The organism is Flavobacterium piscis (assembly GCF_031457575.1).
Lineage (GTDB): Bacteria > Bacteroidota > Bacteroidia > Flavobacteriales > Flavobacteriaceae > Flavobacterium > Flavobacterium piscis_A.
Genome location: NZ_JAVDWQ010000003.1, coordinates 57,672 through 115,342, shown reverse-complemented (window position 1 = coordinate 115,342; position 57,671 = coordinate 57,672). Strand labels below are relative to the sequence as shown.

The window sequence follows — 57,671 nt, the reverse complement described above, 5'->3', positions numbered from 1 at the left end:
ATCATAAAAATTGGTTATCATCCCGTTCTTTTTTGATAAGCATAATTCCTTTCCATTTTTCTTTCCTTCTTTATATTCACAACTATATGTTATTTTATTTTCTGAATAATATTCTTCTAATATTTTTTTTCCATTTTCATCAAAAGAAATAGTTGAATCTACGCTTCCGTCAAAATCTAAGCGATCTTGTCTTTTCTTTTTAAAGAATTCATGATCATAATAATAGGATTTTCTACAAGGGATGCCTTTACTGCTTTTGTTATAATATTCCGTTGAAAGTATTATAAAACCATCTTTGAAATCTCGTTTTGCTAGTAATATATTGTTAGTCCATCTCCGAATTTCTACCGATCCTGTAAAAATCGAATCATTTATGTTTTTATAAACTTTACCTTCTTTTACATATATATCTTTCGGAGTTAGCGCAGTATTTTCTTGTGAGAAACTTTGAAGGCTTAAAAAAATTAGAAAAAAGAACACTATTTTATAAGGCATAGAGTTAATTTATGAATGTTTGTTTGGTTTTTTATCGGTAAACTTATTTCTGTCCGAGGAGCTAGCCTATTTATAAATTGAAATTAACTATTAGTGGTTTATGATCACTATGATCTTTCCAGTCTGGATAATTTCCGACTTCAACACTTTCTAACATTGATATAAAATCGGATGAAGCAAAACAATAATCAATATGATAAGGTTTATTTTCGTGTCGATACATATATAAAGTTGGATGTTCTTCTTTTCCTTGTATCTGATTAAAATATAAATGATAAGCACTAAATATTTTCTTAGTCTCTAATTTATTTACCACTGTAGAATGATTCCCTTCTCTTCGTGGTTTATCCCAAATAGTATTGCTGTTAAAATCTCCAATTAAAATAGTTTTGTTTTCCTTAATTAATCCTTCATAATAATTTATTGCTTTCCAAACTTGGGTTACATACTGTCCGTCCTTATCTTGAGGATTATTTGCCCAAATCGCAAATAAAGTAAAATCTATTTTTCCGCCCGTAACAGCTATTGGCATACGTTTTTGAAAATTGGATTATGGCAGTCCAGTAATTCAAATCGGTAATCGCTGTATGAGAAAACACCAAGTCCTTTGTTTTGATTTGTACCATACCACAGAATATCTGTTGGGAATTTAGTTTCCTTGGCAAATTTCAATTTTTCCGGATTTTCACATTCAGGAATCACAACAATATCAGGATTAAAGGTCAAAATAAATTCAGCCTTTTTTCTGAATACCATATTACAATTCCATGTTATAATTTTCATTTATATTTTAATTTCTAATCCCAAATATACCCATTAAAAACACAAAAAAGAGCTTCCGAAATCAATCAAAAGCTCTTTTTTAAATTTAAAAAACTGTAGAATTAATCTTTAATTCCAATTTTAAAACCTTTAATATACTCCAAAGGCTTTTTTCCATCATAAAGCATATTATCAATAAATTCGGTAGTTGGAGGTTTGTAACCATCCGTTACAGGAATTTCGGCATTCGTCAAAAAACCTTCTTCCAGTAATAATTTGGCGGCGGTATTCCAAATTTCAGGTTTATAGATCTCTTTGATTTTAGTATGATACCACTCGTTTGTTTTGGGCTCTGTAATTTGCCCCCAACGTTTCATTTGCGTTAAAAACCAAATACCATCAGAATAATAAGGATATGTCGCATTGTATCTAAAAAAGACATTAAAATCAGGAACAGATCTTACATCTCCTTTTTCAAATTCAAATGTTCCCAACATAGAATTATCTATTACCCTCTTTTCTCCGTCAACATAAGCTGATTTTGACAAAATACGGGTTGCTTCTTTTCTATTAGCCGGATCATCCAGCCATTTTCCTGCTTTAATCAGGGCTTTTGTAATAGCAATGGTCGTATTTGGATATTTTTCGACAAATTCCTTTGTCATAACAAAAACCTTCTCGGGATGATTTTTCCAAATTTCTTTACTTGTTATAATGGGTACTCCAATACCCTGATCAACCGCTTGCTGATTCCAGGGCTCTCCTACACAATACGCATTTATAGTTCCTGCAACCAATGTTTCCGGCATTTGAGGTGGTGCCGTTATATTTAATAACACATCCCCGCCAGTTGTGCCTTTACTTCCCTGAATATTACTGTTACTGTAAAACCCCGGGTTAATCCCTCCGGCAGCAAGCCAATAACGCAACTGATAATTATGATTGGAATAAGCTGCAACTACTCCAATTACAAAAGGTTTATTTATTTTTTTGTAGCGATTCAAAGCTGGCATCAAAGCATTTGCAGGGATTGGGTGTACAGGTCTTCCATATTCCTGTGGAATACTATCTACAATTTTTGACCAGACATCTTTAGATACTGTAATGGCATTGCCATTCAAATCCATAGAAAAAGTAGTTATCAAAGCACCCTGACGTCCACAACCAGTTGCCGCAGCAATAGGCTGACCGGCCAGCATCTGTGCACCATCTATTTGCTGATCAAGGACTTTGTCTAAAATATCTCTCCAGTTAGCCTGTACTTCCAGTTTTACATTTAAGCCTTCAGCTTCAAAAAAACCAAGATGTTTTGCAATAGCCAAAGGAGCCATATCGGTAAGTTTTATGAATCCAATTGTTACATTTGGCTTCTCAAGAACTAATCTTTTTGTTGTTGGAGGGTCTGTTATTTTGGCTTTAAAATAAGTCTCATTTGAATTTTTATCTTTAAAACTAAAAATAATAAAAAACATTATAAAAAGCAGGGGCAATCTAAGTAGTGGTGATTTCATACTGACTGATTTTTAGGTTATCTAATTAAATTGGGATTTTACTTACTCAAAAAAAAATAAGGAATGGCAAAGCATTCCTTTTAAAAGAATATTTGCATTCAAAAAAGGATAGTGACTGTTAACGTATATTTTTATAAAAAAGAGCTTTTGATTAATTTCAAAAGCTCTTTTTAGTAGAGAGAAATTAGAACAGTTTCGCTTTCGCTGAAATTAATTAACTAAAAAAATTAAAAATCTAAAACTTATTGTCTGTCGATTACTTTTGATAAAACTGGTTGTTTTTCATTCATGATTTTGGTAATCGTGTAATGCATCCAAACTAAACAAACAATAGAGAATACCAAAATGAAAATCCATGAACTAGACCAGATTCCGGTTGCCGTTAATAAGTAACCAAAGATAATTGGCCCGAAGAAACCTCCCAAACCACCTATCATTCCAACCATTCCACCTACTACTCCAACTTCTGTCGGGAAATATTCTGGAATATGTTTATACACGGCTGCTTTTCCAATTCCCCATGAAATTCCAATTAAAATCACCAATACTAAAAACACCCACATGTTGGCATCAAACTTAATCACGGTAATTCCTTTGGCAAGCAATTCTTTTTTCTTCACCGTTTGGTTTTGTTGCACAACGACTTGTTGCCAGGAAGTGCTGGTTGGGAAAATAGTACTCTCAGCTATGGATTCCTTTTTTTGGGCTACGGCAAAATCTGTATCTCCTATTTTAATATTTTGATCAGATACAGCGGTGATAGTTCCTTTTTTAGTAGCTAAAACTCCTGGTCCTGTAGTTATAATTTCCATTTTCGGGATCATCAATAAAGCACTCAAAACTACAGATGAACTCAACACCCAGTACATTACTTTTCTGGCTCCAAACTTATCAGACAGATATCCTCCAAAAGCACGAATCACGCCTGATGGCAAACTAAACATAGTCGCAAATAATCCACCCATTACTAAACTTGTTTGATATACATTCATGAAATTAGGTAACAACCATTGCGAATACGCTACGAAACATCCAAAAACTAAAAAGTAATATGCTCCAAAACGCCAAACACGGGCCGATTTTAAAGACCCTAACATTTGAGAAACTGTTTTGCTATTATTCTCTATTTTTTTATTTTTGGCAAAGATTAAAAAGGCAACTCCAATAATAACCAACGCAACAGCATAAATAACAGGAAGTATTTTCCAGCCATTTTGCGGATCTTCTATAGAAAAATGATTTAGTAATGAAGGTGCCAAAAAAGTAGTAATGGCAGCTCCGGCATTCCCCATTCCGAAAATTCCTAAAGCACGACCCTGCCATTCTTTTGGATACCAAATCGAGGTATACCCAATTCCAACAGCGAAACTTGTCCCTACCATCCCGAACAAAAAGCTTAATAGCGCGAACATGAAAAAACTATCCGCAAAAGGCAATAAAAATAATGGAATAGAACAAAGCAACAGCAATAATGAAAACACATATTTTCCACCAAACTTATCCGTAAGTATACCAATTGGCAAACGCATAATGGATCCTGTGAGAATTGGAATTCCAAGTAACCACCCTATTTCAACAACGCTCCAATTAAAGATACCATTGTCTACTAAAAAAGTTACCAAAACACCATTTAAGGTCCAACAGGCAAAACACACTGTAAAAGCCAATGTATTTAAAAATAAAATTTTATGCGATTGTGTTAGTGAGTTTGTATTTTCCATAGTACTTATATTTTTTTGGTAAAAATAAGTACTAAAACTTAGTAAAAACCTGCTTTTTCGCAGGTTTAGTAAAATAATTAAGTATTTTTACTTAGTTATTTATAGCAATGAATATTCGGTAGCTTTGTTTGAAAGTTCCATTAAGTTCTTCACTTTCAGCTTTTTCATTAAATTGAAACGATGTACCTCTGCTGTACGCTTGCTTATTTCAAGAGCTTCTGCGATTTCTTTATTTCCTTTTCCGGATAATAAAAGCGTCAATATTTCTTTTTCTCTTTTGGTAATCATCATTTCTTCACCTAAATTTTGCTTAGGTTCTGATGAAATAGTAGAATTGGTAAGCTGACTAATTAATATGGAAGAAATATCACCGCTGAAATATTTTCCGCCATTGGCAACAGTGTGTAATGCTTTCAGGAATTCATCTTTGCTTGAGCCTTTCAGTAAATAACCGTCTGCTCCTGCTTTTATAGATTTAAGTACGTATTCTTCCGACTCATGCATAGAGAGCATGATGATTTTTACATCGTTATTGTCGCGTCTAAGTTTTTCTACTACTTCGATACCGGTTAAATTCGGCATACGAATATCTACTATAAGTAAATCTGGCTTATTCGCAGCAACCACATCAAGTGCATCTGCACCATCAATTGCTTCCCCTACAACCTCAATATTTGCTTCATTTTCCAGTAAAGATTTGATGCCATCTCTTACAAATACATGATCATCAGCCAGAACTACTCGAATAATATCACTCATGTTTTACTTAATTTTGATTCTGAAATTTTACGTATATTCATCTATAAGGAATGGCTAAGATACGTAATTCTTTAAAATAAAAATGTGTCAATTAGAAAATGTGTCAATTAGAAAATGTGTCAATTAGAAAATTATTCTCTATTTTGACACATTTTCCAATTGACTTATTCTTAAATCGGAATATTAAACGTTATCCTCGTTCCTTCACCTGGAATCGAATTGAAGAAAACGCGTCCGTTTATATACTGGATCCTTTCTCTCATAAACAACAATCCCATTCCTGATTCGCTGTTTCGTTTTTTATCAACCGATGCCATATCAAAACCTTTACCATTATCATCAACTATAATACTCAATAAGGTTTCACTGTGCGAAAGCTGCACAATAATATGAGATGACTGAGCATATTTGATTGCATTATTAATCGCTTCCTGTGTCAGTCTATAAATATTAATTTCTATTAAAGAATCCAGTCGCTGGTCAAAATCGGTTTTATTGTAGAACAAAATTTCTTTTCCTGTTAGTTTAGAAAGTTCCTGTGTCAGTTTTGCTATCGACGAAACTATTCCGTGATCACTTAATTCCGGAGGCATTAAATTGAAAGTAGCTGTTCGGACTCCTTTTATAATATCAAGTGATAACTTTTTCAGGTATTCTATTTTCTGGGCCGATTTTTCTTTATCATCAAGATTAATGCTTTCCAGACTAAATTTCAATCCTGTCAGCATCTGCCCTATTCCATCATGAATTTCTTTAGCAATTCGGTTTTGTTCGTTTTCCTGATTTTCAACAATTTTACTCGAAATAATTTTTTGCTGATTAATTTTTTCGGTACTATTTTCAATATTCAGACGCTCAACTTCACGTTGCGCTTTTTTACGTTCAGTAATATTAAAACAAACAATTAAAAGTTCCAATTCATCTTTTTTGATCATCACAGGAACCATTGATAAATCCAGCCAAATGGTCTGATTTTCTTTATTGATGATTTTGATTTCACCCTGCCAGCCACCTCGCTGTTTCTCAAAAATAACACGGTCAAAGTTGATTTGTTCTTTTTCGTCGGTTGTTAAAACCTGGGCGAATCTTTTATTAGATGAAAACCTGGTGTAGTTTAATAGTTTTGCAAATTTTTCTCCAATATGAATAATCGAGCCATCGGGTGCAATACGGCAATACAGCAACGTATTTTCCATTGCATAATTTAGCGACTTTAGTTCTTTTACCGAATTTTCCTTTATTTCGCTGATAACTTCTGTATCGTAAGCGAGTTTTAAAGCTTTCTTTTGAGAAGATAAAAGCTTTGCAATGAGTTTTTCTATCTTTTTATTGGTAGGTTTAAAAATGAAAAAGAATTCTAAAACCAATACCAGCAGTGTAAATGCGAAAATCCAATATTCTGTTTTGCGTTGTTCCGTTACTTTTTCATGTGCTTCCTTATCGTACTGAGTTACAATTTCATTCATTTTCGAAAGAAAGTATCCTTCGTTTTTTAAAATCTTCTGTACCAGTTTTTGATTATCAGCAGGACTGTTTTTTTGTTCTAGATTTAAAATAAACAAATTCACCGATTCAACAATATTATTGAAGCTCGGTTTTATTTCTTTATATAATTTAGAAAGTGGTTGACTCTTTTCTTTCGGAAAAGCCAAACTATCACTGCCGTTTTCTAAAGCACCCTGATTAGTTATCCAAAGTGACAGAACATTACGAAGATGGGCAATTTCTTTTTTTTGAGAAGTATCCGAAACAAAATTTAAGATCAAAACTTCCTTCGTAATTCTTTGGCTCAACATTCTTTGCTTTCCGGAGATATTGATAATTTTCGAATCGCTTAATTGCTGCTTTAAGTTATACTGAATTAAAAGCTGGCTTAACATAATGGTTATAGCAATAGTCCAGAGTGCAAAAAGATACAATCGCCGTAAATTTTTGAATGTAATTTTGTCTGCAACTTCCTGATTGCTTTTTTTCATAAAAAAATCAGATTATAATTCCAAAGACGCTTTTATCAAATTTAAATTTTCTTCGGAATAATTGATTTTTAAAGCTTCCTGATGCCCTTTTTCAGACATTTTATCCCAGGTTTTTCTGATGATATTTTTAAGTTTTTCATCATCATGTTTTTCAACAAAAGGCTCCAGGTAGTAATCCAGGAATACCAGGCAAATTACATCTTCAAGTAATTGTGTTTCGGCATCTTTTTTAAGTAATTTTTTCTCAATTAAGAAAGAAACCCTGTTTATAAAAGTTGGGTCGTATCCTGCCTTTTCTAAAATTTCAGCCGTAGTTTTAGCATGAAACTTTTTTAAATCTTCTCTCCATCTCAAATAGCCAACACGGTCCATTGGGTAGGATTCGCGTGCTACTTTCCATCGGCAAATATGTTGTGCCTTTGAAGCAATCTGAACCTCCTCAGAAGCTTCCGGACAAAACTGCATCAGTTTTTCGTACATCCTGTTGGAGTACAATAACTCTTTTGGATACTCAGTATTCTGATCTGTTTCTGTGTTTGGATCCTGAGCATTTTCAGCATCAATCCATTCACTTGCTTTCTGGAAAGGTGTATTCATTTTTATTGAAAATATATTTTCAAATATACATAATTAATCTAAAAAGCCAACGAATACTTCATCTTCGACTATCTTAACAGGATATGTAGCGATTTTTAGATCGTCTCCATTCAGGTTCGAACCGTCAACCAACGAAAACGTTTTTTTGTGCATTGGGCAGGCAATTTTAGGAATATCATCTGCAGACCCGGTCATCCCTCTTGACAACACCATTTCCATCTTATGTGGGCAAGCATTTTGGCAAGCATACCATTCATTACGACGGGCAAAATTAAAAACAGCAATCTGTTTGTTCTTGTATTTGATGCACCCTCCACGGTTGGTAGGAAAATCACTCACATTACCAGCTTTGAACCATATTTTAGCCTCACTTGAATGCACTGTTTCGTATTGATTTAAAATTTCTTCCATTGGGTTGTATTTTTTAATCTGTGTTCTTATCCCTCCCTTTACAATCAAGAGAGTTTGATGGCGCAGTAAAAAAGAGGGTAAGAGGACAGCAAACGTTTATTATTTAATTGATTGGTTACGACCAGGCTTTTGGCATTTTTTGATCCCTTAACGGAACAAAAGCAACGTTATCATCTTTTTCATCCGAGTTAACGAAGTGACTGAAACGTTTTAGCAATCTTGGTTTTTCAAGAACTTGTTTCCACTCACATTCAAAAGTATTCACCAAAGTTTGCATTTCAGCTTCTAATGTTTCACAAAGACCTAAACTGTCTTCAATAATTACTTCTTTTAAATAATCCAAACCTCCGTCCAGTTTTTCCAGCCATGTAGATGTTCTGATTAGCGGACCAGCCGTACGGATATAGTACATTAAAAAGCGGTCCATATATTTGATAACCGTTTCTTTATTAATTTGTTCAGCCAATAAAACAGCATGTTTCGGGTTAGCTCCACCATTTCCGCAGATGTATAAATTCCAGCCGCCTTCTACTGCAATCAAACCAAAATCTTTTCCACGGGCTTCAGCACATTCACGAATACAGGCCGAAACCCCTCCTTTTAATTTATGTGGAGAACGAATTCCTTTATATCTGTTTTCTAGTTCGATAGCAAATCCGGCACTATCATCCATTCCATAACGACACCATGCATTTCCAACACAGCTTTTTACAGCCCGAAGTGACTTTCCGTAAGCGTGACCGCTTTCGAAACCATTATCAATTAATATTTTCCAGATTTTTGGAAGATCATTCAAATGTGCGCCAAACAAGTCAACACGCTGAGCACCGGTAATTTTGGTATACAAATCAAATTGTTTCGCCACTTCTCCAATCACGATTAATTTCTCCGCAGTAATTTCTCCACCGGCAACTCTTGGCACAACAGAATAGGTTCCGTTTCTTTGAATATTGGCCAAAAATCGATCATTTGTGTCCTGAGTGGTAACGTGTTTATTAGCCGTATCATTGTAAATACTGGAGAAAATCGAAGCAATAACGGGTTTACAAACTTCGCAACCATCGCCTTTTCCGTGATGATCGATTACATCATAAAAATTCTCGTATTTATTGATTTTTACCAAATCGAATAATTCCTGACGTGTATAGCTAAAATGCTCGCAAATAACATCTTTTACTTCTTTTCCTAGCGATTTTTGAGTAGCTTTTACTAAATCAGAAACCATTGGCTTACAACCTCCGCAACCTGAAGTTGCTTTTGTGTGTTTTACAACATCAGAAAAGCTTGAGCAGGTTTCATCTAAAAGTGAACAGCAAATTGCCCCTTTGGTTACATTTTCGCAGGAACAAATTACGGCAGTATCCGGCAAATCCATTACACTGCCCATGCTTGAACCTTCAGAACCATCTCTTGACCCTAAAATTAAATCTTCAGGATTTTTTGGCAAAGCCATAGCATTGCTGAAAATTTGAAAAAGTGAATTATAATCACTTGAATCACCTACTAAAATTCCGCCCAATAAGGTTTTAGAATCTTTTGTAACATTGATTCTTTTGTAAATTCCGGATAATTTGTTTTCGTAAATAATGGCGGTTACTTCATCATTTTCAATAAACGGGTCGCCAAAACTCGCAACTTCAACACCAATTAACTTCAATTGTGTCGACATATCAATGGTTTCTCTCATGGTTTTAGAACCATTTAAGATTTGCTCTGCAGCCACATCGGCCATTTCGTAACCAGGAGCCACAAGACCATAAATATTTTGATTATACAACGCCACTTCCCCAATAGCAAAAATAGAAGGATCTGATGTTTGCATCTGATTATTTACCACAACACCGCCACGCAAACCAACTTCAAGTCCTGAAACCCTTGCCAGTTCATCACGAGGTTTAATTCCGGCAGATATAACCAACATATCAACTTTTAACAATTCATCATCGGCAAACATCATTCCCGTTATACACTCTTTTCCATCAATATACTGCGTTGCTTTATTAAGATGAATACCAATATTAAGCTCTTCAATTTTAGACTGCAGCATATCACTCGCCCCTTTATCCAATTGTCTTGGCATCAAACGCGGAGCAAACTCTACAACATGCGGGTTCAATCCTAAGTCACGAACTGCTTTTGCAGCCTCAAGACCCAATAAACCTCCACCTAAAACAGCTGCTTCACTGGCTCCTTTTTGTTTTATTTTTTTGGCATAAGCCATAATCGCATCTAAATCTTCAATCGTACGATACACAAATACGCCTTCTTTTTCTACTCCGTCAATTGGAGGAACAAAAGCAGATGAACCTGTAGCCAATACTAAGTAGTCATACTTATGTGTTTTTTCTAAATGCGTATGGATTGTTTTCTCTTCTCTGTTAATATCAGTAATTAATTCCGAAGTATTTAAAGTAATACCATTTTCTAAGTACCATTCAGTTGTTGACAAAGACAAATCATCAGCTGTTTTCCCTCCAAAGTATTCACTTAGGTGAACACGATCATATGCTCGTCTTGGCTCTTCACCAAATACGGTAATCTGATACTTTTCATGTCCTGATTTTGCAACAAATTTTTCACAAAATTTATAACCAACCATGCCGTTTCCAACTACTATTACTTTAATCATAATTTCTTCAATTAAGTATTACTACGCAAATATAAGTATTTATACTTATACAAAAAACACTTATTACTTAATTTTTTTATTAATTAGAATTTTTCTAAATACGTATTTTATCGTAATCCCTTTAAGTAAATACCTTTTCTGGTTTTCAGTTTTTAGAATCCACACTTTCGACTGTATTATTTTTCTTAAATTTGCAACTACATTGTTATTTTATTTTGAGATTAATTCTGTTTTCAAAAACAACAATTTAAAAGTACTGCTCATGAAAAAGTATTTAATTTTAACCATAACCCTCTCTATTTTATACAGTTGCAAAACACTTTCACCCAAAACTTCAGAAACAAAAGAAACTAAAAAAGAGAGCGTAAGTGAAAGCAAACCAGAAGAAGATGATATTACTTTGTATTTTAAAGCAACAGGAAACGAGCCGTTTTGGGAACTTAAAATAGGAAAGGAAAAAATTGTTTTTACCTCATTGACAGAAGGAAAGGAACACCTTAGTTTCTCATCAGTTGAACCTGTCAGGGCAATGGATGCAAATATAAAAACATATAAAGTAAGCAATACGACATCGAGCGCTGCAATTTCTATACAGCAAGTTGACTGCCAGGATTCTATGTCCGGAATTATCTTGTCTTATAAAGTTTCAGTTGAAATTAAAAACAATTCAGATGCTGATTTTATAAAGATGGAAGGTTGTGGAAAATATATCACTGATTATCGCCTGCACGACATTTGGGTTTTAGAAAAATTAAACGGTTACAGCGTTTTTATTACTGATTTCCAAAAAGAACTACCCAGAATAGAAGTCCATGCTGAGGAAAATAAATTTATGGGATTTGGAGGCTGCAATTCGATCAGTGGAAGGATATTTTATGAAAAAGACCTGCTCCGCTTCACGAACATCATTTCAACTTTAATGGCCTGCACCAAAAATAATAAAGAAGATGAATTTATAAAAACACTTCAAAGCGCGACTACATATTCTATTAAAGACAACCGATTATTACTTTCAAATCCTTCAGGAAAGCTTTTAGTTTTTAAGAAAGTAGACTAATTTTAAAACACAAAACCCAAATTATCAATGTAATTTGGGTTTTAATATCATTTAAAAATTTAAATTATCTATTTAAAAATTCTAAAACAGAATCGGTAATAAATTTAATTTGTTCATCATCGAGTTCTGTATGCATTGGCAACGCAATTACTTCTTTTACCAGTTGATTCGTAACAGGAAACTGTTCTTCTTTATAACGGGAATCCAAATATGCTTTTTGTGAATGCAACGGAATTGGATAATAAATAGCACACGGAATTCCTTTATCCAACAAATGCTGCATCAAAGCATTTCTGTCAGCATTAATAATTCGCAATACATACTGATGAAAAACATGATCATTTTCATTAGCATCAAATTCAGGTGTAATAATGTTTTTATTTCCTGAAAAAGCCGAATTATATTTAGTTGCTGCTAAACGACGTGCTGCATTATATTCATCCAATAATGGCAATTTTGCATTTAAAACCCCTGCCTGAATACTATCCAAACGCGAATTTACCCCAACTACATCATGATGGTAACGTTCATACATACCGTGATTTACAATTCCGCGTATAATGTGTGCTAATTTATCATCATTGGTAAAAATCGCCCCGCCATCACCATAACAACCTAAATTTTTAGACGGAAAGAATGAAGTTGCCGCAACTTGTCCAATCACTCCCACTTTACTTTTTTTTCCTGATTTAGAAATATAATCTGCACCAATAGCTTGTGCATTATCTTCAATAACATATAAATTATGCTCAGCAGCAATTTCCATAATCGCATCCATATTGGCGGCACGGCCAAATAAATGAACAGGAACAATCGCTTTAGTTTTTGGTGTGATTGCTTTTTTAATCGCTTCGATATCAATATTCATATTATTCATATCAACATCAACCAAAACCGGTGTTAATTGCAATAAAGCAATAACTTCTACAGTAGCCGCAAAAGTAAAATCAGCCGTAATTACCTCGTCACCCGGTTTTAAATCTAATCCCATCATGGCAATCTGTAACGCATCAGTTCCGTTTGCACACGGAATAACGTGTTTTATCCCCAAATAATCTTCGAGATTTTTTTGAAACTGATGAACCAGTGGCCCATTTATATAAGTATTTGTATCTAAAACTTCCTGAATAGAAGTATCAACTGCAGCTTTTATTTTCTCGTATTGACTTTTTAAGTCAACCATTTGAATTTTTTTCATTTACTTTCTTATTTAAATCTGAAGATTTAGTTTTTACATCAAAATCTTTAAAACGAAAAGCAAAAATAGTTATTTAATACCTTCAAACAATGAAAATATTCGAAAGAAACGTATTTTAGCACCAAAAATAAAGTCATGCTTTTTCTATATAATTCAGTCATTTTTATTGCAGGTTTTTTTCTTAAAATCGCAGCTCTTTTTAGCCCAAAAATCAAGCTTTTTATAGATGGCCGTAAAGATGTTTTTACCGTTCTAGAAGAAAAAATAAAACCGGAAGACAGAACTATTTGGTTTCATTCTGCCTCTCTTGGAGAATATGAGCAAGGTTTGCCTGTAATAGAAAAAATAAAAGAAAAACACCCTACGCATAAAATTATCATTACTTTCTTCTCCCCTTCCGGCTATGAAGTGCGTAAAAACAATACCGTTGCGGATGTTACTATTTATTTGCCTTTGGATAGTAAAAGTAATACCAGGAAATTTTTAAAATTAGCCCATCCTGAATTGGCGTTTTTTATTAAATATGAATTTTGGCTGAATTATTTACAAGAATTAAAAACAAAAAAAACTCCCACTTATTTGATCTCCGGAATTTTCAGGGACAATCAGATGTTTTTTAAATGGTATGGCGGGTTTTACCGAAAGGCACTGGAAACTTTTACTTATTTTTTTGTTCAGAATGAATATTCAAAAGAAAAAATTGAGTCAATTGGTTTTTATAACGTAATTGTTTCCGGAGACACACGTTTTGATCGTGTGGATGCTATTTTAGAAAGAAATAATTCACTGGATTTCATTGAAACTTTTAAAAACAATCAGCCAACAATAATCATTGGCAGTTCCTGGCCAAAAGATGAAACCTTACTTATTGACTATATTAATCAGTCTCCAGAAAACGTAAAATTCATCATTGCCCCACACAATATAAAATCAGAACAAATTGATAATCTAAAAAATGCTATCACAAAAAAAACGGTTTTATTTTCTGAAAAAGAAAACAAACCATTAGCAGATTATAGTGTTTTCATTATTAACACAGTTGGTTTATTAACTAAAATATATAGTTATGGAACTATTGCTTACGTTGGAGGCGGATTTGGAAACCCTGGCATACATAATATCTTAGAACCGGCTACCTTTGGGATGCCAATTGTAACAGGCCCTAATTATTCTAATTTTGCAGAAGCAATTGAATTAGTAAAAATTGAAGGCTGTATGGTTATTTCTAATAAACAAGAATTAAAACAGGCTTTTGACCACTTACTTTCAGATGAAAATTTACTAAAAGAAAAAGGGCAAATTTGCAAATCCTATATTCAGGACAATAAAGGAGCAACAAATACCATTATAAAAGCGATTTCAGAAATCAACTAAAAATTGAATGAGTCCTGATTTACTATCTGTTTTTTATCAAAAATTTTCAAAACGGACCTATTTCTCCTTTTTTTCACTATAAAATAATTAATCAAAAGTAAAATATACCGCAAGTAAGTAAATCAAAATAGCCAAATGTTTTTTAAATATTCAACGAAAAATAAAGTTTACAAAAAATAAAGCAATATGACGCATTTTGTTAAATTTGGCACATTATTTGATAAATAATAAAATCGGGTGCAAAAGGAAAATATTTTAAAAAAAAAATAAAAAAATATTTTACATATTAAAAAATTTATATCTTTGCCTCGAATTAATAATTAACCTTTTATAATAAAGTAAGATGAAAAAAGTATTTTTAAGTTTAGCTGTTGTTGCTGTTTTAACTGTTGTATCTTGTAAAAAAGCTGACGCTGCAGGTGCTGAAGGCGCAGATTCTACTGCTGTTGCTATTGATTCTGCTGCTGCTGTAGTTGATTCTGCTGCTGCTGTAGTTGACTCTGCTGCTGCTGTAGTTGATTCTGCTGCTGCTACTAAATAATTAGACACAGCTCTAAAGATTTTAAAACCATCCCGCCAGACGAGATGGTTTTTTTTTATTTGAAAATCAGAAACCAAAAAAATCCCCTGAATTTTCAATACTTTTTTACTCCCTACCAAGCTTAATCTTCAAAAATCAAATCATTCGATGAAAAGTCTAAAATCTCTGATTTTGAAGCATACAAAACAATTTCTTTTATTCCTTTCTGCAAAAGCAATTCCGTGGTATACTTACGGCTTGTCGCAAAATGAACATCACCCAACATCAATTTAAAGAAATATTTACCTCCAGAGCCTTTAAACTTTAAAAATTTAGCCAGTTCCATATTTACTTTAAACTTTTCAATATCTTCTTCACATTCAAATTTCAATTCATAACTCAAGCTTGTGAATATCACCTTCCCTTTTCTGGATGTAAACACAAATTTATATTCATCATTAAATCTTTTACTTATTACAAAAGCCCCCATTTAGTGTTGATTGTTGATTATTAATTGTTGATTATGACAAACAAATTTACTTCGCAATTTATTTATCACAAACGCGAGTTTACACAATAAAAAAAGCCTCTTCAAAAGAAGAGGCTTTAGTACTCAGAGCGGGACTTGAACCCGCACGAACATTGCTGTTCACTGGATTTTAAGTCCAGCGTGTCTACCAATTTCACCATCCGAGCATTAAACTTTTAAATGTTTATTTCCTTAATTTTAAAAAAATCAATCAAACACACACCATTCAAGCATTATATGGTTTTGAGCGAAAAACGGGGCTCGAACCCGCGACCTCGACCTTGGCAAGGTCGCGCTCTACCAACTGAGCTATTTTCGCGTTTCAAATTTTAGTAAGAACTGCAACACTTAACTTGTTCCGTATTGCGGATGCAAATTTAGGACATTTATTCAATTAAACAAGCCTTTTTTGAAAAAAAATCATACTTATTTTATAACCTTCTGATAACCTAAACTTTAAATATTAAAATTTATTTCTTAACCAGCATTCTTTTTATCTCATTGAGTTTCATCAATGCTTCAACAGGTGTTATTGCATTTATATCAAGACTCAGTATTTCTTCCTTTATTTCTTCTAACAAAGGATCATCCAAATTAAAGAAACTCATTTGCATTTCATCACCGGCAGATTTGATTCCGTTTAAGGCATCACTTGAGTGGTTCTTTTCTAATTTCTTTAATAACTTCTGTGCTTTCAAAATTACAATTTGAGGCATTCCGGCCATTTTTGCTACATGAATTCCAAAACTATGGGCACTTCCTCCTTTTACCAGTTTACGGATAAAAAGAACAGTATCTTTTAATTCTTTTACCGCAACATTATAATTCTGGATTCTCGGCAAGGATTCTGTCATTTCATTTAACTCATGATAATGCGTTGCAAATAAGGTTTTAGGTTTCGACGGATGTTCGTGTAAAAACTCAGCAATAGCCCATGCAATCGAAATTCCGTCATACGTACTCGTTCCTCTTCCAATTTCATCTAATAAAACTAAACTTCTGTCTGATATATTGTTCAAAATCGACGCCGTTTCGTTCATCTCTACCATAAAAGTCGATTCTCCCATCGAAATATTATCCGAAGCACCAACTCTGGTAAAGATTTTATCTACAATACCCATTCTAACGTTGTCTGCCGGAACAAAACTTCCCATTTGAGCCAATAATACGATTAAAGCCGTTTGTCTCAAAATAGCCGACTTACCAGACATGTTAGGACCTGTAATCATAATAATTTGCTGGGTTTCCCTATCCAAATAAACATCATTGGCGATATATGGAGTTCCAACCGGCAATTGTTTTTCAATTACAGGATGCCTCCCATTTTTGATTTCCAATTCAAATGTTTCATCAATTTCCGGACAAACGTATTCATTTTCGACAGCCAATTGCGTAAACGAACACAAACAATCTAATTGTGCCACCAAACTGGCATTCATTTGAACGGGTTTGATATAAGTAGCAATCCAGGCAACTAACTGCTCAAAAAGTTCTGATTCAATTTTATGGATTTTTTCTTCGGCACCTAAAATCTTCGTTTCGTATTCTTTTAATTCTTCGGTAATATAACGTTCTGCATTTACCAACGTTTGTTTACGAATCCATTCTTCCGGTACTTTATCTTTATGTGTATTTCGAACTTCTATATAATACCCGAAAACATTATTAAAAGATATTTTTAAAGAAGAAATTCCGGTTCTCTCTGATTCTCTTTTTTCAATTCCTTCCAGATATTCTTTTCCTGAAGTAGAAATAGCACGTAAATCGTCTAATTCTTCACTAATTCCTTTAGCGATTGCATTTCCTTTCGAAACCGCTACCGGCGCATCCTGATTTAAGGTGGTTTTGATTTTTTCTCTTAATAAATCACAAGCATGCAAGCTATCTCCAATAATTTTCACTGCTTCTTGCGGACTTTCAAGCGCCAATGTTTTTATCGGAATAATAGCATCCAGAGATTCTTTTAAATAAACAATCTCGCGAGGTGAAACTTTTCCTGCGGCAATCTTAGAAATCAAACGCTCTAAATCTGAAATTTGTTTAATCTGATATTGGATCTTTTGCAGAACCTCAGAATTTGATTTTAAATACGAAACCACATCATGACGTCCTTTTATTTTGTTACTGTCTTTTAAAGGAAGCGCCAGCCATCGTTTTAACAAACGCCCTCCCATTGGCGAAAGCGTTCTGTCAATAACATCTAAAAGCGTTACGGCATTTGGATTATAACTATGATATAATTCCAGGTTTCTGATTGTAAAACGATCCATCCAAACATAGGCATCTTCGGCAATACGCTGAATCGCTGTGATATGCTGCACGCGATTATGTTGTGTTTCTGACAAATAGTACAAAATTGCTCCGGAAGCAATAATCCCTTCTTTCAATTCTTCAATACCAAAACCTTTTAAGGAAACGGTTTGAAAATGTTTTGTTAAAGTTTCTAAAGCATAATCTTCTTTGTAAATCCAGTCTTCTAAATAAAAACTATGAAAATCATCTCCAAAAGCATCTCTAAAATCACCTTTGTTATTTTTTGGAACCAGAACTTCACTTGGATTGAAATTCTGCAGCAATTTATCTATGTATTCTGCATTTCCCTGGGCCGTTAAAAATTCTCCCGTTGAAACATCCAAAAAGGAAATTCCTATATTTTTATTAGCAAAATAAACTGAAGCTAAAAAGTTATTTGATTTAGATTGTAAAACCTCATCATTTAAAGAAACACCCGGAGTTACAAGTTCAGTAACGCCACGTTTTACAATAGTCTTGGTCATTTTCGGGTCTTCAAGCTGATCGCAAATCGCAACACGAAGTCCTGCCTTTACCAATTTTGGCAAATACGTGTTAATAGAATGGTGCGGAAATCCCGCTAATGCAGTTTCAGTTTCTGAGCCTGCCCCTCTTTTGGTTAATGTTATACCAAGAATTTTAGAGGCCCGAACTGCATCTTCTCCAAAGGTTTCATAAAAATCCCCTACTCTGAAAAGCAGACATGCATCAGGATATTTTCTCTTGATTTCGTTATACTGTTTCATTAAGGGTGTTTCTTTCACCACTTTTTCTTTCGCTGCCAAATTATTGTATTTTTTAGTAAAAATTGTGACAGCGAATTTATGACATTTTGAAGGAATAATAAACTGCTTCAAAAATTAAAATTTTTAAGTAAATTTTAAGTTGAGATATAAGAATTTTATATAGATTTGTTGATAATTAAATCAAAGATTACAAATGATGAAAAAAATAATTTTATTCGCTATGCTGGCAGTATTAGGAGTGGCTACTTCCAACGCTCAAAGTACCAAAAAAGCAACTCCAAAAGAAGCTAAAGTTCAGGGAGCAGGAATGGTTTTTGAAAATGAAACTATTGATTATGGAACTATCGAGCACAATGCTGATGGAAAACGTGAGTTTGTTTTTGTAAATAACGGAACAAAACCTTTGATCATTACCAACACACAAGGATCTTGCGGTTGTACAGTACCAACAAGTCCAAAAGAGCCAATTGCTCCTGGTGGCAAAGGTATTATTGGTGTAAAATATGCTACTGACAGAGTTGGTGCATTTACAAAAACGGTAACTGTTACTTCTAATGCTGAAGGACAACCAACAAAAACGCTTACTATTAAAGGTACTGTTTTACCAGCTCCTGTAAAAAGCTAAATTGGAAAACAATAAAATAATCGAAAAAGCTTCCTTATATTTGGAAGCTTTTTTTATGACCTGAAGAATTCAACCTAAATGAGAAAACTCGAAAATAGCGAACTAGACCGAAAATCAATTGATGATTTTAAAAAATCAGACAAAACACCTCTGATTTTAGTATTAGATGATATTCGCAGCCTGCATAATATAGGTTCCGTTTTTAGGACTGCCGATGCTTTTTTGATAGAAAAAATAATTCTGTGTGGTATTACGGCCACTCCTCCTAATAAAGAAATTCATAAAACGGCGCTTGGAGCTACCGAAACTGTTGCATGGGAACATCATGAGAATGTATTGGAAGTTATTGAAAATCTAAAAAAAGAAAATGTACTCACTATGGCTATTGAACAAGTAGAAAGTGCTGTTTTCCTTCAGGATTTTAAAGTCGAAAAAAATCAAAAATATGCTTTAGTTTTTGGTAACGAAGTTTATGGCGTTTCTCAGGAAGCCGTTGCTATTTGCGACGGATGTATTGAAATTCCGCAATTGGGTACTAAACATTCTTTAAACATTGCTGTTAGTGCCGGGATAGTTGTTTGGGATTTATTTAAAAAAATCAATTGGAATTTATGATATATGTAAAAATTATCGTTTTTTAAACAAAAAAAGTTAATCATAGCATTTATTCACAACTCTCTTAACTACTTTTACTAAAAGAGTTTACAAATTAATTCGCCATGAAAAAAACGTTTTTGCTGTTTTTATTTTTATCCAGTTTTCTTTGTTCATCTCAATACACATTGATTCCTGATTCAAATTTTGAAAAAGCATTGATTGATTTAGGAATTGATAGCGGCACTATTGATGGCAAAGTACTTACAGCCAAGGTGAGTGGGATTGCTCATTTGGGTGTTAGAAATAAAGGTATTACTGATTTAACAGGATTACAGGATTTTTTATCATTAACGTTTTTACAATGTAGTGATAATCAATTAACCAGTCTGGATGTTACCAAAAATACTGCTTTGATTGTTTTGGATTGTCAGGTTAATTCAATAAGCAGTTTAGATGTTACTAAAAATACGGCTTTGACTACTTTGAATTGTTCTCAAAATCAATTAACCAGTTTAGATGTCACTAAAAATACGCCTTTGACTGATTTATTTTGTGGTGCTAATCAAATACGCAGTTTAGATGTTACTAAAAATACGGCTTTGACTACTTTGGTTTGTTTCATGAACCAATTAACAGATTTAGATCTTTCCACAAACATCGTTTTAAGAGATCTAAGCTGTCACGTTAATAATTTATCAAACCTTGATGTTTCTAATAATATTGCTTTGAGTGGCGTAAATGTCAGTAATAATCATTTAACTTCTTTAAGCATTTCTAATAATCCCGATCTGCGAGCTTTAAGCTGTGACAATAATCAGTTAACCAGTTTAGATATTTCTAAAAATCAAGATTTATTTTTTTTTCACTGCAATAATAATCAATTAACCAGTTTAAATTTAAAAAACGGAAATAATACAAAACTAGCACAACTGGATTTTAAGTCAAATTCAAGTCTTGCCTGCATACAAGTGGACAATAAATTATATTCTGATGCAAATTGGCCTGCATACAAAGATCCTTTTGCTTTGTACGCAAACAAGTGTAATACAATAGCAACTGCTCCACCAGTATTAAAAGCTACAGGAGATCAATTATATTGTTCACCTACCAATATCAATATCGTTACTGATTTTTCTATCACCCACGATCCAAACGAAACAGGAACGCAGGCAGCCTATATTCAAATCTCGTCCGGTTATTCTTCCGGCTTTGATATGTTAAAACTTTTAAATCCAACATTACATCCAAATATAAAAGAAAGTTGGGATACTTTATCGGGTAAACTCACTCTATCAAGTCCAACAGGTATTGATTTATTATATTCAGATATTGTGTCTGCAGTAAAAGATCTTGTATTTACAAATTCCTCAGCAACAGCAAGCGGCAACAGAACATTCTCTATTACTATTGGTCAGGCCAATTATTTACCATCAACAAAACATTTTTATTTGTTTGTTCCCAACGTTGGCATTACCTGGACTAATGCAAAGGCCGCTGCAGAAGCAAGTAATTACTATGGTCTTAAAGGGTATCTGGCTACCATTCTATCTGCAGATGAGGCAAAATTAATTGGGGAACAAGCCTCCGGAACCGGATGGATTGGCGGAAGTGATGCCGAAACCGAAGGCACATGGAAATGGGTTACAGGTCCGGAAGCGGGTACAAATATGAGTTATACTTTTTGGAATAATAATGAGCCAAACAACTTAGGTGAAGAAGATTATGCCCATATTACACAACCGGGAATTGGAATAAGGGGATCATGGAATGACTTATCCAATACAGGGTCATTGAATTCCGGTGATGCTTATCAGCCAAAAGGATATGTTGTAGAATATGGGGGAATGCCGGGCGAATTACCACTGGAAATAGCAGCCAGTACAAAGATCACTATTCCTGTAATTAACTCTACCACAAGTGGCAGCGTTTGCGATTCAGGGACTATTACCTTAACCGCGACTGCCTCAACTGGTACAATTAACTGGTACAATACTGCCATTGGAGGTACGTCATTAAGTACAGGACCTACTTTTACGACTCCAACAATAAGTGCAACCACAACATACTTTGTTGATGCAGGATGCGAAGCAAACCGAAAAGCCGTTACTGCTACTGTCAACACTACTCCTAATAATCCAACCGTTTCAGCACCGGTCTCAAGATGCGGTACAGGAAGCGTAGTACTGGAAGCAACATCAAATATTGGTATTATCAATTGGTTCACAACTTCTACAGGAGGAACAAGCGTTTATACAGGCAATAATTTTCCCACGCCGTTAATTTCTACAAACACAACCTATTATGCCGAAGCTTCAAGTAATGGATGTATCAATAGTAATCGTGTACCAGTAAATATCATAATTTACACCCCGCCCGCAGTTACTGATGAACAAGATATTATTTTATGCGAGACAGAAACAATAGTACTGGATGCAAAAATAACCGGAGTGAACTATGTATGGTCGACAGGTGAAACTACACAAACCATCACAATTTCCAAACCAGGAACTTATACTGTAAATGTAACCAGCCCGACTCCTGAAAATTGCACAAGCGCTAAAACAATTACAGTAATTGAGTATAAAAAACCAATTATTAAAGACATAGATGTTGATGAAAGAACCGTCAGCATTAATCTGGCAAATTATGAAGATTATTTTGAATTCTCCGTAGATGGTGAAAATTTCCAGTCTTCCAATGTTTTTTATGATGTTCCCGGCGGATTGCAAACTGCATATGTAAGAACAATAAACAATCTATGCAGTACCAATGAAGTTAGTGAGAATTTTATAGTTTTGATTATCCCTTCTTTTTTTACACCAAATAATGACTCTTACAATGATATTTGGGAAGTGACCGGAATTGAAAATTATCCTCAGGCCGAAGTTACTATTTTTGACCGCTATGGAAAACTTATCGTAAAACTTAATGCATCTAAAATAAGCTGGGACGGTACTTTTAATAAAACGCTGTTACCAGCATCTGATTACTGGTATGTCTTAAAAATTGATAACAATACTCCCTTTTTCAGAGGACATTTTTCGTTGAAGAGATAATTTAATTAGAAAATTTGTCAATTAGATAATTCCAGAAAATGCTATAATCATAATGCTTTTTGTAAATTAATTTTATCGGGTAATTATTCTCCTTTTCTAATTAACACATTATCCAATCTTCTTCTGAATTTCACCTAAAACAAAAAGATAATCATCGTGATTTTTCACAAAATCACGATCGGAAACATCGATTATTAAAACATTGAGATCAGTTTCAGATTTAATATATTCTAAATATCCTGTATTGATTTTATCCAAATAATCTGCCTCGATATTTTGTTCGTAATTTCGCCCGCGTTTCTTAATATTTTCAAGTAACCTTTCTGTGTTTTGATACAAATAAATATACAAATCAGGTTTTGGCATTTCTTTATAAATAATATCAAACAAATTTCGATACAGCCTATATTCATCTTCTGCAAGTGTAATTTTAGCAAAAATCAGTGATTTAAAAATATGATAATCTGCTACGATAAAATCCTTAAATAAATCAAATTGTGCCAAATCATCTGACAATTGCTGATAGCGATCTGCCAGAAAAGACATTTCGAGCGGAAAAGCATATCGGTTCTGGTCTTTGTAAAATTTGGGCAAAAATGGATTATCGGCAAAACGTTCCAGAACAGTTTTTGCATTAAAATCTTCGGCGATTTTGTGTGCCAAGGTCGTTTTTCCGGCACCAATATTCCCTTCAAATGCAATATAATTAAATCGTTCCAAAGGAATTTGCTGCAATGGGTTTTTCAAATCCTGAACTTCTGTACAAACGCTGTCATCTGGTGTAACAGCGATTAACTCTGAAATTGTTTTTTGAAAAACAGGATGTTTCCAGTCTAACTTCAAATCCTGCATGGGCAGTAAAACAAAATTTCGATTTTGCATTAGCGGATGTGGAATCCGGAGTTTTTCAGAATCGATTATTTCATTATCAAAAACAATCAGATCTACATCAATAATCCGGGATTGATACCCTTGTTGGGCTGACCGGATCCGACCCAATTGTTTTTCCACTTTCAAAACCAGATTGAGTATTTTTTGTGCTGATAAATGCGTGTGCAACAGCAAAGCACAATTATAAAAAGCATCACTTTCAAAACCCCAGGCTGGAGTTTCATATAGTTTAGAAACCCGAATTACGGCTCCCACTTCCTGATGTATCAAATTAATACAACTTTCGATGTTTTCTAACCGATTCCCCTGATTACTACCTATAGCTAAAACGACCTGATGCTGTGATTTCATAATTAATGCAAATTAACTAAAAGTATTTTAGAATTAACAATATATTTGTGAAACGGGTTATCATTCAATTCTGAATTTAAATGTAAAAAATCTGTAACAAACCAACCTTTTCTACTACTTATTAAAAAAATGTATTTATGAAATTTCTAGGAAATGTAATCGCAACAGTTATTGGTATTTTTGTTTTTATCATGCTGTTCTTTTTTGGCGTAATTCTTATTGGAGCTATTTTTGGAGGAAATGATACTGTTTCTGTTAAAGCTAATTCTGTCATAGAGTTGAATTTAAAAAATATTCAAAACGACTATGCCGGAAAATATAAAGATCCCTGGGTAAATGTTTTCTCTGACAAAAAAGGAATTGGTGTAACAGATGTTATTAATGCAATAGAGGCTGCTAAAACTGATGATAAGATTAAAGGGATTTCTATTTTAAACGATGAGTCTTCATTAGGATTAGCACAGTATAAAGATTTAAGAAATGCGCTTGAGGGTTTTAAAAAATCAGGTAAGTTCGTCTGGGCGTATGCCAATACTTATTCTCAAAAAGAGTATTATTTAAACTCCGTGGCTAATACCATTTATTTAAATCCGGTTGGAGATCTGGATTTTAAAGGTCTTTCGTCTGAAGTAATGTTTTTTAAAGATTTTCAGGAAAAATCAGGCATCCACATGGAAGTAATACGTCACGGAAAATACAAAAGTGCGGTTGAGCCTTTTCTGGAAAACAAGATGAGTGATGCTAACAGAGAACAAATTACATCCCTTTTAAATTCTATCTGGTCATCAGTTACTGCAGATATTTCAAAAAGCAGAAATATTCCGGTTGCCAGACTAAATGAAATCGCCAACGGATTATTAGCCCGAACTCCCGAAATGGCTAAAACACAAAATCTGGTTGACATTGTTGCCTATGAAGATGTTTATCACAATGCCATAAAAAAGGCATTGAAAGTTACTGGCGATGATGATTATAATAAAATTTCAATTACAGATTATACACAAAATAATGTTACAACTGCTTTAGCCAATACATCGAACGACCAGATTGCCATTATTTACGCTCAGGGCGAGATCATGGGGGGTGAAGGAGATGTAAACGTAATTGGAGAGGGATCTATGCGTCGTTCATTACAGGAAGCCCGAAAAAATGATGATGTAAAAGCTATTGTACTTAGAATTAATAGTCCGGGAGGAAGCGCCCTGACTTCTGATCTGATCTGGAGAGAAATAGAAATTACCAAAAAGGTAAAACCTGTTGTGGTTTCTATGGGGAACTATGCTGCTTCAGGTGGCTATTATATTGCTTGTAATGCTAATAAAATCTTTGCTGAAAGCAATACTATTACGGGCTCAATTGGTGTTTTTGGAATTTTGCCCAACTTTACTCCTCTGGCTAATAAATTAGGAGTTAATACTGAGCAGGTAAAAACACATGAAAACTCGGCTAATTATAGTCCGTTTGTTCCGGTTGATGAAAAATTTAAAGCGTTTACTCTTGAAAGTGTAGAACATATTTACAACACTTTTGTTGCCCATGTTGCCCAAGGTCGAAAAATGACTTTCGCCCAGGTTGATGCTATTGCCCAAGGTCGTGTATGGGCTGGTTCTGAAGCCATAAAAATAGGGCTGGTAGATAAAATAGGAGGGCTGAATGATGCGATTGCAGAAGCTGCAAAAATTGCAAAAATTAAATCCTACAGTACTAAGAACTATCCTGAATACGAAAAAAGCTTTAATGATCTTTTGTCCAATTTGCCTTTTGCAAAATCAAAAGAAGCTTTTATCAAAGAAGAAATTGGCGAAGAAAATTATGTTTTAATAGAACAAATCAAAAGATTTCAACGACAAAAAGGTGTTCAGGCCATGATCCCTTATGGAATAAATATTAAATAAAACATCATAAACTGTTATTATAATCCGTTTGAATAAATTCAAACGGATTTTTTTGTTTCTTTATAAAAGTAAAAAAAATGATTTTCTTATTTTTATAAAAAATTGCAAAAGCCTTCCGGTATAAAGTTTATTTTTGCAGGAAGCAAAGATTAAATTTTGTACTATAATTTTAAACCTCAAATCATTGTTATGTTAAAAAAAATTCTAAAAATTTCAGGAATTGTACTCGTGGTTTTTATTGCCACATTATTTGCTATTCCCTATTTTTTCCAAGATCAGATAAAAGCAAAAATTGCACAGGCGATCAACGAAAATGTTGATGCAAAAGTAAGTTTTGCCGATGCTGATTTAAGTTTATTCAAAAACTTTCCTAATGCTACGGTTGGAATCGAGAAACTCGTTATCATCAACAAGGCACCTTTTGAAGGAGATACATTAGTTTCGTTAGGAGAATTGAATTTAAAAATGAGCATTAAAGAACTTTTTAAAGGAAAAGATGAACCTATGAGCATCGAAGGAATCAGTTCTGAAAATGGTTTGATAAATATTATTTTCAATAAAGATGGTGTAGGAAATTTTGACATCGCCTTAAAAGACCAGGAAAAAAGCACATCCGATGGTAAGAGCAAACCACTTTCGTTAAAAATTCAGAACTATAAAATAGAAAATTTTACTTTCAGATATATCGATCAGGGTTCGAAAATAAAGATGGTTATTGACAGTTTAAATCACGAAGGAACCGGAGATTTCACTAACTCTAAACTCGATTTAACAACAAAATCAACTGCTAAGATTTCTTTGGATATGGACAAAGTCAATTATATGAAAAATATAGCGCTGACTTTAGATGCCGTTTTAGGAATTGATTTAGATCAAAGCAAGTACACTTTTAAGCAAAATAAAGCTTTAATTAACCAATTGCCTTTAGAATTTGATGGATTTATACAAATGGTTGACGCAGGTCAGATTTATGATTTGAAATTTAAAACACCTACCTCATCATTTACTAATTTCTTAGGATTAATACCTTCGGCTTATTCCTCTAGTTTAGATGGCGTAAAAACTACGGGGGATTTTACAATTACAGGTTTTGCAAAAGGGCAATTAACAGACACAACAGTTCCCCAATTTAATATTGCAATCGCATCCCACAATGCTTCTTTTCAATATCCTAATTTGCCAAAATCAGTTCAGAATATTGTTATCGATACTAAAATTATTAATGAAACAGGAATACTAAATGACACTTATGTCAATTTAGACAAATTAACATTCAAAATTGATCAGGATGTATTTAGCGCTAAAGCAAATATTAAAAACATTACAGTAAATCCTATTGTTGATGCTGCCTTAAAAGGAACCATCAATTTGGCGAACCTGTCAAAAGCATATCCAATAAAAATGGATAAACCATTGGCAGGAATTTTAAAAGCCGATGTTACGACCCATTTTGATATGGCGTCTGTAGAAAAAAGCCAATATGAAAACATTAAAAATGCGGGTACAATGAGCTTGTCAGGATTTAAATATACTGACGAAAACAACAAGTCAATGAACATCAGTACTGCTTTGGTTGAATTTAATCCGAGCACCATCAGCCTTAAACAATTTAATGCAACAACTGGTAAAAGTGATATCAGTATCAATGGGGTTTTAGAGAATTTCTACGGTTTTATGTTTAAAAAACAAGAGCTGAAAGGAAACTTCAATATGAGTTCGAACCAGTTAGCTGTTGATGATTTTATGACCTCAGGCGAGCCGGAAACAGCAAAAACCGAAGCAAAACCAACTGAAGCCATGAAGATTCCGGCATTTTTAAACTGTACTTTAAATGCTAAGGCGAATACTGTTTTATATGATAATTTAAAACTAAAAGATGTTTCCGGTAAATTGATTGTAAAAGATGAAAAAGCTACTTTGGAAAACTTTAAAACTTCAATTTTTGGAGGAGTAATAGGTCTGAACGGAACAGTTTCGACCAAGCAAAAAGTACCTACATTTGATATGAATCTTGGTTTCAATCAAGTTGATATTGCCCAAACTTTCACTCAATTGGAAATGATGAAAAAAATTGCTCCAATTGCAGGGATTATTGATGGTAAATTAAATTCAACTATAAAGTTAAACGGAAATTTAAATGCAACGGAATTAACCCCAGATTTAAAATCACTTACTGGTGATTTATTGGGGCAATTACTTTCAACCACCGTTAATGCTAAAAACTCTACACTATTAAATGCTTTAGGTTCAAATATCAAATTTATTGATGTAAATAAGCTGAATTTAAATGATTTAAAAATGGCATTAACTTTTGAAAACGGAAAAGTAAACGTAAAACCGTTTGATATTAAATATCAGGATATCAAAGCTACAATTGGAGGAACCCATGGTTTTGACCAAACCATGAATTACAATGTTAAACTGGATGTACCAGCCAAATATTTAGGCACAGAAGCAAATGCTTTTATTGCGAAGATGTCGCCTGCTGATGCTGCAAAGCTGGAAAACATTCCAATAAATGCCATGTTGACAGGAAATTTTTCAAGCCCAAAAATTTCTACCGACACAAAAGAAGCAGTTAGCAATCTGACTACACAATTGGTTAGTCAACAAAAAGAAAAGCTGAAACAACAAGGAACTTCTGCTCTTACTGACTTGATTAATAAAAACACGAAAGCAAAAGACACCACAAAGACCGAAACTGAAAAGGAAAAAAACACACAGGAAACCACTAAAAAAGCCAGCGACTTATTAAATGGTTTATTCAATAAGAAAAAATAATCCAAAAGGGCCAATTAATTATAATTTGATTGGCCCTTTTTTAATTTTATACCGCTTTAGAATACAATTTTAGCCTACCATTATCGAGAATTGAATTTATAGTTTTAAAATACCCTCCAGAAGGAAAGGTATTTGTATCAATCCCAATACTGCAATTATCATAAGGCATATATTTTTTGAGATTTGAAACCGAAAACAATCCAATTGTTGGCGTCTGAACGGAACTTGCCAAATGCATAATTCCGCTGTCAGCACCAATAAAAAGATCGGCATTGGCAATCACGGCCCCTATTTCCCTAATATTTTTACTGTAAAATGTTGGAGCCTGAAAGGCTATTTGCGAAACATTTTCAACCGGTAAAATCTCAATTATATTAAAATCTTTATACTCAGCCTTTAGTTTGGCATAAAAATCTTCCCACCAGTTTTTTGACAAACATTTATTTCCTGTTCCGTAAGTAAAAATACAAATAGTCCTTTTGGAGTTCCCAACTATGTTGTTTAAAATATTTTTTCCTCCTAACAATTCGGAAGAATCTAATTTAAGGTCTAAAGGGGCAATAATTTTATTACTTTTTCTAAGTCCGAATTTTGTCAAATAGTTTCTAAAATTGTAAACAGGATATTTTGCGATATGGTTATAATCACTTTTTATTTCTTGATTTTGTTCATTTAAATCTCCGAAGCATTTATATTTAGCATCACTAAATTGTACGGCCAGTCGTCCTGATGACGACCCCTGGTCAACGTTTATTACAAGATCGTATTTTTGTTTTTTGATTGAAATCCAAACTTTAAGGTAAACGATTAAATTATTGAAAGGTTTTTTAGGCAGCTCTATTGCTTTATGAAAATTAACATAATTCTTAAAAATGACTGGCGCCAAAGTTCCTTTAACAAATAGATCAATTTTGCAATTTGGAAAAGTTTCAGCCACTTCCTGAACAAGTGGGGATATCAATAAAAGGTTTCCCAATCTGGCATTTGGCCTGCAAATTAAAACTCTTTTTATTTCGTTTTTATCGACTAAAAAAAAGCCGTCTTTAAATTTTGATTTTCCTACATTCCTGGTCAGATTTCGCATAAAAATGCGCCTAAAAGCATTTATTTCACTCCAAATACCCATTTTATCAATATTTACACTGTTAGATTTACCTTTAAATTCACTAAGAATAAACTGTTTTGAATTTCTCAAATCTAAGTTCTTTCTTTCTTTAAAAGTAAAATCTTCCAATAAGTAATTATTACAAAATTGTAATGAAAAGTATCAACTTTTACATGTATAAATATGATTTTTATCCGTTTAACTAAATATCAATTGTTACCACATATCCTTCTGAGCCACGAATATTAAACACAATTCCATTTTCAAAAATCAGATATTGTCCTTTTATTCCAATTAATTTCCCCTGAAATGAAGGTGTTTTATCCAAATTTAAACTTGTCACTTTAGCCGGATAATGTAAAACCGGATAATTCAATTCGTAAAGGTCGTTTTTCTGGTTATAGAAATAGTCTCTTGCTTCTGCCGGAAGTAAACTTTCAACTTTTGCTTTTTCCGCAATTAAATCACAAGATCCTGCAGCACAAAGCATTTTTCGCCAATTGGTTTTATCTGCATAATGATTTTTTAACGCTACCTCAGTAATTCCGGCTAGATATCGGTTAGGCACCTCAACCACTACAATTGCCTGCGTCGCACCCTGATCTATCCAGCGTGTTGGAACCTGGGTTTTACGGGTTACCCCAACTTTTATTTCACTTGACAATGCAAGATATACAACATGAGGCTGCAATTGCACTTTTTGTTCATAGCCAAGATCACGATCTGCAATTCCTAAATGCGCTGTACTGAGTTCTGGCCTCATGATCCAGTCGCCCACAGCCGGGCTCGAATAAAAACAATCGTAACAAAAACCTTGTCTGAATATTTTCTTTTTTTTGTCACAATTCAAGCATTGATTACCTACGAAGTTAATCTCAATTTCTTTATTCAGTAATTGATTTACATTTAGGAAACTATCCTGGAAAACCAAATAATATTGAATTGGATTTCCTATTTCAGTTTGCATTTTCGTAAGTACACCTTGGTATGTCATTTGATATTTTGATTGCTTAATTTAGAATTTAAAATGTGAATCGTATTAGGAATCTTTACCTGTAAAAAAATTGTTTTTTATAAAAAAACACTATTTTTGATATAACGCCAAAGTTAGTATTTGTCTATTAATATTCAAATTTTAAATTTCCGGCTTTTTGCGTTAATGATAAAAAGCAACCCCAAAATCTAAATTCATTCATGCCAATATCTATAATAAATTCGTTTGCCTCATGGGTTCTGAAACAAAGAATTCATCAAATTGAACTTTTTTTAAAATATCCCAACGAAGTTCAGGAAGAGCTGCTGCACAATTTATTAACTGCCTCAGAAAACACCATTTTCGGAAAAAAATATGAATTTTCATCGATAAATTCGTATCAGACTTTTGCCGAAAGAGTCCCAATTGCCACTTATGAAGAATTACAGCCTTTGATTGAACGCACACGTCAGGGCGAACAAAATGTTTTTTGGGAAACACCTATAAAATGGTTTGCAAAATCGAGCGGAACTACTAATGCCAAAAGTAAATTTATTCCGGTAAGTAACGAAGCTCTGGAAGATTGTCATTATAAAGGGAGCAAGGATTTACTTTGCTTATATCTGAACAACAATGAAGATTCAGAATTATTTGTGGGTAAAAGCCTTCGCTTAGGTGGAAGTTCTCAGATTTATGAAAACAATAATACTTTTTTTGGGGATTTGTCTGCTATTTTGATTGAAAATATGCCAATTTGGGCTGAATTCAGCAGTACGCCAAGTAATAAAATTTCGCTGATGACAGAATGGGAAAGTAAAATTGCTGCCATCATTAGCGAAACGAAACATGAAAATGTGACCAGTTTTGCCGGAGTTCCTTCGTGGATGCTGGTTTTAATGAACAGGGTTCTGGAAGATACCGGAAAAGGAAATCTACTGGAGGTTTGGCCGAATCTGGAAGTTTATTTTCATGGGGGCGTGAGTTTTTCTCCCTACAAAGAACAATACAAAAACATACTGCCAAGCAAGGATTTTAAATATTATGAAATCTATAATGCCTCCGAAGGTTTTTTTGCCATTCAGGATTTGAATAATTCCAGTGATTTATTGTTGATGCTGGATTACGGGATTTTCTACGAATTTATTCCGATGGATACTTTTGATACTCCAAACCAAAAAGTAGTTCGTTTAGCTGATGTAGAATTAAATAAAAACTATGCGATCGTCATTACTACCAATTCCGGTTTGTGGCGCTATTTAATTGGTGATACTGTTCGTTTTACTTCATTGAATCCGTATAGAATTCGGGTTACCGGCAGAACCAAACATCATATTAATGTTTTTGGTGAAGAATTAATGGTCGAAAATACGGATCAGGCAATTGCCAAAGCGTGCGAAATTACCCAAGCCGATGTCGTTGAGTATACCGTTGCCCCTATATTCATGAAGGACAAAGAAAAAGGAGCCCACGAATGGATGATTGAATTCAAGAAAAAACCAGCTGATGTTGGCCTTTTCCAGAAAGTGCTTGATGAAACTTTGCAGACTTTAAACTCTGATTATGAAGCCAAACGCTACAATAATATGACTTTGAATCCTTTGGTGATTAATGTTGCCAGAGAAAATTTATTTTATGACTGGTTAAAGGAACGTGATAAATTAGGTGGACAGCACAAGATTCCGAGGCTTTCGAATCAGAGGGATTATCTGGAGCGGTTGAAGGAGATGTAGGGGTTTAAATATTTAATCATTCTGAAAAGACCTCCAAAACAAATATATAGCTTCCTGATTAAATCAATTTTTAATATTAAATCAATGGTTATTCGGGTTTCATATCAATCGGCAGAAGAAGAAAAACTAATTTTCGAATGGATCGATAAAGTAATAGAATTTTTCCCTGAATTAGAAAAAGATATATTTAGTAGCATAATGTATAGTTTAAATTGTAATGAAAACAATTCAATTATACACGGAGTTGGAAATACAATGTTGAGATTAAACATTTTTGAAAAAGTCGAAAATTATAGAGTTCAATTTTCAGATTTTGGAAGAGATGTAAAAAAGCATGGAATATAAAAGTATTGAAAAACAGAAAGAAAAATTTAAGTACGATAAAGAAATAGAAAATTTAGAGTTCTCAATAAAAATGAATAAATGGTTATTGAAGACAAAATGGTTACCATATAACCTTAATTCAATAATGAACTAAGGTTTTTTTTTATTTTCATTGCGGAGTTTCTAATGTGATTTCTCCTTACGTCGAAATGACAAAAACAGTTACATCATATCAATATACCTGTCGTGATATCCTAATAAATACAAAACCCCGTCAAGACCTAAGCTTGAAATAGAAGTTGAGGCACTTTCTTTTACTTTTGGTTTAGCGTGGAAAGCAATTCCGAGACCGGCTAAGTTAATCATTGGCAAATCGTTTGCACCATCACCAACCGCAATAGTCTGGTTGATATGAATGCCCTCTTTTTCTGCAATAGCCATTAGATATTCTGCTTTTTTCAGACCATCTACGATATCTCCCAGATATTTACCTGTTAACTTTCCGTCTATAATTTCTAACTGATTGGCATGAACATAATCTATGCCCAGCTCTTTTTGCAGGTATTCGCCAAAATAGGTAAAACCTCCTGATAAAATGGCGGTTTTGTAACCATAATATTTTAAGGCTTTCATTAAACGGTGTGCCCCTTTTGTGATAGGTAAATTTTCAGCCACTTTTTGCAAAACATCTTCACTCAGGCCTTCCAGCAACGCCATACGTTTTTTGAAACTTTCATTAAAATCGATTTCACCATTCATGGCAGATTCCGTAATGGCCTTTACCTGTTCACCTACGCCATTCAGTTCAGCCAATTCATCTATTACTTCTGCCTGAATTAAGGTAGAATCCATATCGAAACAAACCAGGCGTCTGTTTCTTCTGTAAATATTGTCTTCCTGAAAAGAAATATCGACATCCAGTGTTCTTGAAATTTCCATAAAACTTGCCGTCATATCAATCTTATTGACTATCTCTCCGGTTACTGCCAATTGTATGCAGGAACGGGGATATTCTTCTTTTTCAACAACAGAAGTTCTTCCGGTTAATCGTATGATAGAGTTGATATTCAGATTTTGGTCTGTCATTATTTTAGTCACGGCAGCCAATTGTGCAGCCGTTAATTTTTCTCCTAAAATATTGATTATATAACGTTGTTTGGACTGTGATTTTACCCACACTTCGTAATCATCAATTGAAATCGGAATAAACTTAACCTTCACTTCGAGTTCGTAAGCTTTAAACAGCAAATCTTTTAAGACAGGCCCTGAACTTGAGCCGGCTTCAATTTCAAATAAAATACCTAATGATAAGGTATCGTGAATATCGGCCTGGCCAATATCTAAAACAACGGCATCATAAGTAGCTAATACTGATGTTAAACCAGCGGTAACTCCCGGTTTGTCATGTCCTGAAACTTTTAATAAAATTATCTCTTTATCTTCTAGTGCCATTTTATCCTTATTGATTTAGAAGCGACAAAAATCGGCAATCTATTGTTGATAAAAAAGAATATTCTTTGTTTTTTTCCAAACAAAAAAGCACATAACGATGTACTTTTTGAATTAATTTAACAATTATGTTCGCTTATTAAAATAACCTAACTTTTTAATTATTTGTTTGGTTCATTTACATCGAAATTTACCATCCAGTTGATTCCAAATTTATCGGTAAACATGCCGAAATAAGCTCCCCAAAAAGTGTTATCCATAGGCATGAAGACGTTTCCTCCTGCTGAAAGTCCGTTAAAAATTCGGTCTGCTTCTTCTTTGCTTTCGACATTAATCGATACTGAAAAATTCCCTCCGAAAGTTACATCTCCGGATTGTTCATTGCTGTCACTTCCCATTAAAACAGTGTTTCCAATTGGCAGCGAAACGTGCATTATTCGATTTGCATCTTTCTCTGATACTTCGCCACAACCTCCTTCTGCATCTGAAGGCATATCTTTAAATTTTCCGATATACAAAAATTCTCCTCCAAAAACTGATTTGTAAAACAGAAAAGCTTCTTCGCAATTTCCATTAAACATTAAATAAGGGTTTACTGATGTTGCCATGATTTGATATTTCTATTGTTATTATTTATTGTTATTGCAACCTAATTTTCCGAAAGTTCTTTCACCGTTTCCAATCCCTTCGGAAAAGCCTCTTTAAAATAATCGATATATTTTTCGACCACATCAACCTGAGCTGTTAAATCTGTAAACTCATCGTTGGGAGTTAATCGATAGGTTTCCATTGCTCCGCTCCACTTTTTTGTCTCTTCATCAATTGGCAGTTCCTTGAAATCTTTTATTTCGCCAATATGTTTGAACGCCATGTACTCATTAGCAATTTTAGTTTCAATAATACTATTCATTCCTTCTCCATTTGGAGACATAAAATGTATTTTATCCCCTTCGTTCCAATCGCTTATTGCGTATGAACCCTCGCAAAAAGCTCCTGTCCACTTTCTGTAAGTCTCATCATCCCATAGTACTGACCAGACTTTTTCTACAGTGGCCTTAATTCTAATTGTAAATTCTAATGTTTCCATATCTAATTTATTTAGGTAATTTATCAAAATCCATGAATACTATATTCCAGCGATGACCATCCAAATCGGCAAAACCACAGCCGTACATCCATCCCTGACTTTCTGCCGGCAGACTAAAAACGTTTCCTCCAGCTTCTATTATCTTCTCTGCCAAAGCGTCAACTTCTTCCCTGCTTTCAGCATCTATCGAAATTAGAATTTCAGAACCTGATTGTGTATCGGTCAGTCCATTTTGAGAAAAACCGGCAAACATTGATTCTTCAAAAAGCATTACTACAAAATGTCCTTCTCCCACTACCATGCAGGTAGAACTTGGTGTGTCATGTTGCTTGTTAAACGAAAAGCCCAGTTTCCAGAAAAAGTCTTTTGCTTTCGCAACATTCTTTACAGGCAGATTCAGCCAAATTTGTTTTGTCATAATATTATTTTAAAATAATTAAACCATATAAGTCATATAAGATAATTAAGCATGCTTTTACCAGGAATTGTTTACTCGCAAAGGCGCAGAGTCGAAAAAAAAACTTAAAAAGATAAACTTTGTGACTTCGCGTCTTTGCGAGATTAATTAATTTTGTTCAACATAACTTTTAAAATTATCTAAAATAGCCTGCCATCCTCCGCGTTGCATTTCTTCTGGATTTTCAGTTTCAGGATCAAAACTTTCTGTAATTTCTACTCCGTTCGATGTTTCTTTGAAAATGATTTCCGCTTTTCTTCCATCACCCATTACATATTGTATGGCTTCATTTTGTTTTATCAATGTATATTCACCTCCAAAATCAAAACTCATGCTGCTATCTTTTGCTGCCATATTGGTTGTAAATTTCCCACCTTCTCTTAAATCATTTTCAGCATATTGGCTGTGCCAATCCGGCGAAGCAAATGCCCATTTTGTAATATGTTCAGGTAATGTCCAAAATTCCCAAACCTTTTCTATTGACCCATTAATTGTTGTTTGTACTGTAATCATGTAGTTATCTATTAAAAAATATTTATTTTTTCGAAGCACTTATCCATTCTTCTATAATTTTTTCCAACTCCTCTTTTCCGTTTTCAATCTCCTGGCTGTTTTTAAAAATTAGGATTGCCCTGTCGTTTTCTTTCCACATTAACATTTTATTTTTATTTTCAATCAATTTGTTTTTGGGCTGCTCCTGCTTTTTTGCTCCTCTGTGAAAAATCAGTTGAACTTTTGTGGTCATTGGCTGAATCCTCATTGTAATCCTGTCTTCGTTTTCAAAGCAATAATTAGGCGCATTCCATTTTATATTTTCAGTCAAATCTTTATTTGATGCTAAAATGCAATCCCTTAGTTCCTCTATCTCTTTTCTAAACGGATGGTTTAATTCGTTCAAAAATTCAGTTACTTCACTGCTTTTATTTGCTGGCTTTATCATTTAATTTTCTTCTGCATACTTTTTAAAATTATCAATAACGCCCCGGCAAAATTGCTTTTGTCCACTTGCAGGATGTGCTATTTCAGGTTCAAATATTTCTGCAACTTTCACTATATCTCCCTGACTTTCAAATTAAACACTTCCTTTTCTGTTATCGACAAGTTGATATTCAATAACTGAAAAATTGTCTGTTTTAGTATAAATTCCTTCATAATCAAAACTGACACTTCCATCTTTTGTCACCATTGTATATTTAAATTTCCCTCCAACCCTCACATCATTTTCTACAGATGGTGTATGCCAGTCATCAGTAGGATTATTCCATTTCTGAATATGATTTGGGGTTGTCCAGAATTCCCAAACTTTATCAATTGAAGCATTCACAGTAGTCTGTACAGTAATCATTTTTTAATTATTTAATTTAAACAATTAACCCATTTGTGGCATCTGACTTTCATCCATATAGAAAATCTCCCAGTGATGCCCGTCAATATCCAGGAAAGTACGTTGATACATCCATTCGTAATCCTGAGTTTTCATATAATCAGTTCCTCCGGATTTAACCACTTTTTCCATTATTTCATCTACCTCCTCTCGGGTTTCAACAGAAATTGCAATGATAGCTTCGTTTGTGGTATCGGTATTACAAATCTCTTTTTCTGTAAATGTTTTGTAAAACTCTTCAACTAAAAGCATTACGTTTATATTTTCTCCTATAATTAAACAGGTGCCTTTTTCATTCGTAAATTTCGGATTAAACGAAAATCCCAGTTGGGTAAAAAATGCAATTGACCGATTTAAATCTTTAACAGGAAGATTCAGGAAAATTTTTGTTTTCATGTTTTATAAAATTACAAATTATTTAAAACAAATTTAAAATTTCAAAACCGGTTTTAAATTACAATTAAAGTCAACTTTAGGGTCATTTAAGACAAAAGTTATACCTTCGTAATACAGTAAAAGAAAAAATCATGAGCACGAAAGTAGGTTTGATCATCCCTTACGACTATAAATTATTAAGTATTGCAGCGATTTTAGAAGTTTTTGAAACGGCTAATAAACTACATAAGGAAAATGAAAAACCTTTTGAAATAATGCTTTTTCAATCGGCTGAACAAATCAATGAAAAAAAATTATTCGGATATGAAGTTAATTCTATTGAAACTTGCAGTAAAGATTTAGACCTAATTTTGATTCCCGCTTTTACTACAGATAATATGAGCGAGATGATTGCCCGGAATAAAAAATTCATTCCGTGGCTTCAGAAGCATCATCAGTCAGGGGCAGAACTGGCAAGTTTTTGTACGGGTGCGTTTTTGTTTGCCGCTTCAGGTTTGCTTAACGAAAAACTAGCCACAACGCATGTTGATGCCTGCAGTGCTTTTACGAAAGCTTTCCCTTTAGTCAAATTAAAACCAGAAGAAACCTTAACTGCTGATGGCAGTTTATATACCAGTGGCGGCTCTACCTCAACCTTTCATTTATTGATTCTTTTGGTACAGAAATATTGTGGAAACGAAATTGCCGTTCAGATTGCGAAGATATTTTCGATTGATTTAAACCGATACAAACAAAGCTATTTCAGCACTTTCAGACCCAATCATTTACACAATGACAGTTTGGTTGCTATGCTGCAGCAAAAAATTGAAAACCATTACAGTACAATTGAAAAACTGGAAGAAATTACAAAAGATATTCCAACCAGCGCCCGAAACATGACGAGAAGATTTAAGCAGGTTACCGGAATTCCGCCAATTGAATATCTGCAGAATATCAGGGTTGAAAGTTCCAAAAAGTATCTGGAACAGACACAGCTTTCAATTTCTGAAATTATCGAAAAAACAGGGTATAACGACCCAAAAGCTTTCAGAAAAGTATTTTTTAAAATGGTCGGCATGAAACCAATTGAATATCGGGAGAAGTTTAGGGTTCAGTAGTTTTTTTAGGAGCAGAAATTTTATTTTCATAAGAGCTTTCAGTCCTGCTATCCGCTGTATCTATTGTTGCGAACCCCGCAGCAATAGGATGACGCTTCTATCAGGGCTCACGAGAAATTTCCTTTTCTCAAAAAAGGAATATAAAACTTAGATTAAAACACAAATTCGCAGTGCAAAAAGAAATAAAAAAATGCCTCAGGAACATAATATCCTGAGGCTATTTTTGTTATATGAAAGCTATTAGATTATTATTTTATAATAATCTTACCTGAATATTGATTGTTAAGTAATAAAATATAAATATCATCAGGCAAAATTTGATTCAACACTACCTCTATATTACCTCTGTCATTTTTAACTGATTTTAAATAAATAGTCTGCCCTGCTAAATTAATTAATTTCACCTGCACCTCTTTTCCAATTAAATCTGTATTGGTAGTGATTGTAAATCTGTTATTCACAATTGGGTTAGGGTAAATAACAGTATTTTTTAGTATCACAACATCAGTTAAACCTTCAACTTTATTGTTAACTGTTTTCAGGGTAGACTGATTCTCTGCATTTATTTCCTGAGCACTCAATGCCCGGCTATAAATCTTAAACCCATCAATAGCGCCTTTAAACATAGGGTCATTCCATTGAGATTTACCCAAATAATTCTGATTTGTACTGCCAATAGTTGACGGTTTAATAGAAACTGTGGTGTTCGAAGCAACAGCAGTCCCATTGATGTACAAAGTACAAGTGTTTTCAGACTGGGTAACAGCAAAATGGGTCCAGGTACCAAGCGGTAAAATATAATTAAAACTAACCTGTTTTTCCGCTCCTCCATTCTTAATGGCATAACGCATAACATTAGCACTTCCTGCCTGAACAGTTAAAAACATATATTTGTTGGTACCAGTACCAAAGTCAAAAACACGCATCCAGTTATCCAAAGCATCCATTTTTACCCATGCCGAAATAGTAAAATTCGACAAAGAGCTAACAATTCCGGCAGGTAAGGTTGCATAAGAGGTCGCTGTTCCGTCTAACTTAAGAGCAAGTCCTGAATGACCAGTAGCTCGTGTTGCTGTTGTTTGCAAAATACCATGATTGGCTCCCCAACCATCTATTGCCTGGTTTCCGGTTTGTTCATCAAATTTCAGGAAACTAATTTGTCCTGTATCTGGTATCGCCATCACTTCAGCACTATTAGGATTTTCTCCAAGACTATTTATTACAGAAACTACATAATAATAAGTATTCCCATTAGTAACCGCAGTATCGGTAAATTTTGGTCCGGAGACAGTTCCAACAATTGTATATGTACCACCAGAAGAGGCTGAACGTTTGATGTTGTAACTGGAATTTAGAATAGAATCCCATTCAATACTATTTTTAGCATCACCTGCTGCAACTTTAACATTATTTACAATAGCATATACTGTTAAAACTTGTGCTTGTGATGCTGCCGGTGCGTAAACGTTATTTCCTTCCTGTGAAGCGGTAATAGTTGAAGTCCCGGAAGCAAGAATATGAATTTTGCCATTTACAATACTGGCTACTGACTCATCCGAACTGGTATACGTTACAGAAAGACCTGAAGAAGCAATAGCGCCTGCATCAAAATCTGAATCTCCTGTTATTTTTGAAGATAAGGCATTGAACGAAATAGTCTGATCATTCTTAACTACAATCAGGTTGCGTTTAACCGCATCGGCAGGATAATAATTTGCATCTCCGGCTTGTGTGGCTGTGATTTCGGAAGTTCCGGCACCAACGATATGAATTTTTCCGTTTGCAATTGTTGCTACGCTTTCATTGGAACTTGAATATGCCGCCGTTAATCCTGAACTGGATACAGCTTCGCCAAAATCTGGGTCTCCCACTTTCATCGTAGCTATTTCCGGGAAGGATATAGTTTGATAGGATGGAGCAACCAAGGCCTGCAACTCGGCAACAGTCTGAACCGTTTTCACCCAATCCACCTGATAATTGGTTTCCCCTGATGTAATATCAGCAACCTTAAACTGAAAGGTTGTAAGTGACGTAGCATCAGTAGTTGATAACATAGCAGGAGTTGCCCCAAAACCCGTTTGAGTCAGATCGTAATAATAAATATCCTCTCCTACTTTTCCTGTCCACTTATTAGCACCATTACCATATGAGCCTAAGTTAGTATCAAAAATAAAACTACAGGTCACGGGCTTTTTTATTTTAATGGCAAGGATTGGAAAATTCCCCGCATGAACACTTATAGTAGTACCTTTTTTTATGTCTCCCCTGCCTTTTCCATTGGATTGAAGAACTGTAGTAACTTTTAACTGGCCATTTTCACTACTGGCCACTGACCCTGCTGTAACAGCATTCCAGACATCTGTTGTATTCGTGAAATTATTATCAATTAATCCCAAATTTGAAAAAGTATAATCGTTGGCTGTATTTAAATAAAAGAATAGAGAGCCATACCCGGGATTATCAGCTCCAAAAGGCGCTCCTTCCGGTCCCATTTGCCCTAATACCGTTTTGGTCTGGGGCATTGCAATGCCTTTACGGTAAACGTAGTGGTTGTAAGCAATTTCAAATACTGCCCTAAATGCACCTCTTCCGTTGGGAGAAATAGCTGTAGGAGTATAATCGGTATAATTTTTTTCGCAGTAATCATAACTTGTTTGATAAGGAACATCTAAGCCCAGGTTATATTGCGAGGTATATTCATAACCTCTCATTATGGCATTATTGTTAGTTGCATAAAGATCAACTCCTTGCTTTAAAGCCATTTCTGCTAACTCTGCCAGTGAGCCAAGTGCCAGCATCGTATGTGGCTGGTCGCGGTTGCTCTCCTGTAATTGTCCGGCATCCGTAAGTACATAGTTTTTGATGCTTCCATTGCCTTCTCCATAATAATAGTAGTTTACGGTTTTGTTAAACATAGCTGTATCTTCGGTAAATATGGCAATTCCCATCAATGCTTTCATACAAATGATATCCCAATTACCATGACCGCATGGCCTGAAATTACCTATTACAGGATAAAAGACAGATTTCAGCATGTTCTGACATTGCAAAATTTTATTCGCTGGCCAGGCCGGATAGATCGAGCGCATGATTTCTGCTGCATTAACCAACATAAATCCATACAAACCATTTAACTCGGCATCTGATCCCACTATAGATTGAGTTGTGGCGGAATAAGCATCCAATATCTGAATTGCTTTTAAAGCATGGGCCTCATTGCCGGTAATTTTATACATTAATGCATTTTGATAAGCCGCAAGAAAATCACTTTCAACATTGTTTTTAACCGTTCCTCCTCCTGTTCCGTCAATAGTAAGGGAAGCATCTCTTGTAAGAGCACTGTATGGCCCTCTCATGGTATAGGTAGCAGATGATTTTCCGGAAACCAATAACTGTTGGTAACTCTGATAGGGACGGGTAACTTGCCGATCAACAAGATCTTTTATCCTGTTAAGATCATCTGTACTATGAAGTAAACCCGGATGAACGAATGTTCCGCTAAACTCAAATTGAGGATTCGTATTTCCTGAAGGATTTAAGAAGGAGCGTAATGCATCCACAGAAGCAAAACTCTTTACCCAGTCTGCTTCATAATTGGTTTTATTAGCAGCAATCTCTGCATCAGTCAGTACAATGTCAGCAATTTTAATCTGAAATAGCGATAATGTAGTCGCCTGAGTAGTAGAAAGTGTAGTAGAACCCAACTTACCGGTAGAAAGATCCCAATAATATACGTTGCCTGTTTCGGTTACAATTTTAGTACCGTTATTATTGGTAGCCTTATAAGATCCTAAGTTAGTATCAAAGAAATAATTACAACGTGGAGGTTTGTTTATCTTTATAGCAATTATTGGATAATTCCCTGCATGAAAAGTTATCCCTCCATTCTTTTTAATATCAGCACGATATTTCCCTCCTGATGGTGGTGGAAAAGTGACAAAAAGCTTTCCATTTTGAATTTGGCTCGTTGAACCTGCAGTAACAGCTCCCCAATTAAATGTAGAGCCAGTGGAAAAATCATCATTAATTAAACCTGTTTGCCCTTGAGTCTTAATAAAGGGAATAAACAACATCATCAGGCAAAATAGCCTGAGATAACTTGGTTCGGGTAGCCTTTTGTGGCTCACAACCGATGGTTTAGGAAAATTCAGTAAAGTAAGTTTTTTCATAATTTATTTATTTTAATGGTTAAATATGTTCTGATAATCTCTTAAGGAATTTTAATTGGAAATCTGGTAATGTTAATTATAAATCACAATAATTTAATTTTTGTGATTTACACACACTAAATTATAAAAAATTACTTACACATATTACGAATTAAAAAATAAAGATTATAACTTAAGAATCAAATATTATAATTTATCGTTCATTTTAATGACTTTAAAAGGAAACACCAGAGCCATCCTTCTGTCACTTTGTAATTAAGTTTTTGATGGATTTATTCTATTAGTTTTTATATAATTCCAGTATTTTAAGTGCTTCGCAATTGTGAGAAGAACAAAAACAATGTTTAATTGGCATAATATATTACTTGAATTTATAATTATTTGAAAACAATATCCTACATTTGATATATAATACAAACAATATCATAATAATATGGGATTTGTATTTGGATTTCTGCAAGGATAATAAGTTTTTGGTAGTTTTTAAAGCCTTTTATCCAACCAGGTAATAACTATAAATTATGAATTAACTAATATTTACTATGATGAAAAATTACATCTATTTCCGGAATAACTTTAAAGCAGTTGTTTTTGGAATGCTTTTGCTGCTATCGTCAGCCGGGTATTCGCAAATTACAAGAACGGTAGGTGTTGCTGGGGCAGATTATGCTACATTAAAAGGGGCATTTGATGATATCAACTCAGGTACTTTAACAGGAGTAATTACTTTACAGGTGATAGATAATACCACTGAAACAGCTGCTGCGGTATTGAACGCCAGTGGTACAGGAAGTGCCAGTTATACTACTGTTGTAATTTATCCTACTGTAACAGGTAAAACGATTTCAGGTAATTTAAACGAACCAATTATTGACCTTAATGGTGCAGATAATGTAGTGATTGACGGCAGGCTCAATCAGGCCGGGACTAAAAATCTTACGATTTCAAATACCAGTGTCGCTTCAACAGCGGGGACCTCAACCATTCGGTTTATTAACGATGCGAGTTCGAACACCATTAAGTATGCCAACATAAAAGGCTCTACTTTAGATGCCACTGGCGGAATCATTAATTTTAGTACCACTACAGCTACTACCGGTAACGACAACAATACCATTGATAACAATAATATTACTAACGCTGCCGATGCGAACAGACCTTTAAATGCTATATATTCTTTGGGAACCAGTCTAAAGGAAAACAGTGCCAATACAATCAGCAATAATAATATTTATGATTTCCTGAATAAAACGGCAGCTTCTAATGGTGTCCATCTTTTTACAAATTCAACTGCCTGGACTATTTCAGGGAATAGTTTTTATGAAACGACACAATTTAATACTGATGGTAGCATTGGTACTGCTTATGCTTTTACAGCAATTAATATTAATAATGCAGGCTTAGGTTTTACAGTATCAAACAACTTTATAGGAGGAAGTGGTGCATTATGTACAGGAACCTGGGAAAAATCATTTACCGGTGCTTCAGGTAATAACGTGGGGAGTAATAATCAATTTTCAGGAATTGCCATTAATGCTGGTATAGGAACAGCAAGCAGTATACAAGGAAATACAATTAAGGGATTTAACTGGATAAATTCAGGGAATTATACAACCGCATCTTTTAATGGTTTACTGTTGTCCGGAGGTACTCTTAATGTAGGAACAATTGTTGGAAACATCATAGGATCTCCTACAACTGCTGAAGTAATCAAATATACAAGTACCGATGGTGTTTTTAATGGTATCCAGATTAGTGCTACCTCAGTTACAACAGGAGTTATAAAAGTAGAGGGGAACATGGTGGCTAACATAAGGCTGATCAACTATTCTGCATTCTCAGGAATATACAAAAGTGGTAATAGTGCAACCGTAAACATCCAAAACAATACTATTAGAACGATTAATAGTACAGGTGTTACTGCAGTCAGATTGGCAGGGATTAGGACTGATTTTGGAATAATGAATGGTACTGGATATGGAATTATTGGTAATACGATTTCAGATATAACAAATTATTCTGTTTCAGGGTCAGCTGTTTCAGGGGTAACGGGAATCCTTACGCCAGTAAAAGCAAATATTATAAACAATTCGATATCTAACTTAACTTCTTATGCAGTAAATACCCATAATGTGGATTCAAGTGTAATTGGAATTTTTGCAAGATCAAATCAGGATTTCATAATAACAGGGAATAGGATTTGGAATATAAAAAATAATAGTCCGACTTTAGGGAGCAGTGCTGTACAGGTAGTTGGTATTTTTTGTGACCCTTCCCATTGGAGTTTTAATGAGATATCAGGTAATTTTATAGGTGATTTATCAGTAGCAGATGCCAACTCTACTGCAGCAATTATATCAGGGATTAAAATTCGTCCACAGACTAATGCTACTCTTAAACATATTAAAGTATTTAATAATATTGTGAGTATCAAAGGTACTACCAGCTCTACTATATATGGGATTTCTGAGGCAGATCTAGGCTTTACAACAACAACCGGTTATACTGATTTATATTTCAATACAGTAAATATTACCGGAGGTGCTTCAGCTGGTACTAATAATTCTTATGCTCTTTTCTCTTTTAGTTCAACAACCGCTAGAAATATAAAGAATAATATTTTTACAAATACCAGAGCCAATACCGGAACTGCATCAGGTACACATTATGCTATATCAGCATCAACAGCACCTACTTCAATGGATTATAATGACTATTACGTATCAGGGACAGGAGCTGTACTTGGCCAGTTTAATGCCGTTGATCAAACAACTTTGACAGCCTGGCAAACTGCAACGGCTCAAGATGCGAACAGTTTAAATATCGACCCGCAATTTACTCTTGCAGGCGGCACCAGTGTGCTTCATTACAAAGTAGGCGTTTCATTGCTGGGGACATCAACAAACGCAACTCCTACTATTACTACTGATTATTTAGCTAAAACCCGTACTGTTCCAACTATGGGGGCATTTGAAGGAATTGCTTCAAATATTTCTTGGGTGGGTACCACTAATAATTTATGGAATGTAGGTTCTAACTGGTCTACCGGAGTAGTACCTATATCATCTAATACAATTTCTATCAACTCAGGAACCCCTGTCCTTAATCAGGATTTTACAGTTACAGGCGATCTTATTGTTTCAGGAACGGGAACTTTAACCGTAGATCCGGCTAACACACTAACGGTGTCCGGAATTGCTGATTTTGGAGAGAGAAATGTCACTTTTAAATCGGATGCCACAGCAACAGCCCGCTTTGGGACATTTACTGGTATTTTGTGGAATGCTGATAATGTCACCGTAGAACGTTACATTCCGGCAAGACGGGCTTATCGATTTTTCTCTTCACCAGTAACCACAAGTACATCCATTTATACAAACCTGCAGGAAGGCGGAAGCAATACTGCCGGTTTAGGCACTCATATAACCGGAACAGGTGGGAGTACTAATGGTTTTGATCCTACAGGGACCAATAATCCTTCTTTGTATACTTTTGATAATGCGACACAAACGTGGATAACAGTAACTAATACCAATAACACCATACTGGCACCAACAATCCCAACTCGTTTGATGGTGCGTGGAGACAGGACTGTTAGTTTGGCTACTAATACACCAACACCTACAAATACAACGCTTAGAGCTACCGGAACTTTATTTACAGGCACAACTGGAGTTTCGCAAAATGCCATTGCAGACAATTATCTTTTTATCGGAAATCCATATCAATCACCAGTTAACATGAAAGCTACAGTAAGCAGTGCCACAAACCTTAAACAATTTTATTATGTTTGGGATCCTACTTTAGGTTCTCGCGGTGCGTATGTAGCCAGGGACTTAACTGCTGAAATAAATAGTGTCACATCTGCTGTTGATAACTACCTGCAGCCTGGTCAGGCCTGTTTTGTCCAGGTAAATGCTACGGCTGCTACGGCATTAAACTTTACGGAAGCCAATAAATATACAGCAGCAACAAATCAAAATGTGTTTCGCTTCGCAAAAACTAATGAAGAACTATCCAGCCTTCGTGTTACTTTATACGATAAAAACGCCTTAATAGCACAAGGAACTGCTGCAGATGGTTTGGTTGTTGTATTTGGGGCTGATAAAACTAATGCAATTGATGCGAATGATGCTGGAAAATTGATCAATTTAGATGAAAATCTGGCAACAAAAACAGAAGGAAAATTATTTAGTATCGAAAGTAAAGCACTACCTACTTTAACAGATGAAATTCAATTGGATATTAATACCTATCGTTCGACAGATTATACATTAGTAATTGAAGGGAAAAATATAGAAGGGGTTACAGCTAAGTTGTTTGATCAATTAAATCAGACTTATACAGAAATACCAGAATCAGCTTCAATAAATTATAATTTTTCGGTTAATGCGGCTAATTCTGCAAGTACAGCATCTAATAGATTCAAAATTGTTTTTGTCAATAAACCAACATTAAAAAATGAAATCTTTTTGTATCCAAATCCATCAACCGGAGGTGTAATCAACTTAACCTTCACAGATAATACCCAAGAATCAAAAGTTAGTATTATAAATATTATGGGACAATTAATTTACAGTAAAACGGTAGAACCAGGTCAAACTGTGAATCTAAATAAATCTTTCTCTCCAGGAATTTATTTTGTCAGGATCGAACAAGGTGAGAAATCAGTAATAAAAAAATTAATCATTAAATAATTAAAGCCGTGAAAAATAGAACCATTAATAACTTGAAAAATATCAGGTTGTTTTTTTTATTATTCTTGTTAGTAGCTATTGATACACATGCCCAACCTCCTTTTCCAGGAGATGTGGAGGATGTTCCAACAGTTCCTGTAGATGGCTGGATAATTCCAGTTATTGTATTAGGCTTAATTTTAGGATGTTATATTATAAGAAAGAGTATAATAAATAATAAAATAAATTAGTGTGTATAGACATTGCCTGCCTAATAGATTGCTTTTATAATAATAAAAAAATGAAATGTACATTTTTTATTTATGTACATTTCATTTTAGTATTTATAACTGTTCAATAAATGGACAGGTATTAAAATTTATTTTTAATTAAAATTTACGAAGCAATTTCCATTCTCTTCAATAAATTTTTGCTTAAAGTATGTTTGGCATAATCTTCATCGATTGTCAAAACCTTATCGTCTGAACTTGGCAATTCGTACATGGCGTCAGTTAGAATAGCTTCGCATAATGAACGCAATCCACGGGCACCTAATTTGTATTCTAATGCTTTATCAACGATAAAATCCAAAGCTTCATCAGTAATACTGAATTCCACTTCATCCATCAAAAATAATTTCTGATATTGTTTGATTAATGCATTTTTAGGCTGAGTCAGAATAGCACGCAATGTTTCTCTGTCCAATGGATCCATATGTGTTAAAACCGGCAAACGACCAATGATCTCCGGAATCAAACCAAAATCTTTAATATCCTTTGGAATAATATATTGTAAAAGATTGTCTTTGTCAATATTGTCAACATTTTTAGAAGTTGAATATCCCACAGCCTGACGGTTCAAACGTTTAGAAATAATACGTTCTATGCCATCAAAAGCACCTCCTGCAATAAACAGGATATTTTGCGTGTTTACTTCAACGAATTTCTGATCCGGATGCTTGCGACCTCCTTTTGGCGGTACGTTTACAACTGTTCCTTCTAATAATTTCAATAAAGCCTGTTGCACACCCTCTCCGGAAACGTCACGTGTTATAGACGGATTATCGCTCTTACGGGCAATTTTATCTATTTCATCAATAAAAACGATTCCTCTTTCGGCTTTCGTCACATCATAATCAGCAGCCTGTAGTAAACGTGTCAAAATACTTTCAACATCTTCTCCAACATAACCTGCTTCTGTCAAAACTGTTGCATCAACAATAGCCAAAGGAACATCTAACATTTTTGCAATGGTTTTTGCTACCAATGTTTTTCCGGTTCCGGTTTGCCCCACCATGATGATGTTACTTTTTTCAATCTCTACCTCATCGTCTAATTGCTGTTGCATTAAACGCTTGTAGTGATTGTAAACCGCAACCGACATTACTTTTTTTGTCTGATCCTGACCAATAACATACTGATCCAGGAAAGCTCTGATTTCTTTTGGCTTTTTTAAAATTAAGTCCCCAACCAGTTTTGCACTCCCGCTTGATTTTAATTCTTCTAATACAATTCCGTGTGCCTGTTCAATACACTTATCACAAATATGTGCATTGATACCTGCAATCAATAAATTGGTTTCTGGCTTTTTTCTTCCACAAAACGAACATTCTAATACTACTTTTGCCATTCCTTTTTTTTGTTGATAGCTGATAGTTGATGGTTGATGGTTTAAAACCAACAACTATCAACCAGCAACCAATAACTATTTATCCTCTTCTCAACACTTCATCAATCATTCCGTATTCTTTTGCTTCATCCGCTTTCATCCAGTAATCACGTTCACTGTCTTTGTGGACTCTGTCAAAAGTTTGACCAGAATGCTCAGAAATAATTTTATATAATTCATCTTTCAGTTTCAGCATTTCTCGTAAGTTGATCTCCATGTCAGTTGCAACCCCTTGTGCTCCTCCTGATGGCTGGTGAATCATTACTCTTGAATGTGGCAAAGCCGATCGTTTTCCAGCAGCTCCTGCACATAATAGTACAGCTCCCATTGAAGCCGCCATTCCTGTACAAATTGTCGCTACATCCGGTTTAATGTATTGCATGGTATCGTAAATTCCTAATCCGGCGTAAACGCTTCCTCCGGGAGAATTCAGATAAATCTGAATATCTTTTGAAGCATCGGCACTTTCTAAAAATAATAACTGCGCCTGAACGATATTCGCGATCTGATCATCGATACCAGTTCCTAAAAAGATAATCCTGTCCATCATTAATCTTGAAAACACATCTAATTGGGAAACATTCAACTGGCGTTCCTCGATAATGTATGGAGTCATGTTTGTAGGATTCATTGCAGCTACGATTTTATCGTAGTACATCGCATTTACCCCCTGGTGCTTTGTAGCAAATTTTTTAAATTCTTTACCGTAGTTCATATTTTTAGTTTAAAAGTTTGAAAGTCTAAAGTCTGAAAATGACTTTAAACGAATCAAACAAAGTTCATACCTTTTTATAAATGATGTCAATTTGTCTTCTTTTTATATTTGATGAGTTTCAAGTTTCGAAATTTATGCAATAAAAACTTAAGCTTAAAACTTAAAAAAAGAGCGTCAAAAATTATCTTTTTGACGCTCAAATATAACTATTTTTTATCTTTCAGTATCTGTAATAAAATCTTAAAATTTGAAATAAAACTAATAAACCTCTACTCCACAACTTTCGACTTTACAACTTTTTGCTTTTTAGACTGAATTTATTCTCCGTAAGACGCAGCGATAAATTCTTCGTAAGTCACTTCTTTAGTTGCCGGATTTGCCTTTTCTTTAAACACTTCTAACAATTTTTCAGCAACAACCTGCTCAGAAAGTCTTTTAACTTCTTCCTGGTTAGACAAAACTCTGGCAACAATTCCCTGAACTTCTTCGTCTGTTGGATTTGTTTGACCAAATTGAGCCATTTGTTGTCTGATTGCTTTTGTTGTGAAAGCTTTCAAATCTTCAAAAGTGATCTGAATATTACTTTGAGCCATTGCTTTTCCTTCAATTAATTGAAAACGTAATCCTTTTTCAGATCTTGCGTATTCAACTTCAGCTTCTTCCGGAGAAAGTTTTTTTTCTCCAACAGTCTGTAACCATTTTTTAAGAAATTCAGCCGGTAAATCAAATTTTGTGCTTTCGATCAGGAAATCCTGAACGTCTAACAATAATTTTTGGTCAGCTTGCTGTGCGAATTGAGCCTCAGCATCTTCTTTAATTTTAGCTTTTAAATCTTCAAGAGAAGCTACTTTTCCTTCTCCAAACAATTTATCAAATAAATCCTGGTTCAATTCTGCTAGTTCAGCACCGTTGATTGCTTCGATAGTAAAGTTTACTTCAACATCTAAACCATGCACGTCATCATGACCAACTTTTAGGTAATCCATTAATTGGTGATCATCTTCGAATAAACCTTTTGTGCTTACTGTAACAACATCCCCAACTTTTTTACCGATGAATTTATCTCCGGCAGCTTTGTTGAAAGTAGAAACTGAAATTGTAGTGGTACTATTGATACCTTTTTCTTCGTTTGAGAAAGTTCCAGTCAAATCTGAATCTGCAGCTACCACTTCCTGTGGAATTGCTTTTCCGAATTGTTTTTGGATACGCTCTACCTGACCGTCGATTAATTTATCATCAGCGGTAACGATATATTTTACGATATTGTTTTTTGCTTCTAAATCAATTTCGAAGTTAGGAACCAAACCAATTTCATATTCGAAAGTTAGTTCTTCGGCATCCCAGTCAAAATTTTCGTTTTCTTTAGCAAGAGGAGTTCCTAAAAGATTTAATCTCTCAGACTGAACAAAACGCTCTAATGCCAAATCAACAACTTTCTTAACCTCTTCCTGCTTAATAGCTTTTCCGTATTGTTTTTCAACAAGATCTTTTGGTACTTGTCCTTTTCTAAAACCTTTAACAGTTGCCAAAGGCATTTTTTCGTTTATTCTTTTTGCTACCTGACCTTTATAATCCATGTGAACAACTGTCATTACGATAGTTTCGTTCACAGCGTCTTTTGCTACTCTTTTAATATCCATCTTCTTCTTTAATTTACATAATAAAATTGGGTTGCAAAATTATAAAATTTTTGCAACCCAGCCAAGTTTTTAATCCATTGTATTTGAAGACGTTTAAAACGTGCTTTTTAATTTAAAAGTTAGTCTTCTCCAATAATTTTATTAGCAATAGATTGAAGAATTGACAAAATAATACTAAACAACAATGCTGTCCAGAATGAATCAACATGAAATCCTCCGACAATTTTGGTACAAAGCAAAATTATTACAGCATTAATAACCAGCAAAAATAGCCCAAGCGTAACAACAGTTACCGGAAATGTAAGTATTACCAATATCGGTTTTATAAAAACATTCAACAATCCCAAAACTACTGCAACAATTACGGCAGTAGTAAAACTAACAACATGTATACCTGTCATAAAATGACCAATTAACAAAACGAGGACAGCAGTAACAAGAAGTCTAATTAATAGTTTCATATTTTCTTTTTTAAAGTTTTAAATAAATGTAATGATTTTTTTGAAGCCGATTATTCTTTTAAAAATGCGGTTGTCAATTCAAAAAACAGTTTAGGATTTTCGGCGTGAAGCCAGTGTCCTGCATTTGGAATTGTTTCTACTTTTAAATCTGGAAAATGTGTGCGGATTTGATCAAGATCAGAATCCTGAACATAGCCTGAATTTCCACCGCGAATAAACAATGTCGGTTTTTTAAAAACCAAATCATCCGGCAAAGCTTTTCCAATAGCATCCAGATTATTATTAAAAACTTCAAGATTGAATCTGAAAGCCAGTTGTCCGGGTTCTTTCCAGTATAAATTCTTCAGCAAAAATTGTCTTGTCCCAAAATCAGGAACATATTGCGCTACGATTGCTTCAACATCACTTCTGCCTGGTTTTATAGAAAAATCGACTGCATTTAATCCCGCCAAAATATCCTGATGATGCTGTTTGTAAAATTTCGGTCCAATATCTGCTACAATTAATTTGTCGACTATTTCAGGATGCGTTGTTGCAAAAAGCATGGCTACTTTCCCTCCCATTGAATGTCCGAGAATATCAATTTTTGTTAATTGATTTGCCTGGCAGTATTCGAAAACATCCTGCACCATTACTTCGTAACTCCACTCGTCTGAATGTAAACTGCGCCCGTGGTTTCTTAAATCTAAAATATGAACCTGAAATCCGGCGTCTACATATTGTCCGGCAAGTGTTTTCCAGTTGTCAGACATACCCAGAAATCCGTGCATGATAATGAATGGTTTTCCGTTGCCTTCTATTTTTGAATAAAGCATATTACTTCAATTTATTTAAATACATATTTACAACATTATCCAAACCAAGATAAAGAGCCTCAGCAATCAAAGCATGACCAATTGAGACTTCCAGTAATCCCGGAATATTTTGTTTGAAAAACTGAATGTTATCCAGACTTAAATCATGTCCTGCATTGATTCCCAAACCTAATTCGTTTGCCAATTCTGCCGATTTAACATACGGATCAATTCCGTTTTTATTTCCTAAAGCATATTCATGAGCAAATGCTTCGGTATACAATTCGATTCTGTCTGTTCCTGTTTTTTTAGCCCCCTCAATCATTTCCAAAACTGGATCAACAAAAATGGAAGTCCTAATTCCGTTACGTTGAAATTCCTGAATAACTTCGGCTAAATACGATTGATTTTTAATGGTATCCCAACCTGCAGAAGACGTAATGGCTCCAATTGCATCCGGAACCAATGTTACCTGATCAGGTCTGCATTCCAAAACTAAATCAATAAAATTATGCTGCGGATTTCCTTCAATATTATATTCGGTTGTAACAATCGCCTTTAAATCGCGGGCATCCTGATAACGGATATGGCGCTCATCCGGGCGTGGGTGAATGGTGATTCCCTGCCCTCCAAAATTCTGAATATCGGTCGCTACTTTTAATAAATCGGGAACATTTCCGCCACGTGCATTTCGAAGTGTTGCAATTTTATTGATATTTACACTTAACTTTGTCATATAAATAAATTATTAATTCTGGTAACATTATATTTGTTACAACAAAAATACAAAGTAAAACGTAGCGTTTTTTGCTATTTTTTGATTATTTTGCATCAAATATCTTCAAACGATTTATGACAGACATTACTAACTATATCACTAATGATTTTAGACCGATTGACAGTTTAGAAACTATTGCATCGGTTCAGGACTTTTTTGCTGATTTGAACTTTTCACATTTTCCTGTTTTGGAAGATGGTATTTTCATAGGAAGTATTTCCGCTGATGATGTTGAAACTTTTGACTCAGATAAAAAAGCTATCGACTATAAATATACCCTGGAACGTTTCTTTGCCAGAAAATCAATGATTTGGCTGGATGTTTTAGAAGTTTTTGCCAAGAATCATACAAATGTAATTCCGATACTTGACGAAAATAATATGTATGCAGGCTATTATGAAATGGAAGACATCATGAAGTTTTTTCAGGAGACTCCATTTTTAAAAGAACCAGGCGGAATTATTATAGTTCAAAAAGGGCTTTTAAATTACTCCATGAGCGAAATTTGCCAGATAGTAGAAAGCAATAATGGTAAAGTTTTAGGCTGTTTTGTATCAGAAGCCGATTTAGAAAATGTTCAGATTACAGTAAAAATTGGTTTGGGAGCCATTAATGAAATCATTCAGACTTTTAGAAGATACGATTACGAAATTATCTCAGAGCATCAGGAAGACACTTACATCAATAGCTTAAAAGAACGTTCTGATTATCTTGATAAATATCTTAATATATAATTTTAATGTGGCAATTAGAAAATGGGTCAATTAAAAAATTTTCACACTCGCACATTATCAAATTTTCTCATTATCTAATTAAAAAAAATGAAAGTAGCCATTTACGGACAATATTATCAAAACAGTACAGAACCAATTATTAAAGACATTTTTCTGTTTTTCAACACTAATAATGTTGAAATGGTAATTGAGGAAAACTTTCTAAAAATGCTTTATGAAAAAGAGCTGGTAAAAAAAGAGTACAAAACTTTTTCATCTTCTAATTCTTTAGATAACAGTTTTGAGATGTTAATAAGCATTGGTGGTGACGGAACAATTTTAAGAGCTGCCACTTTTGTTCGTAATTCAGGTGTGCCAATTTTAGGAATTAATGCGGGACGCCTTGGTTTTCTGGCTATGGTACAAAAAGAGAATATTGACAGTTTTTTGCAGTTTGTAATCGATAAAAATTACACAACTTCCGAGAGGACTTTACTAAGTCTGACCTGTGATCCGGCTAATGAAGCTATTGAGGAACTGAATTTTGCCATGAATGAAGTTACCGTAAGCAGAAAAGACACCACTTCGATGATTACTGTTGAAACCTATCTGAATAACGAATATCTAAATTCATATTGGGCAGACGGATTGATCATTTCTACACCTACAGGATCAACGGGATATTCATTAAGTTGTGGAGGACCAATATTAACACCTGATGTAAAAAGTTTAGTAATCACACCGATTGCCCCACATAATTTAAATGCAAGACCATTGGTAATTACAGATGATACCGAAATAAAACTTCGTGTTTCCGGAAGAGAAAACCAATATTTGATTTCTTTAGACTCAAGAATTTCTTCTGTAAAAAATGAATCGGTTTTAACCATCAAAAAAACAGACTTCAAAATAAAAATGGTTGAAATCCCTGGCGAAACGTTCCTTAAAACACTTCGAAATAAATTACTTTGGGGAGAAGACAAAAGAAATTAAACCTTTTTCTGAACTCTAACTATACGAATAGTACCGTTTTTTCCGTTTTATCAATATCGAATCATTATTAAATGCCTGAAAATGATATTATAAATTTAAAAAAAGACACATTTATCTAAAGAAACATTGATTCGTATTGATAATTATTATATTTGCACGCAATTTTTAATTAAATGAAGAAAAGTTTTAATTTATTGTTATGTTTTTTACCCCTCTTAACACTTCAGGCTCAGATAAACGAGATTGGTGTTTTTGTTGGCGGAAGCAATTTTGTTGGCGATGTTGGAAGCACGACCTATATAGCCCCTGAAAAATTAGCCTTTGGTATTTTATATAAATGGAACAAAAGTCCGCGTCATTCCTATCGCTTTTCATACACACAATCTAAACTAACAGGAAGTGATTCAGATTCAAAAGAATCTAGTCGTAATAAAAGAGGATACAGCTTTAAAAACAACATAAAAGAATTTTCTGCTGGACTCGAATTTAACTTTTTTGATTTTAACTTACACGATTCAGACCCAAAAATTACACCATATATATTCTCAGGAATAAATTATTTCAGATACAATGCCCTTTATATTGACAACGGGCAAACTGAGAAAGACAAGGGAGGAAATTCTTTTGCCATACCTATAATATTAGGGGTAAAATCAAATATCAGCCGCAATTTTGTTTTAGCGGCCGAAGTTGGAGCCCGATATACTTTTGCTGATGACATAGACGGAAGCTTTCCTGAAAATGATAAATATGCAAACAATCGTTTTGGAAATTTAAATAATAATGACTGGTATGTTTTTACTGGAGTTACCTTAACCTATACCTTTGGAAATAAACCTTGCTATTGCGCAGAATAAAATGGACTTATTAAACTCTATAGACACTACCAATTTACCAAGACATCTGGCCATCATTATGGACGGTAATGGACGCTGGGCCAAACAACAAGGGTTCCTACGTGCTTTTGGTCATGAAAATGGCACCAGATCTGTAAAAACTACTATTGAAACTTGTGCAAAACTTGGCATTGAGTTTCTTACTTTATATGCTTTCTCTACAGAAAACTGGAATCGTCCAAAATTAGAAGTCGATACCTTAATGAAATTACTTATCAATTCATTAAAGAAAGAACTCATCACACTACAGCAAAACAACATTAAACTAAATGCTATTGGAAATCTTGAAAAATTACCAAAATCAGCACAAAAAGAATTGTCGGATGTTATAGAAAAGACAAAAAACAACACGCGCTTAACACTCACTCTGGCTTTAAGTTATGGTTCAAGAGAGGAATTAGTAAGCGCAATTAAAATCATCTCTGATAAAGTTAAAAATAATATAATTTCAATAGACAGTATTGACGATTCAATTATAAATGAGCATCTTTACACGCAAAATTTACCAGACGTAGATTTATTAATACGAACAAGTGGAGAACATAGAATAAGTAATTTTTTGTTGTGGCAGATTGCCTATGCAGAATTATATTTTACTAATGTACTCTGGCCAGACTTTAAAGAAGAAGATTTATATGAGGCTATCATTAGTTATCAAAAAAGAGAACGCAGATTTGGAAAAACCAGTGAACAAATTAAATAATTTTTTAGTGTTACAAAAAAGAATACAAATAGTCCTCACCCTAGTTCTTTTGGGTAGTTTTTCTCAAATAAAAGCACAAGAAAGAATACCTTTTGATCAGGGAAAACAATACATTCTTGCTAAAGTTTCTGTTGTTGGTAAAATAAGTTTTAACGAACAAACTGTTGTCACATTTTCAGGTCTTCAAAAAGGACAGGAAATTACAGTACCTGGCGAAGAAATTAGTGGCGCTATCAAAAAATTAGGAAAACTTGGTCTTTTTGACGAAATTAGCTTTTACGTAAACAGAGTTGAAAACGATAGCATATATTTAGATTTAAACATAATAGAGCTTCCTAAATTAAATGAAGTAAAGTTTGTTGGCCTTAAGAAAAGTAAAGTTGAAGGTCTTATAAAAGACAACAATTTAACCAAAAGCAAAATTGTAAACGAAAACTTAATTACCACTACAAAAAACTACATCGAAAACAAATATAAAAAAGAAGGTTTTTATAACACAAAAGTGATTATCACAACCACTCCTACTGACTCTGTGACAGGCAACAATGTTAATATGCTTGTCAGGGTAGATAAAGGTGATAAAGTAAAAATCAGAAGTATTGATTTTGAAGGCAATAAACAACTAACAGATACTAAGCTAAGGAAAGCTATGAAAGATACGAAACAAAAAAACGTGTTTCGTGTACTAAA

Annotated in this window: 49 protein-coding genes and 2 tRNA genes (2 of these 51 cut by a window edge); 18 read left to right on the top strand and 33 right to left on the bottom strand. The window is 34.2% G+C overall.

The window, feature by feature from the left end; translation table 11 throughout:
• The 10 genes from J2W48_RS05860 to nirB form a co-directional block, all read right to left on the bottom strand.
• Positions 1 to 495 carry the 5' portion of a hypothetical protein gene (locus J2W48_RS05860; protein ID WP_310279334.1) on the bottom strand. The gene continues 21 nt to the left of window position 1, outside the view, so 495 of the gene's 516 nt are visible here — the first part of the coding sequence; it begins with the start codon at positions 493 to 495; its stop codon lies beyond the left edge, outside the window.
• Positions 496 to 565: 70 nt separating this feature from the next.
• Positions 566 to 1,027 (bottom strand): hypothetical protein, encoded by a 462-nt coding sequence (locus tag J2W48_RS05855; RefSeq protein ID WP_310279332.1) that lies wholly within the window; start codon positions 1,025 to 1,027, stop codon positions 566 to 568.
• The gene (locus J2W48_RS05850; RefSeq protein WP_310279330.1) at positions 1,018 to 1,278 is read right to left on the bottom strand and encodes a hypothetical protein; all 261 of its coding nucleotides are present in this window, start codon (positions 1,276 to 1,278) and stop codon (positions 1,018 to 1,020) included. The genes J2W48_RS05855 and J2W48_RS05850 overlap by 10 nt, the downstream gene beginning before the upstream one ends.
• Positions 1,279 to 1,379: 101 nt before the next feature.
• Complete coding sequence (locus J2W48_RS05845; protein WP_310279328.1) at positions 1,380 to 2,768, bottom strand: CmpA/NrtA family ABC transporter substrate-binding protein; 1,389 nt, start codon at positions 2,766 to 2,768, stop codon at positions 1,380 to 1,382.
• A gap of 242 nt (positions 2,769 to 3,010) precedes the next feature.
• Positions 3,011 to 4,489 (bottom strand): MFS transporter, encoded by a 1,479-nt coding sequence (locus tag J2W48_RS05840; RefSeq protein ID WP_310279326.1) that lies wholly within the window; start codon positions 4,487 to 4,489, stop codon positions 3,011 to 3,013.
• Positions 4,490 to 4,588: 99 nt separating this feature from the next.
• On the bottom strand, positions 4,589 to 5,248 hold the full coding sequence (locus tag J2W48_RS05835) for a response regulator (protein WP_310279323.1): 660 nt from the start codon (positions 5,246 to 5,248) through the stop codon (positions 4,589 to 4,591).
• A gap of 170 nt (positions 5,249 to 5,418) precedes the next feature.
• On the bottom strand, positions 5,419 to 7,224 hold the full coding sequence (locus tag J2W48_RS05830; RefSeq protein ID WP_310279321.1) for a sensor histidine kinase: 1,806 nt from the start codon (positions 7,222 to 7,224) through the stop codon (positions 5,419 to 5,421).
• 12 nt (positions 7,225 to 7,236) lie between these two features.
• On the bottom strand, positions 7,237 to 7,821 hold the full coding sequence (locus J2W48_RS05825) for a DUF4202 domain-containing protein (RefSeq protein ID WP_310279319.1): 585 nt from the start codon (positions 7,819 to 7,821) through the stop codon (positions 7,237 to 7,239).
• Positions 7,822 to 7,854: 33 nt separating this feature from the next.
• Positions 7,855 to 8,232 (bottom strand): nitrite reductase small subunit NirD, encoded by a 378-nt coding sequence (nirD, locus tag J2W48_RS05820; protein ID WP_310279828.1) that lies wholly within the window; start codon positions 8,230 to 8,232, stop codon positions 7,855 to 7,857.
• Positions 8,233 to 8,347: 115 nt separating this feature from the next.
• A complete protein-coding gene (nirB, locus tag J2W48_RS05815) occupies positions 8,348 to 10,861 on the bottom strand; it encodes a nitrite reductase large subunit NirB (protein WP_310279317.1) in 2,514 nt (837 codons plus the stop codon).
• Positions 10,862 to 11,123: 262 nt separating this feature from the next.
• Between nirB and J2W48_RS05810 the strand changes: the two genes are divergently transcribed.
• On the top strand, positions 11,124 to 11,918 hold the full coding sequence (locus J2W48_RS05810; protein WP_310279315.1) for an META domain-containing protein: 795 nt from the start codon (positions 11,124 to 11,126) through the stop codon (positions 11,916 to 11,918).
• Positions 11,919 to 11,982: 64 nt separating this feature from the next.
• Here the strand turns inward: J2W48_RS05810 and J2W48_RS05805 are convergent, their stop codons facing one another.
• On the bottom strand, positions 11,983 to 13,116 hold the full coding sequence (locus J2W48_RS05805) for a DegT/DnrJ/EryC1/StrS family aminotransferase (RefSeq protein WP_310279313.1): 1,134 nt from the start codon (positions 13,114 to 13,116) through the stop codon (positions 11,983 to 11,985).
• Between the two features lie 135 nt (positions 13,117 to 13,251).
• Here J2W48_RS05805 and J2W48_RS05800 point away from each other — a divergent pair, with 135 nt between their 5' ends.
• Complete coding sequence (locus J2W48_RS05800; RefSeq protein WP_310279311.1) at positions 13,252 to 14,490, top strand: 3-deoxy-D-manno-octulosonic acid transferase; 1,239 nt, start codon at positions 13,252 to 13,254, stop codon at positions 14,488 to 14,490.
• A gap of 343 nt (positions 14,491 to 14,833) precedes the next feature.
• Positions 14,834 to 15,031, top strand: a complete 198-nt coding sequence (locus tag J2W48_RS05795) for a PG1828 family lipoprotein (protein WP_310279309.1) — start codon at positions 14,834 to 14,836, stop codon at positions 15,029 to 15,031.
• A gap of 121 nt (positions 15,032 to 15,152) precedes the next feature.
• Here J2W48_RS05795 and J2W48_RS05790 read toward each other — a convergent pair whose 3' ends face one another.
• The 4 genes from J2W48_RS05790 to mutS form a co-directional block, all read right to left on the bottom strand.
• On the bottom strand, positions 15,153 to 15,500 hold the full coding sequence (locus J2W48_RS05790; protein ID WP_310279307.1) for a DUF1508 domain-containing protein: 348 nt from the start codon (positions 15,498 to 15,500) through the stop codon (positions 15,153 to 15,155).
• Between the two features lie 120 nt (positions 15,501 to 15,620).
• Positions 15,621 to 15,706, bottom strand: a tRNA-Leu gene (locus J2W48_RS05785).
• A 79-nt stretch (positions 15,707 to 15,785) separates the two neighbouring features.
• Positions 15,786 to 15,858, bottom strand: a tRNA-Gly gene (locus tag J2W48_RS05780).
• Between the two features lie 151 nt (positions 15,859 to 16,009).
• Complete coding sequence (gene mutS, locus J2W48_RS05775) at positions 16,010 to 18,616, bottom strand: DNA mismatch repair protein MutS (RefSeq protein WP_310279826.1); 2,607 nt, start codon at positions 18,614 to 18,616, stop codon at positions 16,010 to 16,012.
• 157 nt (positions 18,617 to 18,773) lie between these two features.
• Here mutS and J2W48_RS05770 point away from each other — a divergent pair, with 157 nt between their 5' ends.
• From J2W48_RS05770 to J2W48_RS05760, 3 genes are all read left to right on the top strand, one after another.
• A complete protein-coding gene (locus J2W48_RS05770; protein ID WP_310279824.1) occupies positions 18,774 to 19,202 on the top strand; it encodes a DUF1573 domain-containing protein in 429 nt (142 codons plus the stop codon).
• 78 nt (positions 19,203 to 19,280) lie between these two features.
• Complete coding sequence (locus tag J2W48_RS05765; RefSeq protein WP_310279305.1) at positions 19,281 to 19,817, top strand: RNA methyltransferase; 537 nt, start codon at positions 19,281 to 19,283, stop codon at positions 19,815 to 19,817.
• Positions 19,818 to 19,921: 104 nt separating this feature from the next.
• Positions 19,922 to 22,855: an Ig-like domain-containing protein gene (locus tag J2W48_RS05760; RefSeq protein ID WP_310279303.1), complete on the top strand. Its 2,934-nt coding sequence runs from the start codon at positions 19,922 to 19,924 to the stop codon at positions 22,853 to 22,855.
• A 108-nt stretch (positions 22,856 to 22,963) separates the two neighbouring features.
• On the opposite strand, the gene folK is transcribed toward J2W48_RS05760, so the two are convergent.
• Complete coding sequence (gene folK / locus J2W48_RS05755) at positions 22,964 to 24,097, bottom strand: 2-amino-4-hydroxy-6-hydroxymethyldihydropteridine diphosphokinase (protein ID WP_310279301.1); 1,134 nt, start codon at positions 24,095 to 24,097, stop codon at positions 22,964 to 22,966.
• A gap of 137 nt (positions 24,098 to 24,234) precedes the next feature.
• On the opposite strand from folK, the gene sppA reads away from it, so the two are divergent.
• Entirely contained in the window at positions 24,235 to 25,992 is a 1,758-nt protein-coding gene (sppA, locus tag J2W48_RS05750) for a signal peptide peptidase SppA (RefSeq protein ID WP_310279299.1), read from the top strand.
• A gap of 189 nt (positions 25,993 to 26,181) precedes the next feature.
• Positions 26,182 to 28,773, top strand: coding sequence for an AsmA-like C-terminal region-containing protein (locus tag J2W48_RS05745; RefSeq protein WP_310279297.1), 2,592 nt, complete (start codon positions 26,182 to 26,184; stop codon positions 28,771 to 28,773).
• A gap of 46 nt (positions 28,774 to 28,819) precedes the next feature.
• On the opposite strand, the gene J2W48_RS05740 is transcribed toward J2W48_RS05745, so the two are convergent.
• Positions 28,820 to 29,968: a glycosyltransferase family 9 protein gene (locus tag J2W48_RS05740; RefSeq protein WP_310279295.1), complete on the bottom strand. Its 1,149-nt coding sequence runs from the start codon at positions 29,966 to 29,968 to the stop codon at positions 28,820 to 28,822.
• A 112-nt stretch (positions 29,969 to 30,080) separates the two neighbouring features.
• Positions 30,081 to 30,872, bottom strand: coding sequence for a DUF2797 domain-containing protein (locus J2W48_RS05735; protein ID WP_310279293.1), 792 nt, complete (start codon positions 30,870 to 30,872; stop codon positions 30,081 to 30,083).
• Positions 30,873 to 31,072: 200 nt separating this feature from the next.
• Here J2W48_RS05735 and J2W48_RS05730 point away from each other — a divergent pair, with 200 nt between their 5' ends.
• Together J2W48_RS05730 and J2W48_RS05725 are read left to right on the top strand one after the other, a co-directional pair.
• The gene (locus J2W48_RS05730; protein ID WP_310279291.1) at positions 31,073 to 32,581 is read left to right on the top strand and encodes a GH3 auxin-responsive promoter family protein; all 1,509 of its coding nucleotides are present in this window, start codon (positions 31,073 to 31,075) and stop codon (positions 32,579 to 32,581) included.
• An 84-nt stretch (positions 32,582 to 32,665) separates the two neighbouring features.
• Entirely contained in the window at positions 32,666 to 32,926 is a 261-nt protein-coding gene (locus J2W48_RS05725) for a hypothetical protein (protein WP_310279289.1), read from the top strand.
• A gap of 201 nt (positions 32,927 to 33,127) precedes the next feature.
• Here the strand turns inward: J2W48_RS05725 and serB are convergent, their stop codons facing one another.
• From serB to J2W48_RS05685, 8 genes are all read right to left on the bottom strand, one after another.
• On the bottom strand, positions 33,128 to 34,357 hold the full coding sequence (gene serB / locus J2W48_RS05720) for a phosphoserine phosphatase SerB (RefSeq protein ID WP_310279287.1): 1,230 nt from the start codon (positions 34,355 to 34,357) through the stop codon (positions 33,128 to 33,130).
• 158 nt (positions 34,358 to 34,515) lie between these two features.
• Complete coding sequence (locus J2W48_RS05715) at positions 34,516 to 34,962, bottom strand: VOC family protein (RefSeq protein ID WP_310279285.1); 447 nt, start codon at positions 34,960 to 34,962, stop codon at positions 34,516 to 34,518.
• Between the two features lie 41 nt (positions 34,963 to 35,003).
• Entirely contained in the window at positions 35,004 to 35,441 is a 438-nt protein-coding gene (locus J2W48_RS05710; protein ID WP_310279283.1) for an SRPBCC domain-containing protein, read from the bottom strand.
• A 7-nt stretch (positions 35,442 to 35,448) separates the two neighbouring features.
• Positions 35,449 to 35,859 (bottom strand): VOC family protein, encoded by a 411-nt coding sequence (locus J2W48_RS05705; protein WP_310279281.1) that lies wholly within the window; start codon positions 35,857 to 35,859, stop codon positions 35,449 to 35,451.
• A 147-nt stretch (positions 35,860 to 36,006) separates the two neighbouring features.
• A complete protein-coding gene (locus J2W48_RS05700; RefSeq protein WP_310279279.1) occupies positions 36,007 to 36,411 on the bottom strand; it encodes an SRPBCC family protein in 405 nt (134 codons plus the stop codon).
• 22 nt (positions 36,412 to 36,433) lie between these two features.
• Positions 36,434 to 36,838 (bottom strand): DUF1801 domain-containing protein, encoded by a 405-nt coding sequence (locus tag J2W48_RS05695; protein WP_310279277.1) that lies wholly within the window; start codon positions 36,836 to 36,838, stop codon positions 36,434 to 36,436.
• 132 nt (positions 36,839 to 36,970) lie between these two features.
• A complete protein-coding gene (locus tag J2W48_RS05690; RefSeq protein WP_310279275.1) occupies positions 36,971 to 37,243 on the bottom strand; it encodes an SRPBCC domain-containing protein in 273 nt (90 codons plus the stop codon).
• 24 nt (positions 37,244 to 37,267) lie between these two features.
• Positions 37,268 to 37,678: a VOC family protein gene (locus tag J2W48_RS05685; protein ID WP_310279273.1), complete on the bottom strand. Its 411-nt coding sequence runs from the start codon at positions 37,676 to 37,678 to the stop codon at positions 37,268 to 37,270.
• Positions 37,679 to 37,809: 131 nt separating this feature from the next.
• On the opposite strand from J2W48_RS05685, the gene J2W48_RS05680 reads away from it, so the two are divergent.
• Entirely contained in the window at positions 37,810 to 38,775 is a 966-nt protein-coding gene (locus J2W48_RS05680) for a GlxA family transcriptional regulator (protein ID WP_310279271.1), read from the top strand.
• A gap of 248 nt (positions 38,776 to 39,023) precedes the next feature.
• Here J2W48_RS05680 and J2W48_RS05675 read toward each other — a convergent pair whose 3' ends face one another.
• Positions 39,024 to 42,944: a DUF4979 domain-containing protein gene (locus J2W48_RS05675; protein ID WP_310279270.1), complete on the bottom strand. Its 3,921-nt coding sequence runs from the start codon at positions 42,942 to 42,944 to the stop codon at positions 39,024 to 39,026.
• 542 nt (positions 42,945 to 43,486) lie between these two features.
• On the opposite strand from J2W48_RS05675, the gene J2W48_RS05670 reads away from it, so the two are divergent.
• Entirely contained in the window at positions 43,487 to 47,641 is a 4,155-nt protein-coding gene (locus J2W48_RS05670; protein WP_310279268.1) for a T9SS type A sorting domain-containing protein, read from the top strand.
• A gap of 8 nt (positions 47,642 to 47,649) precedes the next feature.
• The gene (locus J2W48_RS05665) at positions 47,650 to 47,871 is read left to right on the top strand and encodes a hypothetical protein (RefSeq protein ID WP_310279266.1); all 222 of its coding nucleotides are present in this window, start codon (positions 47,650 to 47,652) and stop codon (positions 47,869 to 47,871) included.
• A gap of 145 nt (positions 47,872 to 48,016) precedes the next feature.
• Here J2W48_RS05665 and clpX read toward each other — a convergent pair whose 3' ends face one another.
• The 6 genes from clpX to J2W48_RS05635 all read right to left on the bottom strand — a co-directional run bounded on the left by clpX (position 48,017) and on the right by J2W48_RS05635 (position 53,634).
• Positions 48,017 to 49,249: an ATP-dependent Clp protease ATP-binding subunit ClpX gene (clpX, locus tag J2W48_RS05660; protein WP_310279264.1), complete on the bottom strand. Its 1,233-nt coding sequence runs from the start codon at positions 49,247 to 49,249 to the stop codon at positions 48,017 to 48,019.
• Positions 49,250 to 49,328: 79 nt separating this feature from the next.
• Positions 49,329 to 50,003, bottom strand: a complete 675-nt coding sequence (gene clpP, locus J2W48_RS05655; RefSeq protein ID WP_310279263.1) for an ATP-dependent Clp endopeptidase proteolytic subunit ClpP — start codon at positions 50,001 to 50,003, stop codon at positions 49,329 to 49,331.
• Positions 50,004 to 50,320: 317 nt separating this feature from the next.
• On the bottom strand, positions 50,321 to 51,643 hold the full coding sequence (locus J2W48_RS05650; protein WP_310279261.1) for a trigger factor: 1,323 nt from the start codon (positions 51,641 to 51,643) through the stop codon (positions 50,321 to 50,323).
• Positions 51,644 to 51,762: 119 nt separating this feature from the next.
• Entirely contained in the window at positions 51,763 to 52,104 is a 342-nt protein-coding gene (locus J2W48_RS05645; protein WP_310279259.1) for a phage holin family protein, read from the bottom strand.
• A 50-nt stretch (positions 52,105 to 52,154) separates the two neighbouring features.
• Entirely contained in the window at positions 52,155 to 52,919 is a 765-nt protein-coding gene (locus J2W48_RS05640; RefSeq protein ID WP_310279257.1) for an alpha/beta fold hydrolase, read from the bottom strand.
• Between the two features lies 1 nt (position 52,920).
• Positions 52,921 to 53,634: a pyridoxine 5'-phosphate synthase gene (locus J2W48_RS05635; protein ID WP_310279256.1), complete on the bottom strand. Its 714-nt coding sequence runs from the start codon at positions 53,632 to 53,634 to the stop codon at positions 52,921 to 52,923.
• Positions 53,635 to 53,750: 116 nt separating this feature from the next.
• On the opposite strand from J2W48_RS05635, the gene J2W48_RS05630 reads away from it, so the two are divergent.
• The 5 genes from J2W48_RS05630 to J2W48_RS05610 all read left to right on the top strand — a co-directional run.
• Complete coding sequence (locus J2W48_RS05630; RefSeq protein WP_310279254.1) at positions 53,751 to 54,410, top strand: CBS domain-containing protein; 660 nt, start codon at positions 53,751 to 53,753, stop codon at positions 54,408 to 54,410.
• 87 nt (positions 54,411 to 54,497) lie between these two features.
• Positions 54,498 to 55,382 (top strand): NAD kinase, encoded by an 885-nt coding sequence (locus tag J2W48_RS05625; protein ID WP_310279252.1) that lies wholly within the window; start codon positions 54,498 to 54,500, stop codon positions 55,380 to 55,382.
• Between the two features lie 173 nt (positions 55,383 to 55,555).
• Complete coding sequence (gene porG, locus J2W48_RS05620; protein ID WP_310279250.1) at positions 55,556 to 56,239, top strand: type IX secretion system protein PorG; 684 nt, start codon at positions 55,556 to 55,558, stop codon at positions 56,237 to 56,239.
• A 1-nt stretch (position 56,240) separates the two neighbouring features.
• Positions 56,241 to 56,981, top strand: coding sequence for an isoprenyl transferase (locus J2W48_RS05615; protein WP_310279821.1), 741 nt, complete (start codon positions 56,241 to 56,243; stop codon positions 56,979 to 56,981).
• Positions 56,914 to 57,671: the 5' end (the start) of a BamA/OMP85 family outer membrane protein gene (locus tag J2W48_RS05610; RefSeq protein WP_310279248.1), read on the top strand. 1,972 nt of this gene lie beyond the right edge of the window; only the first 758 of its 2,730 coding nucleotides appear in the window; the start codon lies at positions 56,914 to 56,916; its stop codon lies off the right edge, out of view. Before J2W48_RS05615 ends, J2W48_RS05610 begins: the two co-directional genes overlap by 68 nt.

Excerpts from the sequence above, each read along its gene's own strand:
- J2W48_RS05855 (WP_310279332.1), bottom strand. The coding sequence starts at position 1,027 with ATGCCAATAGCTGTTACGGGCGGAAAAATAGATTTTACTTTATTTGCG.
- J2W48_RS05850 (WP_310279330.1), bottom strand. The coding sequence starts at position 1,278 with ATGAAAATTATAACATGGAATTGTAATATGGTATTCAGAAAAAAGGCT.
- J2W48_RS05845 (WP_310279328.1), bottom strand. The coding sequence starts at position 2,768 with ATGAAATCACCACTACTTAGATTGCCCCTGCTTTTTATAATGTTTTTT.
- J2W48_RS05840 (WP_310279326.1), bottom strand. The coding sequence starts at position 4,489 with ATGGAAAATACAAACTCACTAACACAATCGCATAAAATTTTATTTTTA.
- J2W48_RS05835 (WP_310279323.1), bottom strand. The coding sequence starts at position 5,248 with ATGAGTGATATTATTCGAGTAGTTCTGGCTGATGATCATGTATTTGTA.
- J2W48_RS05830 (WP_310279321.1), bottom strand. The coding sequence starts at position 7,224 with ATGAAAAAAAGCAATCAGGAAGTTGCAGACAAAATTACATTCAAAAAT.
- J2W48_RS05825 (WP_310279319.1), bottom strand. The coding sequence starts at position 7,821 with ATGAATACACCTTTCCAGAAAGCAAGTGAATGGATTGATGCTGAAAAT.
- nirD (WP_310279828.1), bottom strand. The coding sequence starts at position 8,232 with ATGGAAGAAATTTTAAATCAATACGAAACAGTGCATTCAAGTGAGGCT.
- nirB (WP_310279317.1), bottom strand. The coding sequence starts at position 10,861 with ATGATTAAAGTAATAGTAGTTGGAAACGGCATGGTTGGTTATAAATTT.
- J2W48_RS05810 (WP_310279315.1), top strand. The coding sequence starts at position 11,124 with ATGAAAAAGTATTTAATTTTAACCATAACCCTCTCTATTTTATACAGT.
- J2W48_RS05805 (WP_310279313.1), bottom strand. The coding sequence starts at position 13,116 with ATGAAAAAAATTCAAATGGTTGACTTAAAAAGTCAATACGAGAAAATA.
- J2W48_RS05800 (WP_310279311.1), top strand. The coding sequence starts at position 13,252 with ATGCTTTTTCTATATAATTCAGTCATTTTTATTGCAGGTTTTTTTCTT.
- J2W48_RS05795 (WP_310279309.1), top strand. The coding sequence starts at position 14,834 with ATGAAAAAAGTATTTTTAAGTTTAGCTGTTGTTGCTGTTTTAACTGTT.
- J2W48_RS05790 (WP_310279307.1), bottom strand. The coding sequence starts at position 15,500 with ATGGGGGCTTTTGTAATAAGTAAAAGATTTAATGATGAATATAAATTT.
- J2W48_RS05770 (WP_310279824.1), top strand. The coding sequence starts at position 18,774 with ATGAAAAAAATAATTTTATTCGCTATGCTGGCAGTATTAGGAGTGGCT.
- J2W48_RS05765 (WP_310279305.1), top strand. The coding sequence starts at position 19,281 with ATGAGAAAACTCGAAAATAGCGAACTAGACCGAAAATCAATTGATGAT.
- J2W48_RS05760 (WP_310279303.1), top strand. The coding sequence starts at position 19,922 with ATGAAAAAAACGTTTTTGCTGTTTTTATTTTTATCCAGTTTTCTTTGT.
- folK (WP_310279301.1), bottom strand. The coding sequence starts at position 24,097 with ATGAAATCACAGCATCAGGTCGTTTTAGCTATAGGTAGTAATCAGGGG.
- sppA (WP_310279299.1), top strand. The coding sequence starts at position 24,235 with ATGAAATTTCTAGGAAATGTAATCGCAACAGTTATTGGTATTTTTGTT.
- J2W48_RS05745 (WP_310279297.1), top strand. The coding sequence starts at position 26,182 with ATGTTAAAAAAAATTCTAAAAATTTCAGGAATTGTACTCGTGGTTTTT.
- J2W48_RS05735 (WP_310279293.1), bottom strand. The coding sequence starts at position 30,872 with ATGACATACCAAGGTGTACTTACGAAAATGCAAACTGAAATAGGAAAT.
- J2W48_RS05730 (WP_310279291.1), top strand. The coding sequence starts at position 31,073 with ATGCCAATATCTATAATAAATTCGTTTGCCTCATGGGTTCTGAAACAA.
- J2W48_RS05725 (WP_310279289.1), top strand. The coding sequence starts at position 32,666 with ATGGTTATTCGGGTTTCATATCAATCGGCAGAAGAAGAAAAACTAATT.
- serB (WP_310279287.1), bottom strand. The coding sequence starts at position 34,357 with ATGGCACTAGAAGATAAAGAGATAATTTTATTAAAAGTTTCAGGACAT.
- J2W48_RS05715 (WP_310279285.1), bottom strand. The coding sequence starts at position 34,962 with ATGGCAACATCAGTAAACCCTTATTTAATGTTTAATGGAAATTGCGAA.
- J2W48_RS05710 (WP_310279283.1), bottom strand. The coding sequence starts at position 35,441 with ATGGAAACATTAGAATTTACAATTAGAATTAAGGCCACTGTAGAAAAA.
- J2W48_RS05705 (WP_310279281.1), bottom strand. The coding sequence starts at position 35,859 with ATGACAAAACAAATTTGGCTGAATCTGCCTGTAAAGAATGTTGCGAAA.
- J2W48_RS05700 (WP_310279279.1), bottom strand. The coding sequence starts at position 36,411 with ATGATTACAGTACAAACAACAATTAATGGGTCAATAGAAAAGGTTTGG.
- J2W48_RS05695 (WP_310279277.1), bottom strand. The coding sequence starts at position 36,838 with ATGATAAAGCCAGCAAATAAAAGCAGTGAAGTAACTGAATTTTTGAAC.
- J2W48_RS05690 (WP_310279275.1), bottom strand. The coding sequence starts at position 37,243 with ATGATTACTGTACAGACTACTGTGAATGCTTCAATTGATAAAGTTTGG.
- J2W48_RS05685 (WP_310279273.1), bottom strand. The coding sequence starts at position 37,678 with ATGAAAACAAAAATTTTCCTGAATCTTCCTGTTAAAGATTTAAATCGG.
- J2W48_RS05680 (WP_310279271.1), top strand. The coding sequence starts at position 37,810 with ATGAGCACGAAAGTAGGTTTGATCATCCCTTACGACTATAAATTATTA.
- J2W48_RS05675 (WP_310279270.1), bottom strand. The coding sequence starts at position 42,944 with ATGAAAAAACTTACTTTACTGAATTTTCCTAAACCATCGGTTGTGAGC.
- J2W48_RS05670 (WP_310279268.1), top strand. The coding sequence starts at position 43,487 with ATGATGAAAAATTACATCTATTTCCGGAATAACTTTAAAGCAGTTGTT.
- clpX (WP_310279264.1), bottom strand. The coding sequence starts at position 49,249 with ATGGCAAAAGTAGTATTAGAATGTTCGTTTTGTGGAAGAAAAAAGCCA.
- clpP (WP_310279263.1), bottom strand. The coding sequence starts at position 50,003 with ATGAACTACGGTAAAGAATTTAAAAAATTTGCTACAAAGCACCAGGGG.
- J2W48_RS05650 (WP_310279261.1), bottom strand. The coding sequence starts at position 51,643 with ATGGATATTAAAAGAGTAGCAAAAGACGCTGTGAACGAAACTATCGTA.
- J2W48_RS05645 (WP_310279259.1), bottom strand. The coding sequence starts at position 52,104 with ATGAAACTATTAATTAGACTTCTTGTTACTGCTGTCCTCGTTTTGTTA.
- J2W48_RS05640 (WP_310279257.1), bottom strand. The coding sequence starts at position 52,919 with ATGCTTTATTCAAAAATAGAAGGCAACGGAAAACCATTCATTATCATG.
- J2W48_RS05635 (WP_310279256.1), bottom strand. The coding sequence starts at position 53,634 with ATGACAAAGTTAAGTGTAAATATCAATAAAATTGCAACACTTCGAAAT.
- J2W48_RS05630 (WP_310279254.1), top strand. The coding sequence starts at position 53,751 with ATGACAGACATTACTAACTATATCACTAATGATTTTAGACCGATTGAC.
- J2W48_RS05625 (WP_310279252.1), top strand. The coding sequence starts at position 54,498 with ATGAAAGTAGCCATTTACGGACAATATTATCAAAACAGTACAGAACCA.
- porG (WP_310279250.1), top strand. The coding sequence starts at position 55,556 with ATGAAGAAAAGTTTTAATTTATTGTTATGTTTTTTACCCCTCTTAACA.
- J2W48_RS05615 (WP_310279821.1), top strand. The coding sequence starts at position 56,241 with ATGGACTTATTAAACTCTATAGACACTACCAATTTACCAAGACATCTG.